The sequence below is a fragment of the Synechococcus sp. MIT S9452 genome (genome assembly GCF_047304245.1).
In the GTDB taxonomy this organism is placed as follows: Bacteria; Cyanobacteriota; Cyanobacteriia; order PCC-6307; family Cyanobiaceae; genus RCC307.
Genome location: NZ_CP138956.1, coordinates 269516 through 324843, shown reverse-complemented (window position 1 = coordinate 324843; position 55328 = coordinate 269516). Strand labels below are relative to the sequence as shown.

The 55328-nt window shown below is 61.8% G+C and carries 58 protein-coding genes and 2 tRNA genes (2 of these 60 running past the window's edge); 32 read left to right on the top strand and 28 right to left on the bottom strand.

All coding sequences use genetic code 11. The annotated features are described in order from the left end of the window. From SIB46_RS01650 to SIB46_RS01610, 9 genes are all read right to left on the bottom strand, one after another. Positions 1-1094, bottom strand: the beginning of a protein-coding gene (locus tag SIB46_RS01650; RefSeq protein ID WP_413296815.1) for a DNA polymerase III subunit alpha. It extends 2434 nt beyond the left edge of the window; 1094 of the gene's 3528 nt are visible here — the first part of the coding sequence; it begins with the start codon at positions 1092-1094; its stop codon lies beyond the left edge, outside the window. Between the two features lie 77 nt (positions 1095-1171). Continuing rightward, on the bottom strand, positions 1172-2629 hold the full coding sequence (gatA, locus tag SIB46_RS01645) for an Asp-tRNA(Asn)/Glu-tRNA(Gln) amidotransferase subunit GatA (protein WP_413297683.1): 1458 nt from the start codon (positions 2627-2629) through the stop codon (positions 1172-1174). 49 nt (positions 2630-2678) lie between these two features. Further along, entirely contained in the window at positions 2679-2909 is a 231-nt protein-coding gene (locus SIB46_RS01640; protein WP_413296814.1) for a DUF1816 domain-containing protein, read from the bottom strand. Between the two features lie 50 nt (positions 2910-2959). Further along, a complete protein-coding gene (rlmB, locus tag SIB46_RS01635; protein ID WP_413296813.1) occupies positions 2960-4327 on the bottom strand; it encodes a 23S rRNA (guanosine(2251)-2'-O)-methyltransferase RlmB in 1368 nt (455 codons plus the stop codon). Between the two features lie 27 nt (positions 4328-4354). Then, positions 4355-4723 carry a Mini-ribonuclease 3 gene (locus SIB46_RS01630; RefSeq protein WP_413296812.1) on the bottom strand — a complete coding sequence of 123 codons (369 nt, stop codon included), beginning with the start codon at positions 4721-4723 and terminating at the stop codon, positions 4355-4357. After that, positions 4710-5078, bottom strand: coding sequence for an STAS domain-containing protein (locus SIB46_RS01625; RefSeq protein ID WP_413297682.1), 369 nt, complete (start codon positions 5076-5078; stop codon positions 4710-4712). The genes SIB46_RS01630 and SIB46_RS01625 overlap by 14 nt, the downstream gene beginning before the upstream one ends. Positions 5079-5109: 31 nt before the next feature. Further along, the gene (gene carA, locus SIB46_RS01620) at positions 5110-6258 is read right to left on the bottom strand and encodes a glutamine-hydrolyzing carbamoyl-phosphate synthase small subunit (protein ID WP_413296811.1); all 1149 of its coding nucleotides are present in this window, start codon (positions 6256-6258) and stop codon (positions 5110-5112) included. A gap of 22 nt (positions 6259-6280) precedes the next feature. Next, complete coding sequence (gene trpD, locus SIB46_RS01615) at positions 6281-7315, bottom strand: anthranilate phosphoribosyltransferase (RefSeq protein ID WP_413296810.1); 1035 nt, start codon at positions 7313-7315, stop codon at positions 6281-6283. Positions 7316-7433: 118 nt separating this feature from the next. Then, on the bottom strand, positions 7434-7772 hold the full coding sequence (locus SIB46_RS01610; RefSeq protein WP_413296809.1) for a DUF3288 family protein: 339 nt from the start codon (positions 7770-7772) through the stop codon (positions 7434-7436). A 53-nt stretch (positions 7773-7825) separates the two neighbouring features. Here SIB46_RS01610 and SIB46_RS01605 point away from each other — a divergent pair, with 53 nt between their 5' ends. The 7 genes from SIB46_RS01605 to SIB46_RS01575 all read left to right on the top strand — a co-directional run bounded on the left by SIB46_RS01605 (position 7826) and on the right by SIB46_RS01575 (position 11739). Then, positions 7826-9580: an ABC transporter ATP-binding protein gene (locus SIB46_RS01605; protein WP_413296808.1), complete on the top strand. Its 1755-nt coding sequence runs from the start codon at positions 7826-7828 to the stop codon at positions 9578-9580. An 88-nt stretch (positions 9581-9668) separates the two neighbouring features. After that, positions 9669-9926, top strand: coding sequence for a hypothetical protein (locus SIB46_RS01600; protein WP_011935752.1), 258 nt, complete (start codon positions 9669-9671; stop codon positions 9924-9926). Then, the gene (gene msrA, locus SIB46_RS01595) at positions 9926-10624 is read left to right on the top strand and encodes a peptide-methionine (S)-S-oxide reductase MsrA (protein WP_413296807.1); all 699 of its coding nucleotides are present in this window, start codon (positions 9926-9928) and stop codon (positions 10622-10624) included. The genes SIB46_RS01600 and msrA overlap by 1 nt, the downstream gene beginning before the upstream one ends. After that, positions 10605-10931 (top strand): hypothetical protein, encoded by a 327-nt coding sequence (locus SIB46_RS01590; RefSeq protein ID WP_413296806.1) that lies wholly within the window; start codon positions 10605-10607, stop codon positions 10929-10931. The genes msrA and SIB46_RS01590 overlap by 20 nt, the downstream gene beginning before the upstream one ends. Further along, complete coding sequence (locus SIB46_RS01585) at positions 10928-11260, top strand: hypothetical protein (RefSeq protein WP_413296804.1); 333 nt, start codon at positions 10928-10930, stop codon at positions 11258-11260. The genes SIB46_RS01590 and SIB46_RS01585 overlap by 4 nt, the downstream gene beginning before the upstream one ends. Before the next feature lie 31 nt (positions 11261-11291). Next, positions 11292-11365: transfer RNA gene (locus tag SIB46_RS01580), tRNA-Pro, on the top strand. An 89-nt stretch (positions 11366-11454) separates the two neighbouring features. Continuing rightward, the gene (locus SIB46_RS01575; RefSeq protein ID WP_011935756.1) at positions 11455-11739 is read left to right on the top strand and encodes a 2Fe-2S iron-sulfur cluster-binding protein; all 285 of its coding nucleotides are present in this window, start codon (positions 11455-11457) and stop codon (positions 11737-11739) included. 3 nt (positions 11740-11742) lie between these two features. On the opposite strand, the gene SIB46_RS01570 is transcribed toward SIB46_RS01575, so the two are convergent. Next, complete coding sequence (locus SIB46_RS01570; RefSeq protein WP_413296802.1) at positions 11743-11970, bottom strand: hypothetical protein; 228 nt, start codon at positions 11968-11970, stop codon at positions 11743-11745. A gap of 81 nt (positions 11971-12051) precedes the next feature. Then, complete coding sequence (locus tag SIB46_RS01565) at positions 12052-12834, bottom strand: 3'-5' exonuclease (protein WP_413296801.1); 783 nt, start codon at positions 12832-12834, stop codon at positions 12052-12054. A 69-nt stretch (positions 12835-12903) separates the two neighbouring features. Between SIB46_RS01565 and SIB46_RS01560 the strand changes: the two genes are divergently transcribed. Further along, positions 12904-13359, top strand: coding sequence for a peroxiredoxin (locus SIB46_RS01560; RefSeq protein ID WP_413296800.1), 456 nt, complete (start codon positions 12904-12906; stop codon positions 13357-13359). Next, on the top strand, positions 13359-14096 hold the full coding sequence (locus tag SIB46_RS01555; RefSeq protein ID WP_413296798.1) for a DUF1350 family protein: 738 nt from the start codon (positions 13359-13361) through the stop codon (positions 14094-14096). The genes SIB46_RS01560 and SIB46_RS01555 overlap by 1 nt, the downstream gene beginning before the upstream one ends. Here the strand turns inward: SIB46_RS01555 and SIB46_RS01550 are convergent. Both SIB46_RS01550 and acs read right to left on the bottom strand, forming a co-directional pair. Beyond that, positions 14068-15147 (bottom strand): calcium/sodium antiporter, encoded by a 1080-nt coding sequence (locus SIB46_RS01550; RefSeq protein WP_413296797.1) that lies wholly within the window; start codon positions 15145-15147, stop codon positions 14068-14070. The genes SIB46_RS01555 and SIB46_RS01550 overlap by 29 nt on opposite strands. A gap of 4 nt (positions 15148-15151) precedes the next feature. Next, the gene (acs, locus tag SIB46_RS01545; RefSeq protein WP_413296796.1) at positions 15152-17125 is read right to left on the bottom strand and encodes an acetate--CoA ligase; all 1974 of its coding nucleotides are present in this window, start codon (positions 17123-17125) and stop codon (positions 15152-15154) included. A gap of 99 nt (positions 17126-17224) precedes the next feature. Between acs and SIB46_RS01540 the strand changes: the two genes are divergently transcribed. After that, positions 17225-17866, top strand: coding sequence for an HAD family hydrolase (locus tag SIB46_RS01540; protein WP_413296795.1), 642 nt, complete (start codon positions 17225-17227; stop codon positions 17864-17866). A 5-nt stretch (positions 17867-17871) separates the two neighbouring features. Here the strand turns inward: SIB46_RS01540 and SIB46_RS01535 are convergent, their stop codons facing one another. Continuing rightward, the gene (locus SIB46_RS01535) at positions 17872-19479 is read right to left on the bottom strand and encodes a glucose-6-phosphate isomerase (RefSeq protein ID WP_413296794.1); all 1608 of its coding nucleotides are present in this window, start codon (positions 19477-19479) and stop codon (positions 17872-17874) included. Between the two features lie 178 nt (positions 19480-19657). On the opposite strand from SIB46_RS01535, the gene SIB46_RS01530 reads away from it, so the two are divergent. Further along, the gene (locus SIB46_RS01530) at positions 19658-20443 is read left to right on the top strand and encodes a helicase DnaB (RefSeq protein ID WP_413296793.1); all 786 of its coding nucleotides are present in this window, start codon (positions 19658-19660) and stop codon (positions 20441-20443) included. A 4-nt stretch (positions 20444-20447) separates the two neighbouring features. Here SIB46_RS01530 and SIB46_RS01525 read toward each other — a convergent pair whose 3' ends face one another. The 3 genes from SIB46_RS01525 to SIB46_RS01515 are packed head-to-tail and all read right to left on the bottom strand — an operon-like array spanning position 20448 to position 23345. Further along, positions 20448-21281, bottom strand: a complete 834-nt coding sequence (locus SIB46_RS01525) for an N-acetylmuramoyl-L-alanine amidase (protein WP_413296792.1) — start codon at positions 21279-21281, stop codon at positions 20448-20450. Between the two features lie 14 nt (positions 21282-21295). Then, entirely contained in the window at positions 21296-23074 is a 1779-nt protein-coding gene (locus tag SIB46_RS01520; protein WP_413296791.1) for a M61 family metallopeptidase, read from the bottom strand. Continuing rightward, on the bottom strand, positions 23004-23345 hold the full coding sequence (locus SIB46_RS01515; RefSeq protein ID WP_413296790.1) for a DUF1257 domain-containing protein: 342 nt from the start codon (positions 23343-23345) through the stop codon (positions 23004-23006). The genes SIB46_RS01520 and SIB46_RS01515 overlap by 71 nt, the downstream gene beginning before the upstream one ends. On the opposite strand from SIB46_RS01515, the gene purN reads away from it, so the two are divergent. Beyond that, a complete protein-coding gene (purN, locus tag SIB46_RS01510; protein WP_413296789.1) occupies positions 23337-23969 on the top strand; it encodes a phosphoribosylglycinamide formyltransferase in 633 nt (210 codons plus the stop codon). The genes SIB46_RS01515 and purN overlap by 9 nt on opposite strands. On the opposite strand, the gene argC is transcribed toward purN, so the two are convergent. Next, positions 23960-25051: an N-acetyl-gamma-glutamyl-phosphate reductase gene (gene argC / locus SIB46_RS01505; RefSeq protein WP_413296788.1), complete on the bottom strand. Its 1092-nt coding sequence runs from the start codon at positions 25049-25051 to the stop codon at positions 23960-23962. The two genes, purN and argC, sit on opposite strands and share 10 nt — an antisense overlap. Before the next feature lie 76 nt (positions 25052-25127). Here argC and ribBA point away from each other — a divergent pair, with 76 nt between their 5' ends. Next, entirely contained in the window at positions 25128-26777 is a 1650-nt protein-coding gene (gene ribBA / locus SIB46_RS01500) for a bifunctional 3,4-dihydroxy-2-butanone-4-phosphate synthase/GTP cyclohydrolase II (RefSeq protein WP_413296787.1), read from the top strand. Here the strand turns inward: ribBA and SIB46_RS01495 are convergent, their stop codons facing one another. After that, complete coding sequence (locus SIB46_RS01495; RefSeq protein ID WP_413297681.1) at positions 26778-27218, bottom strand: peptidylprolyl isomerase; 441 nt, start codon at positions 27216-27218, stop codon at positions 26778-26780. A gap of 42 nt (positions 27219-27260) precedes the next feature. On the opposite strand from SIB46_RS01495, the gene SIB46_RS01490 reads away from it, so the two are divergent. Continuing rightward, positions 27261-28175, top strand: coding sequence for an S-methyl-5'-thioadenosine phosphorylase (locus SIB46_RS01490; protein ID WP_413296786.1), 915 nt, complete (start codon positions 27261-27263; stop codon positions 28173-28175). Here SIB46_RS01490 and murQ read toward each other — a convergent pair. Genes murQ through dnaK form a run of 4 tightly spaced genes read right to left on the bottom strand, consistent with a single transcriptional unit; the run spans position 28154 to position 32342 of the window. Further along, positions 28154-29086 (bottom strand): N-acetylmuramic acid 6-phosphate etherase, encoded by a 933-nt coding sequence (gene murQ, locus SIB46_RS01485; RefSeq protein WP_413296785.1) that lies wholly within the window; start codon positions 29084-29086, stop codon positions 28154-28156. The two genes, SIB46_RS01490 and murQ, sit on opposite strands and share 22 nt — an antisense overlap. Continuing rightward, a complete protein-coding gene (locus SIB46_RS01480) occupies positions 29083-29502 on the bottom strand; it encodes a DUF3110 domain-containing protein (RefSeq protein ID WP_413296784.1) in 420 nt (139 codons plus the stop codon). Before SIB46_RS01480 ends, murQ begins: the two co-directional genes overlap by 4 nt. 21 nt (positions 29503-29523) lie before the next feature. Beyond that, positions 29524-30348, bottom strand: coding sequence for a DnaJ domain-containing protein (locus SIB46_RS01475; protein ID WP_413296783.1), 825 nt, complete (start codon positions 30346-30348; stop codon positions 29524-29526). A gap of 8 nt (positions 30349-30356) precedes the next feature. Then, entirely contained in the window at positions 30357-32342 is a 1986-nt protein-coding gene (gene dnaK / locus SIB46_RS01470; RefSeq protein ID WP_413296782.1) for a molecular chaperone DnaK, read from the bottom strand. A gap of 196 nt (positions 32343-32538) precedes the next feature. Here dnaK and SIB46_RS01465 point away from each other — a divergent pair, with 196 nt between their 5' ends. From SIB46_RS01465 to pstB, 6 genes are all read left to right on the top strand, one after another. After that, positions 32539-33525 (top strand): substrate-binding domain-containing protein, encoded by a 987-nt coding sequence (locus tag SIB46_RS01465; RefSeq protein ID WP_413296781.1) that lies wholly within the window; start codon positions 32539-32541, stop codon positions 33523-33525. Positions 33526-33678: 153 nt separating this feature from the next. Next, positions 33679-34038: a substrate-binding domain-containing protein gene (locus SIB46_RS01460; RefSeq protein WP_413296780.1), complete on the top strand. Its 360-nt coding sequence runs from the start codon at positions 33679-33681 to the stop codon at positions 34036-34038. Then, entirely contained in the window at positions 33977-34675 is a 699-nt protein-coding gene (locus tag SIB46_RS01455) for an extracellular solute-binding protein (protein WP_413296779.1), read from the top strand. The genes SIB46_RS01460 and SIB46_RS01455 overlap by 62 nt, the downstream gene beginning before the upstream one ends. Before the next feature lie 120 nt (positions 34676-34795). After that, positions 34796-35752 (top strand): phosphate ABC transporter permease subunit PstC, encoded by a 957-nt coding sequence (pstC, locus tag SIB46_RS01450; RefSeq protein ID WP_413297680.1) that lies wholly within the window; start codon positions 34796-34798, stop codon positions 35750-35752. 4 nt (positions 35753-35756) lie between these two features. After that, positions 35757-36650 carry a phosphate ABC transporter permease PstA gene (gene pstA, locus SIB46_RS01445; RefSeq protein WP_413296778.1) on the top strand — a complete coding sequence of 298 codons (894 nt, stop codon included), beginning with the start codon at positions 35757-35759 and terminating at the stop codon, positions 36648-36650. A 54-nt stretch (positions 36651-36704) separates the two neighbouring features. Continuing rightward, positions 36705-37520: a phosphate ABC transporter ATP-binding protein PstB gene (gene pstB, locus SIB46_RS01440; protein WP_413296777.1), complete on the top strand. Its 816-nt coding sequence runs from the start codon at positions 36705-36707 to the stop codon at positions 37518-37520. Between the two features lie 12 nt (positions 37521-37532). Here the strand turns inward: pstB and SIB46_RS01435 are convergent. After that, positions 37533-37619: transfer RNA gene (locus SIB46_RS01435), tRNA-Ser, on the bottom strand. Between the two features lie 56 nt (positions 37620-37675). Between SIB46_RS01435 and SIB46_RS01430 the strand changes: the two genes are divergently transcribed. From SIB46_RS01430 to htpG, 5 genes are all read left to right on the top strand, one after another. After that, entirely contained in the window at positions 37676-38044 is a 369-nt protein-coding gene (locus SIB46_RS01430; protein WP_413296776.1) for a 2Fe-2S iron-sulfur cluster-binding protein, read from the top strand. Beyond that, positions 38041-38880, top strand: coding sequence for an inositol monophosphatase family protein (locus SIB46_RS01425; protein WP_413296775.1), 840 nt, complete (start codon positions 38041-38043; stop codon positions 38878-38880). The genes SIB46_RS01430 and SIB46_RS01425 overlap by 4 nt, the downstream gene beginning before the upstream one ends. 26 nt (positions 38881-38906) lie before the next feature. Beyond that, positions 38907-40088 carry an ATP phosphoribosyltransferase regulatory subunit gene (locus SIB46_RS01420; protein WP_413296773.1) on the top strand — a complete coding sequence of 394 codons (1182 nt, stop codon included), beginning with the start codon at positions 38907-38909 and terminating at the stop codon, positions 40086-40088. A gap of 32 nt (positions 40089-40120) precedes the next feature. Beyond that, positions 40121-40345 (top strand): indolepyruvate ferredoxin oxidoreductase subunit alpha, encoded by a 225-nt coding sequence (locus SIB46_RS01415; protein WP_011935787.1) that lies wholly within the window; start codon positions 40121-40123, stop codon positions 40343-40345. 87 nt (positions 40346-40432) lie between these two features. Continuing rightward, positions 40433-42337 (top strand): molecular chaperone HtpG, encoded by a 1905-nt coding sequence (gene htpG, locus SIB46_RS01410; protein WP_413296772.1) that lies wholly within the window; start codon positions 40433-40435, stop codon positions 42335-42337. Positions 42338-42347: 10 nt separating this feature from the next. Here htpG and SIB46_RS01405 read toward each other — a convergent pair whose 3' ends face one another. Continuing rightward, the gene (locus SIB46_RS01405; RefSeq protein ID WP_413296771.1) at positions 42348-43289 is read right to left on the bottom strand and encodes an NAD-dependent epimerase/dehydratase family protein; all 942 of its coding nucleotides are present in this window, start codon (positions 43287-43289) and stop codon (positions 42348-42350) included. Between the two features lie 190 nt (positions 43290-43479). On the opposite strand from SIB46_RS01405, the gene ggpS reads away from it, so the two are divergent. Genes ggpS through SIB46_RS01380 form a run of 5 tightly spaced genes read left to right on the top strand, consistent with a single transcriptional unit; the run spans position 43480 to position 48926 of the window. Next, complete coding sequence (ggpS, locus tag SIB46_RS01400) at positions 43480-44946, top strand: glucosylglycerol-phosphate synthase (RefSeq protein ID WP_413296770.1); 1467 nt, start codon at positions 43480-43482, stop codon at positions 44944-44946. A gap of 5 nt (positions 44947-44951) precedes the next feature. After that, the gene (locus tag SIB46_RS01395) at positions 44952-46205 is read left to right on the top strand and encodes an ABC transporter substrate-binding protein (protein WP_413296769.1); all 1254 of its coding nucleotides are present in this window, start codon (positions 44952-44954) and stop codon (positions 46203-46205) included. A 23-nt stretch (positions 46206-46228) separates the two neighbouring features. Continuing rightward, a complete protein-coding gene (locus SIB46_RS01390; RefSeq protein WP_413296768.1) occupies positions 46229-47083 on the top strand; it encodes a carbohydrate ABC transporter permease in 855 nt (284 codons plus the stop codon). Further along, entirely contained in the window at positions 47080-47874 is a 795-nt protein-coding gene (locus SIB46_RS01385) for a carbohydrate ABC transporter permease (RefSeq protein ID WP_413296767.1), read from the top strand. The genes SIB46_RS01390 and SIB46_RS01385 overlap by 4 nt, the downstream gene beginning before the upstream one ends. Continuing rightward, the gene (locus SIB46_RS01380) at positions 47871-48926 is read left to right on the top strand and encodes an ABC transporter ATP-binding protein (protein ID WP_413296766.1); all 1056 of its coding nucleotides are present in this window, start codon (positions 47871-47873) and stop codon (positions 48924-48926) included. Before SIB46_RS01385 ends, SIB46_RS01380 begins: the two co-directional genes overlap by 4 nt. Here SIB46_RS01380 and SIB46_RS01375 read toward each other — a convergent pair whose 3' ends face one another. Further along, a complete protein-coding gene (locus tag SIB46_RS01375) occupies positions 48927-50438 on the bottom strand; it encodes a hypothetical protein (RefSeq protein WP_413296765.1) in 1512 nt (503 codons plus the stop codon). It lies immediately after the preceding gene. Between the two features lie 93 nt (positions 50439-50531). Here SIB46_RS01375 and stpA point away from each other — a divergent pair, with 93 nt between their 5' ends. Together stpA and SIB46_RS01365 are read left to right on the top strand one after the other, a co-directional pair. Continuing rightward, a complete protein-coding gene (gene stpA / locus SIB46_RS01370) occupies positions 50532-51731 on the top strand; it encodes a glucosylglycerol 3-phosphatase (RefSeq protein WP_413296764.1) in 1200 nt (399 codons plus the stop codon). Positions 51732-51800: 69 nt separating this feature from the next. Beyond that, positions 51801-53531, top strand: coding sequence for an alpha-amylase family protein (locus tag SIB46_RS01365; protein ID WP_413296763.1), 1731 nt, complete (start codon positions 51801-51803; stop codon positions 53529-53531). Here SIB46_RS01365 and SIB46_RS01360 read toward each other — a convergent pair. Further along, positions 53444-55006 (bottom strand): FAD-dependent oxidoreductase, encoded by a 1563-nt coding sequence (locus SIB46_RS01360; RefSeq protein WP_413297679.1) that lies wholly within the window; start codon positions 55004-55006, stop codon positions 53444-53446. The genes SIB46_RS01365 and SIB46_RS01360 overlap by 88 nt on opposite strands. Next, on the bottom strand, positions 54987-55328 hold the final stretch of the coding sequence (locus SIB46_RS01355) for an FGGY family carbohydrate kinase (protein WP_413296762.1). It continues 1173 nt past the right edge of the window; 342 of the gene's 1515 nt are visible here — the last part of the coding sequence; its start codon lies beyond the right edge, outside the window — the gene reads right to left on this strand; it ends in the stop codon at positions 54987-54989. Before SIB46_RS01355 ends, SIB46_RS01360 begins: the two co-directional genes overlap by 20 nt.

The following is a 55328-nucleotide window of genomic DNA, read 5'->3' as shown; positions in this document are numbered from 1 at the left end:
GGGATGCCGTTATCGCGGGCAAAGCGGATGTAATCCCAAACCACCAGGAAGTAGGTGGGGAATCCCATCTGTTCCATGATTTTGAGTTCATGGCGCATGCGCTCGCCATACACCTCATCGATGCTCGAATCGGCATCGAGCTGCAGGCGCTGGCGCAACCCCTGCTCGGTGACTTCATGGAGGTACGACACCGGCGTATGGCCTTCCGGAATGGGAAAGCGCGGCATCTGATAGCGGCCGAGGATGTCGTAGTCCTCCACCTTCTCGGCAACCGACACCGTGTTATCGAGCGCCTGCTGCACCACCTCCGCCGGGAGGTGGTCAACGAAGAGACGCTCCATCTCCTCGCGACTTTTGATGTATTCCGTTCCGGTGTACCGCAGACGCTTCTCATCGCTGATCAACTTGCCCGTGAGCACGCACAGCAAGGCGTCGTGGGCTTCAACGTCGTCGCGACTCAGGTAGTGGGCGTCGTTTGTTGCAATCAGTTGGATGCCGAGCTCCCGCGAGAGGGTCAGCAGGCCGGTATTAACAATGCGATCTTCCGGTGAACCGTGGTCTTGAATCTCGAGGTAGAAGTCATCACCGAGCAGATCGCGGTACCAGCTAGCCACCTGACGCGCCACATCCATGCGGCCGCGCAAAATCGCTTGGGGGATTTCACCGCCCAAGCAGGCCGTCGCCACAATCAGGCCTTCGCTGTATTGCTGCAGCAGGTGCTTATCGATGCAAGCGCGCGCAAAGATGCCGCGACCACGCATTCCGCGCAGATGGCTGATGCTGGTGAGCTTGACGAGGTTGCGGTAGCCAACGTTGTTCTTGGCCAACACCACCAGGTGATAGCGACGCTCTTTCTTCGGCTGGGGGTCATCGATGCTGCCGTTGACGACATACATCTCATTGCCAATGATCGGCTTGATGCCCGCTTTTGAACACAGCTTCAGCAGCTCGATGGCGCCATACATCACCCCGTGATCGGTGAGGGCCACCGCTGGCATGCCGAGGTCAACGGCCCGCTGCACCATCGCGGGCAGCTGGGTCGCTCCATCCAAGAGGCTGTAATCGCTGTGGTTATGCAGAGGAACGAAGCTCAAGCCTGCAACCACCGATCGAACACAGCCAGCCTACCGAGACACACCAGATCTGGGGTGCCAACTGCGACAGATTGCAGCTAGGCCACCAGAGGTGCCTGGGGGCGCTTGGCCATCACATCAGCCGCCTGCTCGTAGTGGTGCGCCACCTGCAACAGGCGCTCCTCCTGCAGCACCGGGGCCATCAGCTGCAAACCAATGGGCAAGCCCTGGCCGTCAAACCCGCAGGGAACACTGATGGCCGGCAGGCCAGCCAAGTTGGCGGGAATGGTCAGCAGGTCAGCCAGATACATCGCCAGCGGGTCATTGCTGTGCTCGCCGGGGGCAAAGGCGGTGGTGGGGGCGGTGGGGGTCAGCAGCAGATCCACCTGCTCAAAGGCGCGGTCAAACTCTTGGCGAATCAGGGTGCGCACCTGCTGGGCTTTTTTGTAATAGGCATCGACATAGCCCGCAGACAGGGCATAGGTGCCGATCAAGATCCGGCGCTGCACCTCATCACCAAACCCCTCGGCCCGGCTCTTGGCCGTCATCGCGCTCAGCGATTCGGCATCGGCACTGCGATAGCCGTATTTGACGCCGTCGTAGCGGGCCAGGTTGGCGGACGCCTCCGATGGGGCAATCACGTAGTAGGTGGCAATGCCGGCCTGGAAGCGCGGGCAGCTGACCTCCATCAATTCACAGCCCAAGCTGGCCAGCTGCTCAGCAGCAGCTTTGACCGAAGCTTCCACCTCAGGCTGAAGCCCCTCGACAAACGCCTCTTTGAGGATGCCAATTTTCAGCCCTCGAATCGGGCGATTCAGCGCAGCGCTGTAGTCAGGCACCGGCACATCCAGGCTGGTGGAATCGCGGGGGTCATGGCCCGCAATCACCTGAAGCACAGCAGCGGAATCAGCCACGGTGCGACTAAAGGGGCCGATCTGATCGAGGGAACTGGCAAAGGCCACCAAGCCCCAGCGGCTGACCCGGCCATAGGTGGGCTTGAGGCCAACAACGCCGCAAAAACTGGCGGGCTGGCGAATCGAGCCGCCAGTGTCGGAGCCAAGGGCAACGTCACATTGACCCGCCGCCACGGAGGCTGCACTGCCGCCTGAACTACCGCCTGGCACACGCCCTGGATCCCAGGGGTTGGAGGTCATGCCAAAGGCGGAGGTCTCGGTGGAGCTGCCCATGGCGAACTCATCGAGATTGGTTTTGCCCACCATCACGGCACCCGCTTTCCACAGCCGCTCGGTGACGGTGGACTCATAGGGAGGCACGAAGTTCTCCAGCATGCGGCTGGAGCAGGTGGTGGTGACGCCCTTGGTGCAGAGGTTGTCCTTAATTCCGATGGTCACCCCAGCCAGCGGGCCAGGATCTTGCTTGGCAGCAAGGGCTTGATCCACCGCCTCGGCTTGGGCCCGGGCCTGGTCGCCCGTGACGTTGACGAACGCCTTCAGTTCCGGTTCTGTCGCTGCAATGCGTTCGAGCGCCTGCTCGCTGTGCTCCTTGGCTGTTGCGGAGCCGTTGCGGAGGGCATCGGACCAAGCGCCGATGGGCATAGCGAAGAGCAGCTGATGGCTTTGGACGCTATCAAGGCGCCGGTGCTGATCAGCCTTGAGGGTGCTCAATGGTGAACGGTTCGCTGCGGCGCGTACGCAGCAACTGATGCTCCAGCACGGCAGGAGATTCACTGCGCAGGTCCGAGAGGAAGGTCTCGAGCTCGCGCTCCAGGGTGCTACGGCGCACGAACGGACCGAACCAGTAGGTCACATCAGGATTGCGACTCTCGACTCGGGCCCACCAGGCCAGACCCAACAGGTTTGCCGAGGCACGCAACATGGAACGGGAAGGATTTCCCTTCATTGTGAAGGAAAACCCCTAGGGCCGCCTTAAAGACGAATATCCGCATCCAGCGCCGCCGGCACCTCAGCCGCAGGAGCCGCCTCAGCAGGAGCCTCAGCCCCAGCAGCTGCCGGTTGCTGTCCCTGCAGTTGCAATCGCTGGAGTCGCGGAGCGGGGTCGTTGCCCTTGAGGGCGCCCATCCAGTTGCGGCGAGCCACCTCGTATAGGAGCAGGGCTGTTGCCACCGAGGCATTGAGGCTTGGCGTGACCCCGCGCAGGGGGATCCGAATCAGCTGATCGCAGTGACGCCGGGTCAGCATGGAAAGCCCTTGGCCCTCAGAGCCGGTGACCACCACCAGTGGACCATCGAGATCAGCCTCGGCCAGGGTTGCACTGCCTTCTTCAGCCAAACCAACAACCCGATAACCAGCGTCCTTGAGGCGCTCCAGGGAGCGGTTGAGATTGACCACGCGGGCCACCGGCAAGTGCTCCAGGGCCCCAGCCGCCACCTTGGCGACCGATCCGGTCAAACCAGCACTGCGGCGTTGGGGCAACACCAGCCCATGGGCGCCGAGGGCCTCAGCGCTGCGCACAATCGCGCCGAGGTTGTGGGGATCGGTCAGACCATCAACAGCCATCAGCAGCGGTGCCTCCCCCAGGCCGGCACAGCTCTCGATCAAGGTCTCCAGGTCGTGGGTTTGCGCAGCGGCGGTCTGCAACACGATCCCTTGGTGAACGGCCCCGCCGCTGAGCTGGGCCAACCGGGCCCAGGTGACCTCTTCCACCAGCACCCCAGAGGATTTGGCTTCGCGCAACAACTGCAAAAAGCGGCTGCGGAAGCGCAGCTCTGGCGTGCACCAAATGCGGTGAATCGGACGCTCGCTTTCAAGAATCGCCTGGGAAGCATGCAGGCCCCAAACCAAATCGTTGTATTCCGGGGGCGTCAGGCTTTCGGCTTCCGGTTCGCGCTGGAGGTCGCTTTGGGGGCGGCCATAACGGGGAGCTGGACGGCCACCGCGGTCGGTGCGATCCGAGCGACCACCACGATCAAAGCGGTTATTACGAGCAGCGCGATCAAACCGTCCGCTGGGCCGGCCGTCGGAATCAGGCCGGTAACGGCGATCCCGCGGAGCGCCATCGCGCTCGAAACGATCCCCGCCACCAGGGCCGCCGCGACGTTCAAAACGATCTCCTCCACCGCCAGGACCACCACGGCGCTCAAAGCGGTCACCGCCTCCAGGTCCGCCACGGCGCCCATAGCGGTCGCCACCTCCAGGGCCACCTCGGCGCTCATTGCGGTCGCCTCCGCCCGGACCACCACGGCGCTCATAGCGATCGCCTCCGCCGCGACGTGCCGGGGGCCTGCCAGACCCATCGGGGCGGCCAAAAGAACGGCGAGGACGGGGAGTTGCCATGAAGCTGGTGTCAAAAACCCGGCCCGATCACCCCAAATCCAACTCGTGGAACAGCTGCTGAAGCCGTTCGGGGTGGTTGAGGTAGAGCCAGCCCACCATTGTCTCAAATCCTGAGGCGCGGCCATAGACGCTGGGGTCACCACGGCGGGGACCACGGCCGCAAGCATTGCGCCCGCGCCGAACCCAATCGAGCTCCTCGGCATTGAGCAGGGGCTCAAGCTTGGCGAGGGCTTCGCTTTGGGCTTCGGCCCGCACCAAGGCAACAGCTCGTTTGTGGAGCTCTTGCACCGTGCCCTCTTGGGCCACCAATCCACGGCGCTGATGCAGCTCCCAGACCGCATCACCCAGCCAAGCCAGCTGGGCTGGGCCTGGTTGGCAGCCTTTAGGCAGCAGCAATGTTGCCGAGGGCAGTGGGCAGATCGGGCTGGAGATTCAAGAAGGCTTCCAAGCGCACCAATTTGACGGTCTGCACCACGCGGCTGTTGCCAACGATCAAGAAGCGGCGCTTGCCCTCATTCCACTGCTTGGCCAGCTGCACCAAAGCGCCAAGGCCAGAGGAATCGATGAAATCAATCTTGCTCAGATCGATCACCAAAGGTTTCAACCCTGAGGGGGCGTTATCGCCGATGAAATCCCGGAACTGACGCTCGGAATAGGCATCCAACTGTCCCGTGAAATGGAACAGGAGGCAGTGATCCTGGGGCTCAAAACCAGCCCGGAGCGAAACAGTGAGTCGCTGTAGATCAGTGATGGTCCTAGACCCCTTGGACGAGCGGAGACGCCTATGAAAGGCGCTCAATCTTATCCGCGTTGCGCCGGCTTGCCATCAGGTTGATAAAGCGCGCGAAGTGGTGGTCAGCGTCGTGGGGGCCGGGGGAGGCTTCCGGGTGATATTGAACGCCGAACACCGGTTGATCGCGTAGTTCCAGTCCTGCCACCGTGCGGTCGTTGAGGTTGTGATGGGTGACGGCAACCCGCTGGGGATCAAGCGAGTTGGCATCCAAGGCAAAGCCGTGGTTCTGGCTGGTGATTTCCACCAAACCAGAGCCGCCGCAGGGGTGATTTAAACCGCGATGGCCATAGCCCAACTTGAAGGTGCTGCCGCCTAGAGCCAGGCCAAGGATTTGGTGGCCGAGACAAATGCCAAACATCGGCAACGCCGGATCGCGCAACAGCTGTTTGGCCAAGGCAATGCCGCTGCCAACTGCCGAGGGATCTCCGGGGCCATTAGAGAGGAACACACCATCGGGCTTGAGCGCCAACACAGCGTCGGCATCACTGCCGGCAGGGAGCACCTCAACGTCACAACCATGGGCGCTGAGCCGTTCAAGGATGGCGCGCTTGATGCCGAAATCGATCGCGACAACGCGGTAGCGATCGGCTGGCTGATCTTGAAGGCGCTGATCAAACGCAGCGGCGGTAGGTGAACTCCAGCGATAGGCACGCGTTGTGGACACCTGCTCAGCCAAGTTCTGTCCCGCCATCGAAGGCGCCGCCAACACCTGTTTCAACAAGTCCGCGGGGCTCGTGCCATCGGTGCTCACCGCTCCATTGATGGCCCCACCTTCGCGGAGCTGGCGCACAACGGCGCGGGTATCAATGCCCTTGAGGCCCACCACCCCGTGTTGCTCTAACCACTGCTCCAAAGTTGCGCTGCTGCGCCAGTTGCTGGGCTGTGGTGCCAAACAGCGGCAGAGCACGGCTTTCACCGCGGGGGCATCGGCTTCAAGGTCTTCTTGGTTAACGCCGGTGTTGCCGAGCTCGGGGTAGGTAAAGGTGATCAGCTGGCCGGTGTAACTGGGGTCGGTGATGACCTCCTGGTACCCGCTCATGCCCGTGTTGAACACCACTTCACCGATCGCTGTTCCCTTGGCCCCAAACCCCTGGCCCCTCAACACCGTGCCGTCGGCCAGCACCAGCAATCCATCCATATCTATTGACTGGTTGGTTCGATCATCCCCCAACAGGGGTCAGGGCTGCTGCTAACTGCTCAAATCGCTGCCAGGGCTTTCCACTGGCCAGGCAATCGTGGGCTTGTTGCACCCCTTCACGCCAACTGTTGACCTGACCAGCCGACCACAGCACCAGGGCCGTGTTGAGAGCAACAACATCCTTTTGCGCTTGGCTGCCTTGCCCCTGCAAGACCGCTTTCAAAATGGCCTGGTTGCAGGCCAGATCACCACCGGATAGGGCCTCGATCGGTTGCAAGGAAAGGCCGAGCGCTCGGGGATCGAGCTGATCACGGCGCAATTGCCCCTCTTCAAGCACCATCAATTGATTGGTGCCCGACAGGCTGGCCTCATCAAGACCGCCATGGCCATGCACCACAACAGCGCGCTTGAGGCCAAGCAGCTGCAGCGCGCCGGCCATGGGCTCGAGGAGGTCCTCAGTCGCCACACCCAAGACCTGGGCATCGGGCTGAAGAGGATTCACCAGGGGGCCCAGCAGATTGAAAACCGTGCGGACACCCAAACATTTGCGCAAGGGGGCCAATGATTTCAGGGCTGGATGCCAGCCCGGTGCAAACAAAAAGGTGATGCCGGCCTGATCGAGAGCTCCCACCACCTGCTGCAGGGGCGCCTGAAGCTGCAACCCCAAACCCTCGAGCACATCAGCAGAGCCCACCTTGCCGCTGGCACTGCGATTGCCATGTTTGGCCACAACCACCCCACAGGCAGCAGCCGTGAAGGCCACCGCCGTGGAGATGTTGAAACTGTCGGCGCCATCGCCACCGGTGCCGCAGGTATCCACCAGGGGCAGTTCCGGGCGGGGGCAAGGCAATGGCGAGGCGGACCGAAGCACCCTGGCCATCGCCGCCAGCTCCACAGGCCGGTAGTTGCGGCAGCGCAGGGCAGCCAGAAAAGCCCCGGTTTGAACCGGTTCCAGCTCTTCCGCCAACCACGCCTGCATCAAGGCAGCGGCTTGATCATCTTCAAGCTCACCACCGCGCAGCAGTAACTCCAGCAGCTGGGGCCAAGACGAGGTCATCACTCAAACAGGCAAAAAAAAGACCCGGATGCAACAGCATCCTGGGCCAGGTGATGGGGACGGCACATATTTAACGCATCAAAGCCTCAAAAATCTGTCGCCCGGACGCTAATCACCCTTAAGCGGGCGATTCGGAATCCGACGCATCAAAGCCACTGCCCACAGCCGGGGTCTCCAGAGATCCCCCTTGGCCGGGCCGGTAGCCAGCAGCCCACAACTGCTGGACCCGTGCATTGAGCTGATCACGACTGAGTTTCCACAGCTTGATGACCTTCTCAAGATCAGCCTTCAACGCCAAAGCTCCGGGAAAACCGTCGTAGCGAATCAGCAAGCGGGCGGCATCCACCAACTGGTCATCAGTGGGTGTTGTGGCCGCCAGCAAACCGTCCACCAGATCACGGTCGGAGGCCTCCAAAGGATGGGCCTGCTGCGCTGAGGCTTCTGGCGAGGCGCCCATGGCTTACGGCGATGAAAACGAGCCCGTAGTTTGGGCCCATCACCGCAACCTTGATGGCCGGCCAACTCAAGCTGGGATTAATTGCCCGCTATCTCCGGCCGCAGCGCGGGATTTTGCTGCGCGGCGCCTTTGCTTTGGTGCTGGTCAACATCGTTGGCGTCAGCTTGCCGCTGCTGGTGCAGCGCACGGTGAATGAACTGCAACCGGGCTTTTCTCTGCCCCAGCTCCTGCAGCAGGCGTTGATTATTGCTGGCCTCGCCACCTTGATGGGTGCAGTGAGGCTGTGGTCGCGCTTGTTGGTGTTTGGCGCTGGGCGGCAAGTGGAAGTGACCCTGCGCCAACGCATCTTTGATCACTTGCTGAAGCAAGAACCGGGCTGGGTGCAACGCACCGGCAGTGGTGAGGTGATCAGCCGCTCCACCAGTGATGTGGAAAACGTTCGGCGCTTGCTGGGCTTTGCCCTACTCAGCCTAACCAACACGGTGCTGGTCTACAGCTTCACGCTGCCAGCGATGCTGACGATTGACCCCTGGCTCAGCCTGGCGGCCATCTCCCTCTACCCGGTGATGCTGCTGGTGGTGCGCGTCAGCGGCGGCCGGATGATGGGTCAGCAGCGGCAGCAGCAGCGCGAGCTCGCCAGCTTGAGCGATCTGATCCAGGAGGACCTCTCTGGCATCAGCGCCATCAAGATTTACCGCCAAGAACCCACCGAGGAAGCGGCCTTTAGCCGCCTTAGCAATCGCTATCGCGATGCCGCCCTGGCCTTAGCCCGCACACGCAGCACCCTGTTCCCCCTGCTGGAGGGCATCAGCTCGCTGTCGCTGTTGGTGCTGTTGGGCTTGGGCACCAGCCAACTGGCCAACGGCAACCTCACCCTTGGCGGCCTGGTGGCGCTGATCCTTTATGTGGAGCGCCTGGTCTTTCCCACGGCCCTACTGGGCTTCACTTTGAGCACATTTCAAACCGGGCAAGTCAGCCTCGAGCGGGTCGAAGAACTGCTCAGACGCGAGCCCGCCATCCAATCCCCCTTGCAGCCCGAAGAGCTGCGCCGCATCAGCCGCCCGGGAGCGATCGAAGCCCACAACCTCCACGTGCGCTACGAGGAGAGCAGCAGCGATGCCCTCAATGGCGTGAGCTTCCATGTCAAACCCGGGGAATTGGTGGCCGTGGTTGGCCCGGTGGGCTGCGGCAAAACCACCTTGGCCCGGGCCCTGGGCCGCATGGTGGAGGTGCCAGCGGGTCAACTCAGCATTGACGGGCAAGACATCACGGCCCTGGGCCTCGATGATCTGCGCAGCAAAATCTCGTTGGTGCCCCAAGAGGGCTATCTGTTCACCGCAACCCTGGCCGAAAACCTGCGTTTTGGCAGGCCCGATGCCACGGATTCCGAGATGCAGCAAGCGGCCCGCCAAGCGCAACTCGAGGGGGATGTTCAGGCCTTCCCCAGTGGCTACGAAACACTGGTAGGAGAGCGGGGGATCACGCTCAGCGGCGGACAACGGCAACGCACAGCCTTGGCTAGGGCATTACTGGTGAAGGCTCCGATCCTGGTGCTGGATGACGCCTTGGCCAGCGTCGACAACCGCACGGCTGCAGCAATTCTTCAGTCACTGACGCTGAATCAACAGCGCAGCGTGCTGTTTATCAGCCACCAACTTTCAGCGGCAGCAGCCTGCGACCGGGTATTGGTGCTCGACGGCGGACGGGTGGTTCAGCAGGGACATCACCGCGAGCTGGTGCAACAGAGCGGCACCTACCGCCGCCTGTGGGAGCGAGAACAAGCGGCAACGCAGCTGGAGGCGGCCTAAAGCCGCTGAAATCTGAAGAACTCAGCCAGCCAGGCGCCCCAGCCGGAGGCCATGGCTTCACTAAGGGGGAAGAACGGCTTTTGCTGAGATGGGCCCTTACCGCGTGCACTGCACCCTCACCTTTGGCGACATCTACGCCCAGGTGTTGGCCTGGATGGGAGTGATCTTTGCCAGCCTGGCCACCGCCTTGGGCTTAATGGGCGCGAGCCGGCCGTTGTTTGCCCTGCTCGGTGTGGGCTTGATTTTGGTGTTATCGCTGCCGTTCTTGCTGTTTGCCTTCACGACCACGCTGCTGAATCACATTGCCCTAGAACCACAAGCAACTCAAAACGCAGCTGAACTCTGATGCTGGATTGGCTTCGCGGGGGCACGCCTCCTCAACCCGGTGTGCATGTGGTGTTGGGCACCGCCATCGATGCTCCACTCGAGCCAGGGCAGCAGGAGGCCTTGTTTGGTTGCGGTTGCTTCTGGGGCGCCGAAAAAGGCTTTTGGCGCTTGCCAGGCGTGGTGACCACAGCGGTGGGTTATGCGGGCGGCGAAACGGCCAATCCCAGTTATGAGCAGGTGTGCAGCGGCCGCACAGGCCATGCCGAAGTGGTGCGCGTGGTGTGGGATACCAGCACGATCGGGTTTAGTGATCTGCTCAAGCTGTTTTGGGAATGCCACGACCCCACCCAGGGTGACCGGCAAGGCAATGACTGCGGCAGTCAGTACCGCTCAACGATCTACGCCAACGACAGCGCCTTGATTGAGCTGGCCAGTGCCAGTGCCAAGGCCTACCAGGAGCTGCTCAGCGCGGCTGGATTTGCCGCGATCACCACGGAAATCCGGCAGGGGGTGCCGTTCTTCGCCGCTGAGAACTACCACCAGCAGTATTTGGCCAAGCCTGGCAGCCGCCCCTATTGCTCAGCGATGCCCACCAAGGTGGCGCTAGGCCGTTTCGAGGGCTGTACCTACCAGCTTCCATCACAGGTGTGGACCAACTACGACTGGTCCGTGAGCCACTGTGTGCTGCGTGGTGAGAATGCCCCAATCGCGATTTAAGGCCGCACTCCTATTGGGTTTGTTGGCGCCCACCGCTGCGGCAGCGGGACCATCTCCTTGGTGGGAGCACTACGACCGCAGCGATCGCTATCGCTGCGGGGAAGAGGAGAAGGTGTTGATCGAACGCAACGACAGCCAAGCCTCCCTCTACATGCGGGGGTATCGGATGAACCTTTTCCGCGATCAGCAAAGCCCCCTGCTGAAGCGCTATTCCAACAGCCAGTTCAGCCTCACCATCCGCGGTGATGAAGTCGAGATTGAAGATTTAATGTCGCGCCGACGCTGTCAACGTTTTGAGCAGGCGTGAGTGAAGAGCACCAAGACCGCCCTCTAAAAACCCTGCACCCCCTGCCGCGGGGGCTAGTTGAGCTCTACGGCCTCTTGGCCGTGTTGATGGTGCTGGTGCCCGAGTGGATCGCTGGGGGGGCTTTGGCCGGCTTGCAAAATCCGGAAACCGGTGAGCCGCTGCCCGCCACCTCGGCAGCCTGGCGCCGTGTGCCCGAATTGCTGCTGGCCTCCATGAGCCTGGCTCAGTTGCGTCAGCTGGCCCAAGGCTTGCGCTTACGGGGCTACACAGGGATGGGACGGGAGCGCCTTAACGGCAAGCTGCTGAAGCGGCTGAAACGCCGTCGCTGACAAGGCAGCGGCGTGATAGCTTCTGACTGAACGGGGCGTAGCGCAGCTTGGTAGCGCACCACTTTGGGGTAGTGGGGGTCGTGGGTTCAAATCCCGCCGCTCCGATTCATCGTTAACCCTGAACCGGCTTTGGCCGGTTTTTTTGTGCCCACTACAGATCGCATTGCTACCAACAAAGGAGGCATTGCTTTTTCATGGGCTCCTACACGATCTCCGTCGAGGGTGGAGGCAGCTTCAGCTGCACCGATGACACCTACATCCTTGATGCTGCTGAAGAAGCAGGAGTCGATCTTCCCTATTCCTGCCGGGCGGGGGCTTGCTCCACCTGCGCCGGAAAATTGGTGAGCGGCTCGGTGGATCAAGCCGACCAAAGTTTTCTCGACGACGATCAAATGGGCCAGGGCTATGCCCTGCTGTGCGTGAGCTATCCCACCAGCGATTGCACGATCAAAACCAACGTTGAGCAGGAGCTGAGCTAAGGCTCAATGCAGCCGCGTGGCGGCCCCATAGCCCTTGAGCCAGCGGTTCACGCGGGGCTTGAGGTTGTCGGGCACTTCATGCAGCAACTGATCCAATTCCAGGGCACCGAGGCGGCGCAAATCTTTGACATCCACATGCCAAAGATCCTCCGCCTCGCGGATCAGGCGAGCCAGGGTGCGGGCCCGTTGCCACGTGGCCAGCCGCAAACTGATGGAGGCAGAGCTCTGCATAGTTCCAGCGTGGTGCTGGAAAACGCATCTGTGCAAAGCCCACCAAAGGTTTTCGGAGTGCTGAAGAGAAACCCTCGAGCCTCAGCTGGCCACAGGCACCACGTTGAAGGGCAACTTCAACGCCTCCAACTGGCGTTCGCTCAACCGCCGGCTCCAGGCACCGTGCACAGGATCGTTCCAGCGGAATCCAGCCTCACGGGCGAGATGCCGTTCGTCGTAGCTCACTTGAGCGCGGTAGAGATGGCGAGGCTCACGGCCCTCAGCGATGAGTTGTTCCAGCTGATCGCAACGCTCAAACACCTGGGCCAGGTAGATGCAATCGGTGAGGGCGCGGTGGGCAGCCCACACCGGAACCCCATAGGCCAGTGCTAGATCGCGCACCGACGGCCGCGGACGCAGCAAACGATCGGCGGGCCAATGGATGTCCTCCATCGTGCAGAGCCAGGGCAATGGCAAATCAGGCAAGGCCCCATGGCCAAACCATTGCCGATCAAAGGCAGCGTTATGGGCCACTGCCAGCTGCGCGTTGCTGGCGAATTGCTGCAAGAGCTGCAGGCTGGGCTGCCACGGCTGGGGAGCTTGCGTCGCCCCGGCACTGATGCCATTGAGGGGCTCAGCAGCGTTGGCCTCCACCGGAAGCAAAAACGACAGCTGCGCCAAAACGGCCCGCTGCGGCACCGAAAACAAGATGGCCCCCACCTCCAAAACCTGATCGACCTCGGGATCCAAGCCTGTGGTTTCGGTGTCGAGGATTAAGAGCTGATCAGCGCTGGCCTTCGGTGGTGCCACCAGGGGAAGCAAGGAGGTCTGCTGCCAGGGGGATTCCAGCGATTCAGACATTGCTTGCGGCCGGCTGCAGCCCATGGTCCCAGCCAGCCATCCGATGCGCCAGCGGGATGTTTATGGTCGTTCAGTGGCTTAAGGATTGATTCGATGCCCATCGCTGTTGGCGATCAAGCTCCTCAGTTCAAAGCCAAAGACCAAAACGGCGTGGAGCGCAGCCTCGCCGAGCTGGGCGGCAAACCGTTGGTGCTGTTTTTCTATCCAAAGGACGACACGCCCGGCTGCACCATCGAGGCCTGCGGTTTCCGTGATCAATACGCCGCCCTGCAAGAGCTCGGTGCTGAGGTGTGGGGCGTCAGTGGTGATGGCGCCGGCAGTCACCGCCGCTTTGTGAGCAAGTTCCAGCTGCCTTACCCATTGCTGGTGGATGAGGGCAATGCGCTGCGCAACGCCTTTGGCGTTGCCAAAACCCTGTTTGTTATCCCAGGGCGCGTCACCTACGTGATCGATGGCAGCGGTGTGGTGCGGTTGGTGTTTGACGAGATGCTCGATGCCAACGCCCATGTGCGCCAAGCCATGGCAACACTGCAACAACTCAAAAGCTGATGCCGACCTGGCGCCAGCGCGGTGAGCTGTGGACCGTGGGTCCAGCCCAACCGAAGGGGGTGGTGCAGTTTCTTGGCGGCAGCGGCTTAGGAGCGAGCCCGCAACTGAGCTACAAGCGGCTGCTGGAAGCGCTCAGTCGCCGGGGCTGGCTGGTGCAGTGCTGGTCCTACTTGCCGAGTTTTGACCACCAGCTCTTGGCTGTGCAGGCCTGGCGAAGCTTTCGCAGCCAGCGCCATAGCGAGCTGCCGGTGTTGCGCTTGGGCCACAGCATGGGCTGCAAATTGCACTTGCTCGCCCCTGATCAAGGACGTGGCTGCCGGGGGGAAGCCCTGCTGAGCTTCAACAACTTCTCAGCTGATCGATCGATTCCATTGCTGGGGGAGCTGGCCCCGCGCCTGGGGGTGCGCAGTGAATTCAGCCCAGGGCCGGAGGAAACCCTGCGGCTGATCAGTAGCCAAGAGCATCGCCGCCAGCGTTTATTGATTCGCTTCCGCCAAGATCAGCTCGATCAAAGCCGCCCGTTGCTGCGGCAGTTGCAGACCATAGGAGAGCAAGTGGAACTGATGGAACTCAGCGGCGACCATCTCACCCCAGCCAGCGCAGGCTTACGCCAGCAGTGGTTGGGGGGTCTGGGCGATGAGCAACGGCAACGCCAGCTTGATCAATTGGCCGAAAGCATCGAACGCTGGTGGCAGCAAGGCCCTGGCCTCACGCCTTCCGGCTGCGTTGCCAGCTGAGCGTTGTCCAGGCGATGAACACCAGCACAGCCGGCAGAACCACCACCAACACCACCAGGCGAAAGGGATCCTCATCCCCCAACGGCATGGTGTTGCTGAGCACCTGCTCCACCAGATAGAGGGCATAGAGCACCACCAACACCGCCCCTTCCCAGCGGTTGATCACCCCACCGCTCCAGAAGATCGGTAGGCAAGCCAAGGTGGCCGCCACCATCAAGGGGAAATCACGGCTGATCAACACCGGATCAACGGCCAAGCCACCACCACCTGTGGCCAAAGCACAAGCACCAAGAATCAGCAGCAGATTCATCAAGTTGCTGCCCACAACATTGCCGATAGCCAGATCCGTTCGGCCCCGATACACCGACACCAAAGAGGTGACTAGCTCTGGCATGCCGGTGCCGGCCGAGACGATGGTCAAGCCAATGACGGTTTGACTCACCCCCAAGGCCAAAGCAGCGCCCGTAGCCCCGTTAACGAGCACCTTGGAGCCCACCACCAGCAATACCAAACCAAGCAAGCCCTTGCCGACGGCCACCGGCAGGGGCGCTGCCGCATCGTCCTCCAGCGGCTCATCACCAGCGCCTTCTTCGCGCGCTGTACGCACTTCCCAAATCAGATTGATCAGCAACACGGAGAGCAGGGCCAAACCAGCCACCCAGGTGAGGGTGCCGGAGGAGGCCATGCCCCAGGCCGCCATCGAAATCGCCAGCAGTAGCGGCACATCCCGGCGAATCAAGCGGCTTTGAACCCGCAGTGGCATCACCAGGGCACTGGCACCGAGCACCACCAGCAGATTGAAGATGTTGGAGCCAACCACATTGCTAACGGCAATGCTTTCGGCGCTGCCGCCGGTTTGCAGGGTCGACAGCAGGCTGACGAACAATTCCGGCGCGCTGGTGCCAAAGGAGACCACCGTGAGCCCGATCACGATTTGGGGAATCCCAAACAGCAGCGACAACGCGACCGAACCAGCCACAAACAGCTCGCCACCGGCGAACAGCAGGGCAATCCCCAACAACACCTGCAGAAAACTCAGGGCAAACGCCATGGGCTCAACCCTCAGCCCGAAGCCGCTCGAGAACGCTGCGGTCCTCGAGGGTGCTGGTGTCACCGCTGACTTCCTCACCGGCGGCTAGGGCCCTGAGGATCCGGCGCATGATCTTGCCGCTGCGGGTCTTGGGCAGGGCATCGCTGAAGCGAATCTCATCGGGGCGAGCGATCGGACCGATCTCAGCCCCCACGTGCTTGCGCAACTCGGCATTCAACTCGGGACTGCCTTCGCGCCCCCCCTCGAGGCTGACGAACGCAACGATGCCCTCTCCTTTGAGCTCATCAGGGCGGCCCACCACAGCAGCTTCGGCAACTGCGGGGTGACTCACCAATGCCGATTCAATTTCCATCGTGCCCAGACGGTGGCCAGAGACGTTGATCACATCATCAACGCGGCCCATCACCCAGAAGTAGCCATCGCCATCACGGCGGGCTCCATCACCGGCGAAGTAGATGGCGCTGCCATCGGCAGCACGCAGGTGTTCCCAATAGCTGCGGCGGAAGCGATCGGGATCTCCATGCACCGTGCGCATCATTCCCGGCCAGGGCCGGCGAACCACCAGAAAGCCACCCTCATCGGCCCCCACCGATTGACCGGAGGCATCCACCACATCAGCAGCAATGCCTGGCAGCGGCAGGGTTGCCGATCCAGGCTTGGTGGGCGTCGCCCCGGGCAGGGGGCTGATCATCACGCCACCGGTTTCGGTTTGCCACCAGGTGTCGATGATCGGGCAGCGATTGCCGCCGATGACATCGCGATACCAGATCCAAGCCTCGGGATTGATCGGCTCTCCCACCGTGCCAAGGATGCGCAGGGAGCTCATGTCGTAGCCATCGGGCACCGAGCGGCCACTCTTCATGAAGGCCCTGATCGCCGTGGGTGCTGTGTAGAAGAGGGTGATCTTGTGTTTCTCGATCAGCTCCCAGAAAGCGCCTGGCTTGGAGGGTCTTGGAGCACCCTCGTACATCACGGTGGTGGCGCCATTGGAGAGCGGGCCATAGACGATGTAGCTATGGCCGGTGATCCAACCCACATCGGCGGTGCACCAGTGCACGTCGTCTTCCTTGAGATCAAAGATCCAGCGGAAGGTGAGGTGGGCCCAGAGGGTGTAGCCAGCCGTGGTGTGAACCACCCCTTTGGGTTTACCGGTTGAACCGGAGGTGTAGAGCACAAACAAGCGGTCTTCGCTGGCCATCGGCTCAGCAGGGCACTCAGCTGCTTGCTGCGGCACCTGCTCATGCCACCAATGGTCTCGACCGGCTTCCATGGTCACCGCGCCTTGGGTGCGCTGCACCACCAACACCGCCTGCACCGACGGCACCGCGCCACCGGCCAAGGCTTCATCCACCGCCGGTTTCAAGGCCACCGGCTTGTCTTTGCGAAAACCACCATCGGCGGTAATCACCGCTTTGGCTTCCCCATCAATCAGGCGATCGCGCAGGGCATCAGCTGAAAAGCCACCAAACACCACCGAGTGGGGAGCACCAATGCGGGCGCAGGCCAACATCGCAATGGCCGCCTCCGGCACCATCGGCATATAGAGGGCGACCAAATCGCCCTTGCCGATTCCCAGCGCTTTGAGGGCATTGGCGGCGCGGCAGACCTCGCCATGGAGCTCGCGGTAGCTGAAGCGGCGCACATCGCCAGGCTCGCCCTCCCAGATCAGGGCTGTCTTGTCAGCCCGGGGGCCATCGAGATGGCGATCCAGGCAGTTGTAGGAGAGGTTGGTGGTGCCGCCTTCGAACCAACGGGCGAAGGGGGGATTGCTCCAATCGAGCACCTGCTCAAAGGGCTGGAACCAATGCAGGTGTTCCTTGGCCTGCTGCCCCCAGAAAGCATCGGGATCAGCGTCGGCTTGGGCCACCAAGGCGCGATAGGCCTCCAAGGAGCCAACGGCCGCCTCAGCGGAGAGCGACTGCGGCGGAGCGAACACACGCTCCTCTTGCAGGACAGATTCGATCTGAGGGTCCGCCATCAAAGGGGCCTTGCATACCAAAGGAATTAAACCCACTCCACTGCCCAGACGGGACTGGGCTGACACGGTTGTTCAATGGAGGCATTGAGAGGCAAAGCCATGCCGGCGGGCTGCCTGTTCGACCTCGATGGGTTGCTACTCGATACCGAGCCGCTGCATGGACAGGCCTGGGCGGAAGCTGTGAGTCAATTTGGCGGCTCAGCCAGCGCCGAGCTACTGCTGGGTTTGAGGGGTCGCAACAAGTTCGACAACGCCTCAGGCCTGATTGAGGCCTTGCAGTTAACGGTCTCAGTGGAGCAGCTGCTGGCGGTGCAACAACCCTTGGCACGCGACAAGGTGCGTCAAGCCAGGGCCATGCCTGGCGCTGAACCGCTGGTTCAGCAATTGCAGGCCGCGGGAGTGCCGCTAGCCATCGCCACCAGCAGCGGCCGCGAATCGGTGGAGATCAAGCTGGCCCCACACCCCTGGCTGCAACGCATTGCCGTGCGGGTGCATGGGGATGACCCCCAGATCCAACAGGGCAAACCCGCACCGGATCTATTCATCGAGGCGGCTCGTCGCCTGCATGTGGAGCCCGCGCAGTGCTGGGCCTTTGAGGATTCACAAGCGGGAGCCAAAGCCGCGCTCGCCGCTGGCTGCCGGGTGTTTGTGGTGCCCGCTGAGGGGCTCAGCCGAAGCGACTACCCCTCAGCGGTGGACTGGCTCAGCAGCTTGAGCGAGACACCTCTCGATCAGCTGTAGGTCGATCAAGCCTGGCGGAACTGCAGGCTCGAGGGGTCGGCCCAATCACCGCTGGCTTGAATGCCGCGCGGATTGCCGCTGAGGTGGCGCAGGATGAAGAACACCGCTTCTTGATGGGCGGCATCTCCCAGCTCTTGGGCGATTTGTTGCACGCTGCGGGCGGTGCCATCGCTGAGCAGCTGCTCCACCTGCTTTTGCAGATCGAGAATCGCCGCGGCCGCCTTCTTCCCGGCCTCTACACCGGGCTGGTGATAGGCATTGATGTCCACCAGTTCGCCATAGAAGCCAACGGCGCGCTCAAACAACGCGATCAAGGCACCCAAGCTGGTGGCATTGAACTGGCGCAAGGTCAGCGTCATGCTCTGGCGCCCACCTTCTGAAAGGGCGGCGCGGGTGCCCTGCAGGAAACCATCGAGGAAATCTCCGGGCAGGGAATCTTCCAGAACCGGAATATCGGTTGGGTCTTCGAGAACCTCGATGAAGGTGACGAAGAAGTTGTCGACACCATCGCGGAGTTGCTGCACGTAGGCGTGTTGATCGGTCGAGCCTTTGTTGCCGTAGACCGCAATGCCCTGATGAACGACGCGGCCTTGCCGGTCGAGGCGCTTACCGAGCGACTCCATCACCAGCTGCTGCAAATAGCGGCTGAACACCTCGAGGCGATCCCGGTAGGGGAGCACCACCATGTCGCGCTTGCCTTTGCCATCACCAGCCACATACCAAGACGCCGCCATCAAAGCGGCGGGGTTATCGCGCAGGCTGGGACGGCGGGTAGCGGCATCCATCACAGCAGCGCCGCGCAAGAAAGCATCGCTATCGATACCAGCCAAAACAGCGGGCAACAGGCCAACGGCACTGGTGATGGAGGTGCGGCCGCCAACCCAATCGAACATGTCGAAGCGGTTGAGCCAGCCTTCAGCAGCGGCTTCCTGGTCGAGCTTGCTGTCCTTCATCGTCACCGCGACGGCGTGCTGGCTCCAGCGGCAGCCGAGGCGCTCAAGGCGATCCCGGCTTTGGATCATGCCGAGATGGGGCTCAGGGGTACCGCCTGATTTGCTGACCACGATCACCAAGGTGGTCTTGAGGCGCTCGCCGAGGTCGTCATAGAGCCGGCTCATGCCGGCTGGATCCACGTTGTCGAGGAAATGGAATGGCAGACCCTGGCGGTTGTCCTGCAGGGCACGGATCATCAACAGTGGGCCCAGGCCGGAACCACCGATGCCAACCCACAGCACATCAGTGAAGGGTTCACCGTTGCTGGCCTTGAGGCGTCCATTGAGGACATCAGCGCCAAAACTCTGCAGACGGCGCAATTCAGCACTGATGTGCTCACCGACTGAACGATCAGGAGCCAGATCAGGGTTCCGCAGCCAGTAGTGACCCACCTGACGCCCCTCATCGGGGTTCGCGATGGCCCCTTTCTCCAGGGCATCCATGGCGGCGAAAGCCTGGGCAAACGGCTGCTCGAAAGCTTCGAGCTGCTCAGCACTCACCGCCATGCGGCTGACATCGAGCCAGAGACCAAGGGGCTCGTGGTGCCAGAGCAAGTCACAGAACCGCTGCCACTGAGCCGCTGGATCAGAAGCGTTGAGGTTGGGGAGAGGGGTCGCCATGCGCGTCGTGCTCATCTGATAACCCGTGGAAGGCTCTTCTGAACAAGGTATGCAGAAAAAACCAGGTCCGGGTTATGGGAAGACAGTGATCAACAAAAGCCAAGAACATTCTTGGATTGTGCAGTGATCTGAACTGGCCTTCATAAATTCAGTTTGTCAGAGAAATCTGCAAGCTCCAGTGCCGCTGAGCCGCTTCCCCACTGCCATTACCGCCAGTCTGTTAGGTCTGGCAGCCCTGCTTCCGGCCACCCAACCCTGGGAGGGCTGGAGCTTGCCGGCTGAGCCTGAGCTCCAACAACTCATGGCGGAAGGCGGGCAACCAAACCCTGCCGATTTCAGCCCTGAAGAACTGCAAGAACTGCAGCGCCGCTTTGGGGTGCATGGACCGCAGCCGGCCTTGGCTCAGCTCCTAACAGCTGGCCTGGATCAATGGCAGCCGCTGCGGCGCAACACTCTCGCGCAGATCGAAAGCCTCGTTCCCACCATCCGCCGTGAGGCCAGGGCCCGCACTCTGAACCCCATGCTGCTGGGGGCCATCCTTTACGACGAAATTCAACATGCCAAGCCGGGCGAAAACTCCCCTTGGCTTGTGCATTCCGGCTTGCTGCAAACCCACGGGCCCGCTCAGCTCGGCGTCGAAGAGCTGATCCACCAAGGTTTGTTACCCGCTGAACCCAGCCCCGAGCAACGCCAACAGGCCCGTGAACAACTGCTCGATCCCCAGCGCAATGTGGCCCTCCTCGCTGGAAAGATGGCTCGGCTCTCCACCGCCCTGGGCATCCCCAGCGGACACCTGCTGGAGGCAAGCAACGGCTACCGCGATGCCCACTGGATCGCCACCTTGGCCTACCTGCACAACGGCAAACTCGATTACCCGGCGCGGATCTTGGGCTACATGCAAGATCCAGCCCTGCACGCCCTGATCTACGGCCGCACCCTTCGCCCCACCAACCCGGTGATCTAGCAGCTCAGCAGACCAGGCCTAGAGCCGTAAGTCTGGTTTGCAGCTGCTGCCAATCAAAGCTGCGTGGGTCGCTGCGGGCATTACCCAGATCCACATGGCGGTGGGTGGTGATGGCATGGGGCTCGATCTTGTAGCGCACCATCCAGTCCGCCAGCACACGGCTCAAGGCGTCGTATTGCGCTGGGGTGTAGCCGCTGTGTTGCTGAGCTGATGTCGCCCCATCGGGAGGGGTTTCCAGGCTCACGTGCAAGGCGAAATTGTTGAGCGAGCCACTGAAGTGTTTGGAGGTGAACACCCAGCGGCCATCAAAGGCGGAGTGCCCAGCGCCGTAGGCACGCTTGCTGGGATCGACAACCTGAACAATCTCCCCTTTCTGCCCAACCAGGGTGTGATAGCTGGCTTGGTCCGCATCATTGGGATGCGGGGTGGTGAAGGTATTAATCGCGGATCCCAGGCTGAAAACCGTTTCATGCAGCACGATCACCGCAGGGGTGGGATCAATCCGCTGGCCTTGGGCATCGACATGAACACGCTCGCCGTAGTTGGTGGGTGCCGCATTGATCCGGCTGAGTTGCAGCGGAATCGCCACAAGCCGTTGTTGCAGGCCGCGATCCACTACAGGACAGCTCTTCAACAGGGGGGAATCCCAGGGCTTATCAACCGGTGGGGCAGGAGTTTTGGCGTTTTCTTCCGTGGGGCCATCCACCGCCTGCTGCAACCAATCCAACATCTCCGGCTTGATCAACAAGCCAGGGCGTTCAGCGATGGGTTGGCGCTTGAGGGGTTGCAGCACAGCGATGGTCACCAGGCCCGCTGTGGCGCAAAGCCCTGCCGCCACCAGGAGCCCGCGTCTTAGCGGGCGGGACCTTGGAACCAGCTGCGACGGAGATGACATGCTGCCTCAGGGGCATTGGGGTCAAGCCGTAGGGACCAACGGCATGGCTGGGGAGCCGAAGGCCTCAAGGCCGTGGAGCGAACCGCACCATCGCGGCAAAAGAGCAGCTCGTGCTGCCCACCAGCGATCAGCAAGGGGCCCAACTGCTCGGGGGAACGCAACCGTTCTGCGTCGAGGGCTAGCAGCTCGTCTCCCGGAGAGAGACCGGCCAGCTCTGCAGGGCTATCCCGATCCACCTTGCTGATCGTCAGCTGGCCTTCCTTGAAGGTCGCCTGCAATCCGCTGTAGGGGGACTCGGCAGGATCCGGAGAAAGATCCAAGCCCACAGTTTTTAAATAGCCAGAGAGTGGAAGCTCGTCCACGCCAGAGAGCCAGCTGTGCAGCAACGCTGGCAACTGCGGGTCGAGCTCACCGGCCAACTGCTCCACATCAGCCTGGCTATAGCCCCGGCCAGCTTGGCCAAAACGCTGCCACAACCGCTGCAGCAGCACATGCAAACCCTGGCCTCGGGCCAGCAAATGCAGGTCGAGCAGTAAGGAGACCAGGGCACCTTTGAGGTAGTAGCTGATCTGCTGGTTATCGCTATGGGCATCGCGGCGATAGAGCTTCACCCAAGCTTCTGTGGCACTCTCCAGCAGGCTCTGCACCTGCCTGCCGGGCGTGGAGAGAAAGCGGCTGAAATCTTTGGCCAAATCCTCGAGGTACTCCTCTTCGCTGCAGAGCCCCGCCTGCAGAACGATGAGTTGGTCGTAGTAGCTCGTCACCCCTTCGGCAAACCACAACTCAGGAATCAACACCGCCTGGCCATAGCGGTAGGGACGCAAGCCCACGGGCCTGAGCCGCCGCACATTCCACTGATGCAGGTATTCGTGGGCTGCCAACTGCAGCAGTTTCCGCTGCCCAGACTCCGAACCCAGCTCACGGCGGCTGAACATCAAGGCGCAACCATCGTCATGTTCCAGACCGCCATAGCCATTGGCGCTGAAGCGGGTGATGAACAGGTAGTCATCACTGACGGGCCGCTCAGCACCCAGCAGGGCGCAGGTGGCAGCGCAAATCTTGGGCAACTGCTGCTGCCAGCTCTGCTGCGGAGCCGGCCGCTGCAAGCCTTGCCACACCCAACGGTGGGGAACACCACCCACCTCGAAATGAAGTGTGTGCAGATCACCGAGGGCCAAAGGGCTATCCACCAGCACGTCGTAGCTGGCTGCACGCCAACCCTCGCCGGTGGACTCCAAGCTCGTGGCCACGCTCCAGCCTGGCGGGCATTGCAGGCTCAGCTGCTGCGGCAGCCAACGCTGGGATTCAACCGCCATGGCCCAAGCCGCCCCTGTGAGGAAGCCTGTTTCCACATCCAGCCAATTGGTTCGCACACTGGCCTCAACAGCCAGAAGGCTGTAACGCAGCTCCACCTCAGCCCCAGGGGGCAAGTCCTCCAGCCACCAGAGGTGGCGTGATTGCCGCGCGAGTACGACCGGGTGGCCATTGACCCAGCCCCGCAATCCCTCCAGGTGACGCACGTAGTCGCGCTCCAGGTAGGACCCCGGTGTCCAGCTCGGCAAGGCCACAGATTCGCGCTGCTGTTGCGCGCGGAAGTTCAGCTGAACGGAGACGCGATGGCTCTGGGGCTGCCTCAGATCCAGCTGAAATGTGGGACCCAGCACCTCAGACGAGCGATGAATCGGCAATAGCGCAAGGGCATTGCTGCAAACGATCGAGGGCTTGCCGCGCGGCATAGGCGCGCGTTAGGCGCGATAGCAAGGTCTGCAGGCTGTGGTCGCGACTGACCCGCTCCAGATCAGCCACCAGCTCCAAGCTACCCATCGAACTTTGACGCCAACCCAGCTGTTGGCCGCCCTCGACGCGCACCCATAGACAAACGGTTTGGCTGCCCACGGGGGTGGTCAACTCACCACCTCGGTGGACCTGAAGTCCAAAGCTCTCGAGGCTTTCAGCCAAACGCTCCACATCGTGCAAGACGGTGGGCAGGATGGAGAGATGGGACATGCCGCACAGCTCCTCTCGCCTGACCCTAGCGATGCCCCACTGCGTTTGGCCGTTTTGGCCTCCGGTTCCGGCAGCAATTTCCAGGCCTTGGTGGAGGCGCTGCGTAATGAGCCGCGCTTGCAGGTGGTGCTGCTGATCGTGAATCGCCCCGGTTGTGGGGCGCAGCAGCGGGCTGAACAACTGAACGTTCCCTGTCAACTCATTGATCACACCCGCTTTGACAGCCGCGAAGCAGTGGATGCTGCCGTGGTGCAGGCCCTGCAAAACGCGGCGGTGGAGCTGGTGGTAATGGCTGGCTGGATGCGGATTGTGACGCCGGCTTTGATCGGCCCCTTTCAAGGCCGACTGCTCAACATTCACCCCAGCCTGCTGCCCTCCTTTCGAGGCATGCACGCCATCCGTCAGGCCCTAGCTGCTGGCGTCAGTCACACCGGATGCACCGTGCATGAAGTGGTGGTAGACGTGGACGCTGGGCCGGTTCTGGGGCAACAGGCCGTGGCCATCGAAGCCGGTGATGATGAGGCGAGCCTCTCAGCGCGCATCCACGCCGCTGAGCATCAGCTGCTGCCAACCGTTGTGATCGACAAAGGGCTCAGCCTGCTGAGCCAGCGCACTCAGGGATAAAAGGGCAGCAGCGGCAACCCGGTTTGCTGGGGCAGGCCAGCCATCACATTGAGGCACTGCACGGCCTGGCCGGCCTGGCCTTTCAGCAGGTTGTCGATCGCACTCATCACGATCACCTGGCGGGTGCGTTGATCCACCGCCACCGACAGCACGGCTCGGTTGGTCTGGCGCACCCACTTGGTGGCGGGATAGGTGCCCACGGGCAAAATCTCAACGCAGGGATGATCGCGGTAGGTGACCTGATAGACGGTGGTGAGATCTTCCGCGGTGAGACCGGGATCACGCAGCCGGCCGTACACGGTGGCGAGCAAGCCGCGCACCATGGGCATCAGGTGGGGCGTGAATTGCAATTGGATCGGACGACCGGCGGCGCGGCTTGCGAGAAGTTCGATCTCAGCGGTGTGGCGATGGCCGACAACGCCGTAGGGGCTGACCGATTCAGCGGCTTCCGCCAGAAGCAGGTGTTCTTTGGCCGCCCGGCCACCACCTGAGGTGCCGGTTTTGGCATCAATAACGATCCCCTCACCTTCGATTAATCCCTGCTGCAACAGAGGCATCAAGGCCAGCAGGCTGGCTGTGGGGAAACAGCCTGGGGCACCCACCAATTTGGCCTCAGCCAGGGCGTCACCGGCCCACTCCACCAAGCCATAAACAGCTTGCTGGCAAAGCGCATCGTCTTGACGTTGTTGAGCGGCGGCCTCCTGGCGGTAGGTCGCCGACCACTGGCTCAGGCTGGGGAAGCGGTAATCCGCAGAAAGATCCACCACGCGCACACCGCGCTGCAGCAACTCGGGAGCCAATTGACTGGCCAAGCCGTTGGGAAGGCTGAGCACCGCTGCATCAGCTGCATCAGCAATGGCATCAGGATCTGGACCCTGCACCACCAGGTCTTCGCCGAGCGGCAAAAAGGGGGTCAGCTCCGACCAGCGTTTTCCAGCACTGCGCTCACCGCCTAAAAAGCTGACGTCAAAGTGAGGGTGGTCCTGCAGCAAACGCAGGGTCTGCAAGCCGCCATAGCCAGAGGCTCCAATGACCGCGATTCGCTTGAAAGACGTGGGCGCCACAGGCCTCACCGGCTGCATTGGGGAAGGCTGACTTTAGTGATCGACCCGTTAGCAACCGCCCGGGCTCTATAAACAAAGAACTGAAACGCCCGTAATGAGCTCCCCAGCGGTGACCAGCACCGTCCGTTTCGACCCGATTGAAAAGGCCCTCGAGGCCATTCGGGATGGGGCCTGCGTGGTGGTGGTCGACGACGAAAACCGAGAAAACGAAGGCGATTTGATCTGCGCGGCGCAATTTGCAACGCCCAAGCAGATCAATTTCATGGCCACCGAAGCCCGCGGGCTGATCTGCCTGGCCATGGAAGGAGAGCGGCTCGACGCCCTCGATCTGCCGCTGATGGTGGGCCAAAACACCGACACCAACCAAACCGCTTTCACCGTCAGCATTGATGCAGGTCCTGAGGCTGGCGTCAGCACAGGAATCTCAGCTGAAGATCGGGCGCGCACCATCCAGGTGGCCTTGCATCCGCAAAGCAAGCCCCAAGACCTGCGCCGCCCGGGCCACATCTTTCCGCTGCGGGCCCGTGATGGTGGGGTACTGAAACGGGCAGGCCACACCGAAGCCGCCGTGGATCTCTCGCGCATGGCGGGGCTGCATCCCTCTGGCGTGATCTGTGAAATCCAAAATCCAGATGGCTCGATGGCGCGGCTACCGCAGCTGGCGGAGTACGCCGCTGAGCACGGCCTCTACCTGATCTCGATTGCCGATCTAATCCGCTACCGGCTGGAGAACGAGCGCTTTGTGGTGCGCGAAGCGGAAGCCAAAATCCCGAGCGAATTCGGCGATTTCCGCGCCATTGGCTACCGCAACATCCTCGATGGCGGTGAACATGTGGCGCTGGTCAAGGGCCAGCCCGGTCGTCAAAGCGCTCCGGTGATGGTGCGGGTTCACTCGGAGTGCCTCACCGGTGATGCCTTTGGCTCGCTGCGCTGTGATTGCCGGCCGCAACTGGAATCGGCGCTGCGCATGATCCAAGCCGAGGGGGAAGGTGTTGTTGTTTACCTGCGGCAAGAGGGTCGCGGCATCGGGCTGATCAACAAGCTCAAGGCCTACAGCTTGCAGGAAACCGGTCTCGACACCGTTGAGGCCAACGAACATCTCGGCTTTGGCGCCGACCTGCGCGACTACGGCGTTGGGGCTCAAATCATTTCAGATCTGGGCATTCAGCGGCTGCGGCTGATCACCAACAACCCAAGAAAAATCGCTGGCCTTGGCGGCTACGGATTGGAAGTGGTGGACAGGGTTCCCCTGGTGATGGACCCGGGCCAACACAACGCTGATTACCTGCGCACCAAGGCCCGCAAACTCGGCCACCTGCTGCATGGCCCTGGAGCACTGCTGGCCTGGAGCGGCGCCGGCGACGATCGCCGCCTACGCGCTCACCAACTCGAAGAGCAACTGACCAGCAAGCTGCATGCCTTCGGTCTGACCATGGAAGTGGAAGAGCAGCACCGGGTGCTCGCCCTACTCGGCAAACCAGATCTCACGGTGCGTGTGGGGGCCGCGGAGCGGGGCAGCTTGCAACGCAATTGCTGGGCTCTGCTGCAAGAGCTGGCCCAAGAGCCAAGCACCAGCCAGCTGCAATTGCTGATTGGCCCGGATCTCGATCGCAGCGAGCACCCACCGGCTCAGCTCGAGCCCACCGCGCTGAATCTTGAACAGCTGCGCCAGGGGGTAGGGGTGGACGCCGTAGCGGCCATCAACCCTGAGAAGTCCCCCTGGATCCTGCTGCGCTGGAGTTGATCAGTCGCTGATGGTGACGGTCTTGATCTTGCTGCCGTTTTTCAGCGCCAGCACCACACCCATATCGCCGGTCAAACCAAAGACGGTGTGGACACCATCGAGGTGAGGCTGGGCCTCATGACAGATGAAGAACTGAGAGCCGCCGGTGTTACGGCCAGCGTGGGCCATCGACAGGGTGCCCGCCTGGTGCTTCTTGCTGTTGATCTCACAATCAATCATGTAACCCGGGCCACCGGTGCCCGCCATCCCCTTGGCTCCCTCACGGCTGTTGGGGCAACCGCCCTGAGCCATGAAGCCATCAATCACCCGGTGGAAGGCCAAGCCGTCGTAAAAGCCATCTTTGGCCAGCTTCACAAAATTGGCGACGGTGTTGGGAGCATCAGCAGCAAATAGCTCCAGGGTGATTTGGCCGGCGTCGGTATCCATCACGGCCTTGGTCATGAGCTCGGGGGCAAAGTGGTCCATGAACCTTCGCACAAGACGATGGCGACTGCGCAACCACCTGTTTCCGACCTGAGCGACGCCACGATCGGCATCCTCGGCGGCAGCGGTCTCTATGCCATGGAGGAGCTGCGCGATGTGGAGGAGCTGGAGGTGCAAACGCCCTTTGGCCAGCCATCGGATCGATTAATCCGCGGCAGTCTTGATGGCACCACGGTGATTTTTTTGGCCCGCCATGGGCGGCACCACAGCTATCTCCCTTCGGAGGTTCCCTACCGGGCCAACATCTGGGCGATGCGCAGCCTGGGTGTGCGCTGGATCCTCTCCTGCTCCGCGGTGGGCTCTCTGCAAGAGCAACACAGACCCTTGGACCTGGTGATCCCCGATCAGTTCATCGATCGAACCCAGGGGCGTGCAGCCAGCTTTTTTGGTGAGGGAGCCGTGGCCCATGTGGCCTTTGCTGATCCCTTTTGCCACACCCTGTCCGGCCTGTTGGCCGATGCCGCGCAATCGGTGCTGCCGGAAGGGCGCAGGCTGCACCGCGGCGGCACTTACCTCTGCATGCAGGGGCCTGCGTTCTCCACCAAGGCGGAATCTGAGCTTTACCGCAGCTGGGGCTGCGATGTGATCGGCATGACCAATCACACCGAAGCCCGCCTGGCCCGTGAAGCTGAAATCGCCTACAGCACCCTGGCGATGGTGACCGACTACGACTGCTGGCACCCCGATCACGATGCCGTGACCGTTGAGATGGTGATCAACAACCTGCGCGCCAACGCCACCACAGCCCAACAAGTGGTGCGCCATGCCGCCCAGGCGATTCAGCAGCAAAAGCCCTCCAGCCCGGCCCACAGCGCACTGCAAAACGGTCTGCTCACCGCACCTGAGGCCGTACCGGCCGCCACCCGCCAAAAACTGGATCTGTTCACGCGCCCCTACTGGGGGGCGGCCAGCTGAGCTCCAGCTCGTGCGAGGGCCTGACGCAAGGAGCCATCACAGCCCTGCAATTGCGCTAGGGCTGCAGGAGCCTCGCAGCCCGTGGCCGCCATCAACAGGGCCTGCTTCACCGAACCGCCACTGGCCTGCAGCAACTCGGCCGCGCTGACCGAATCAACACCGGCCAAATCACGCAGAATTCGGCGGGCGCGATCTTCCAACTTGCTGTTGGAGACCGACACGTCGACCATGCGGTTGCCGAAGACTTTGCCGAGCCGCACCATCACGCCGGTGCTGAGGATGTTGAGCGCCATCTTGGTGGCTGTTCCCGCCTTGAGGCGCGTGGAGCCGGTAAGCAACTCAGGACCACTCAGCAAACGGATATCAATGCTGCAGGGCATTGGCACTTGATCAGCCGGCACGCAGGCCATGGCAATTGCTTCAGCGCCCAGCTCCAACGCCAGGTTCAAACCGCCATGGACATAGGGCGTGGTGCCCCCCGCGGCGATGCCGACGAGAGCATCAGCGCCTGTAAACCCCCGCTCCAGCAAATCCTGGCGGCCGCCCTCATTGGAATCCTCCAGGCCTTCTGAACTGCGCAACAACGCTGGGGCCCCGCCCGCCAGCACGCCCTGCACCAGCTCCGGTGGGCTGCAAAAGGTGGGCGGGCACTCGGCCGCATCCAACACACCCAAGCGGCCAGAGGTGCCAGCACCGAGATAAAAGAGTCGACCGCCGGCCAACAGGCGTGAGGCGATGGCATCAATGGCTGCGCTGAGCTCAGCGGCTGCTCCAGCAACCGCTTGTTGGGGGCGCAGGTCCTCCTCGCAAAACAGCTGCACCAGCTCGGAGGTGCTGAGCAGGTCAAGGTCTGCGCTGGCCGGATTGGCTTGCTCGGTGAGCAGATGACCGCGATCAACTCCGCTGCTCACAGCAATCCCTCCAGGGAACGACGAAACGCTTCGAGTTCTGGATTCACCGCTGGCTGGGCACTTTCAGCGGGAGCCTGCTGGGGCTGATCCTGCTGCTCACGCCATTCATTGGTGTCGAGATTTTGTTCAGGCGGCGCCAGCATCAGCCGCTCTTCAGCGGTGCCTGGCATAAAACCGGAGGGCACCGATTGGGCTTCGTAGCCGGCTTGGCCGCAAAACAGTTCAATCTCTTCGCGGCTGATCGCCTCAGGGGTGGCTTCGGGAAAATCCTGCGCCGCCAGCAAGCCGGCATAGCGCAGGGCGTCGTCTTCCTCCTCAAACATCAACACCACCGTGCGGCCATTGAGTTCAAGGGTGTGGATGCCTTCCACCTCGCTGCCGGAATCAAACAGCAGCACAAAGACCCGGTCACTCAAATCAGAACAGGGCGAGAAGCTTCATTCTCTCAGCAGCTCCTGCAGGCGCTTGTAGAGAGCCTCCTCGTCTTCTGCCAGCGGGTCAGGCACCACCAGCCGCACCTCAACGATCTGATCGCCGCGGCGGCCATCACGCTCTAAGCCTTTGCCGCGCAAACGCAACAGCCGTCCGCTGGAGGTGCCCGGCGGGATGCGCAAGCGCACAGGGCCTTCGAGTGTGGGAACGACGGCGCTGCTACCCAGGGCACCATCAGGGGCCGGCAAGTCCAGCCGGTAGAGCACCCGCAGGCCATCAACGCGCAACCCCTCGTCAGTGCGCACCTGCAGCTGCAGGAAATGATCACGCCCTCCCGGGGCCACCCCCTCAAGGCGTAGGCGCCAACCATCACCTGCTTCTGGCGGGGTCTGCACTTCCACCGTGGTGCCATCGCTGAGCTCCACCTCCACAAACGTGCCATCGAGGGCTTGCTCTGGAGTGAGGCAAACGGCGGTCTCTAAATCGTCGTGGGCTTGAACCGGCGGCGGCGGCGGCGGCGGTGTTGTGGCCGGCCGGCGTTCACGGCGGCGCGAAAACAACTGATCGACGTAGTCGTGGAAGTCGGGGAACCCACTCGCGAAAGGATCGCGATGGCCGGCATGGCTGGCGCCCCCGGCTTCCCAAGCCTGACGGCGACGGGGATCACTGAGGACTTCATAGGCCTCATTGATCTTTTTGAACCGCTCTTCCGCCGCGGGATCGTTGCCGTTGAGATCGGGATGCCAACGGCGGGCCTGCCGGCGAAAAGCCTGCTTAAGGCTCTCGGCGTCAGCGCCTGGCTCAAGCCCAAGAACAGCCCAGTGGTCCATCGTTGGGCTCAATAGCGCCCCCAGGGATCATCGGAGCGGTCATAGCGGTCGTAACGACCGCGGCCGCCTCCTGACCGGTCCCAGTCATCCCAGTCGTCTTCGGCGAAGAGCTCATCTTTAAGGGAGCCGAGCGTGCTCTTGATCCCTTCCAACGGGCCAGCACCGCCATCGAGTTCGCGCCGTTCCGCCGTTAAGCGGCGGTTGAGGCCATAAAGCGCTTCTTCGAGCTGGCTGGTGAGCAGATCCAATTCCCGCTCATCGGCCTGCTCAAGCCCATCGCGAAGGTCCCGCAGAGCCATCTCCACAGCACGCTGCTGGCGTTCAGCCCCATAGGGTCCAAGTTCAAGGGCCGCATCACGGAGTCGACGTTCGGCCTGGGCAATCAACGTTTCGGCGCGATTGCGCCGGTCAACGGCGCTGCGCTTACGGCGATCCTCCATGGATTGACTCGCCGCTTCAGCGATCAGCTGATCAATTTCTTGCTGGGTGAGATTGGCACTGCCCTGCACCGTGACGCTTTGGCGGCGCCCCGTCGTGCGATCAGTAGCCGACACCTCCAGGATCCCGTTGGCATCCACATCAAAGGACACCTGCACTTGGGGAACCCCGCGAGGAGCAGGGGGAATCCCCGCCAAACGAAAACGGCCCAATGATTTGTTATCGCCGCCCATGGGCCGTTCACCCTGAAGCACATGCACCTCAACGGAGGATTGATTGGCTTCCGATGTGCTGAACACTTCGGAACGTCTCACTGGGATTGGCGTGTTGCGAGGAATGATGGTTTTCATCAAACCGCCAATGGTCTCTAGCCCAACCGAAAGAGGAGTGACGTCATTGAGCATCAAGTCGCGCAGCTCACCAGTGAGAATTCCGGCCTGCACAGCAGCGCCAACGGCAACGACTTCATCGGGGTTGACGTTCTGACTGGGTTCGCGCGGCACCAAGGTGCGCACCAACTGCTGCACCATCGGCATGCGGCTGGAACCACCCACCAGCACCACCTCATCGACATCTTCAGGAGCCAAGCGGGCATCCCGCAAAGCAGCCTGCACTGGCCTGAGCAAACGATCAAGCAGATCGGGGCACAGCGATTCGAAGGTGCGCCGATCAAGGCTGGTTTCGAGATGCAGGGGACCTGATTCCGCCGTAGCGATGAAGGGCAAGGAAATGGTGGTTTTCAGGGTCCCGGAGAGCTCTTGCTTGGCCTTTTCAGCGGCCTCTAACAGCCGCTGCAGGGCCTGACGGTCGCGCCGCAGGTCAACCCCATTGGCCTGCTGAAAGCCCTCGGCCAACCAATCAACGATGCGTTGATCAAAGTCGTTGCCGCCGAGCTGGGTGTCGCCGCTGGTGGCCTTGACGTCAAAGACGCCATTGGCAATGCGCAGCAGCGAGACATCAAAGGTGCCCCCACCCAAATCGAAGACCAAAACGGTCTGCGAACGGCTGCGATCAAAGCCATAGGCCAAGGCTGCAGCGGTGGGCTCATTGAGGATGCGCTCAATTGTGAGACCCGCCAGCCGGCCAGCATCTCGGGTTGCTTGGCGCTGGGAATCATCGAAATAGGCCGGAACCGTGACCACGGCGGCTTCCACCTCTTCACCGAGATAGGTGGCAGCGTCATCCACCAACTTGCGCAGCAAGCAAGCCACCAATTCCTCGGGGGCGTATTCGCGCTCAGTGGCCGGGCACACCACCCGCACCTGACCCAAGTCGTTGGACCTGATGGTGTAGGCCACCGCCTGGGAGGCCTCATCGAGCTCTTGCCACTGCCGCCCAATCAGGCGCTTGAGATTGGAAAAGCTGTCGCGAGGATTGAGCACCAGCTGGCGCCGTGCCGCCTGACCCACCAACAATTCTTTTTCGCGGCTGAACCCAACCACCGAAGGGGTGGTGCGCAGACCTTCTGCATTGGCCACCACCACAGGCCGGCCCCCTTCCAGGACAGCCAGCACGGAATTGGTGGTGCCCAGATCAATGCCGACGATCCGGCCCATGCGCCCGAGCAAATGTGCTCACGCTACCGGGCATTCGGCCGTGATCCAAGCACCCAAGCCAGTTGGCAACCGCAACAAGAAAAGTGAGATCAAAACCTGTTGATGAACAGTCCTTAGTGTCTCTAATAAGCCTTTAACTGCGACTTAACAGCCCGTCCATATCACCGTTGTTGACCCAATTCTTTTTTGGTCGCCCATGTTCATGTCCAAGAAGACCGTTGCCCTCGGCGCCATCGCAGCTCTGGCTGCTGGTGCTGCTGCTCCGGCCATCGCCCAACAGCAAATCAACGGCTCCGGGGCTTCCTTCCCCGCACCGATGTTTTCGACTTGGTTCGACAGCCTGCGCAGCCAAGACGGTCCCGATGTCACCTATGAGCCGGTGAATTCGGCTCAAGGCATCCGCCAGCTTGTTGAGCTGGAAGTTGACTTCGGCGCAACCGATCGTCCGATCGCTCCCCGCACCGCCAACTTGGTGCGTCGCGGTCTGGTGCAAATCCCTGTCGTCGCTGGCTCCATTGCCATCGGCTACAACAAAGACGGTTGCGATCTCAAGCTGAGCCAGCAACAGCTCAGCGATGTGCTGCTTGGCACCATCCGCAACTGGAAGACCCTGGGTTGCCAGGAAGGCCCCATCAAGGTCAGCACCCGTTCGGATCGCTCCGGCACCACCTTGGCTCTGACCAAGAGCCTCTCTGACTGGAGCCCTGAGTTCCGTCAGACCGTTGGCACCGGGATGCGCGTCGACTTCCCGGTTGGCACCCCCTCCAGCGGCAGCGAAGGCGTGCGTCGCTTCATCGAAACCACCCCTGGTTCGATCGGCTATGTGAACGTGCCCTCCATCAAGGGCAAGGTTCAAGCTGCTGCTCTGCAGAACCGCGAAGGCAACTACATGCTGCCGAATTCCGCCACCGGCATCGCCGCTCTGGAAGGCATTCGCGCTGCTGAGTACAAGCCTCTGGCGATCAGCAACCCTCCTGGCCGGGATTCCTATCCCCTGGTGGCCATGAGCTGGGTGCTGGCTTACGAGAACGGCAACGGTGTCAACACCGAAGCTCTGAAGCAGACCTTCAACTACATGTTGAGCAACCCTGCCCAGAGCCAAGCCGACAACCTCGGCTATGTGCCCCTGCCTGAGTCCATCCGCAAGGCAGCTCTCGATCAGGTTCAACTGATCAAGCAGTGAAGCGCTAAGCGCTAATGCTTCTAGCGGCCCCTTCGGGGGCCGTTTTTTATGGCTAAGTAAAGGCTTAATTTCCCTGTAACCATTGATACAAAAGAGATAACTGAGCCTTAAGGGATCTGCCGTATCAAGGCAAAGACGTCTCGCAGGCAACCCATGCCCGTCACCAAAAAGGTCGTTGCTCTGAGCTCCCTTGTTGCTCTGAGTGCTGCCGCCATCGCCCCCGCCCTCGCTCAGCAATCTTTGAACGGTGCAGGTGCCACCTTCCCTGCGCCGCTCTATCAAAAGTGGTTCCAGGAACTGGCCCGTGCCGGTGGTCCTCGGGTGAATTACCAAGCCGTTGGATCTGGCGCTGGCGTGCGCCAAATGATCGCTGGTACCTCCGACTTCGGCGCCTCTGATAAGCCGCTCAGCGCGGCAAAGCGCGGCAAAGCGCGGCAAGATCAAGCGCGGCGTGATCCAAATCCCCATGACTGGGGGCACGATCGCTGTTGGCTACAACAAGCCAGGCTGTGACCTCAAGCTCACCCAAAAGCAGGTGGCTGAGATCTTCCTGGGCAAGATCAACAACTACAGCCAGCTGGGCTGCCAGGCCGGCCCCATCACCGTGGCCTACCGCTCCGATGGCTCCGGCACCACCTTCGCCTTCACCAACGCCGTTGCCGCTTGGAATGGTGAGTTCAAAAACAAGATCGGTGTTGGCAAATCCGTGAATTGGCCCGTGGGCTCAGGCGGTAAGGGCAACAGCGGTGTGGCCGGCATCATCAAAAACACCGTCGGCGCACTGGGCTACGTGAACCAGGCCTACGTCAAAGGCAAGATCAAGGCCGCAGCCATCCAGAACAAGGACGGCAACTACGTCAAGCCCACCTCCAAGAACGGTTCGGCTGGCCTGGCTGGCATCAAGCTCGATGCCTTCAACACCGGCACCGACACCAATCCCTCTGGCGCCAATGCCTATCCCATCAGCACCCTGACCTGGATCTTGGCCTACGCCAGCGGCAATGGTGAGAACACTGCGGCGCTGAAGAAGACCTTCGCTTACATGCTGAGCAACAAGGCCCAAAGCCAGGCCCCGAGCCTGGGTTATGTGCCGCTGCCTTCCAGCATTCGCAAGGTGTCGCTGGCCGCCGTTCAAAAAATCGGCAAGTGAGCCCAACGGGTTCCATCTGATCCATCACACATGGGGGCATCCAGCCCCCTTTTTTGATGGGAACACCGAAAAAGCAACACCAGCCAGACTCTTAAGGTGCAAAAGACCACGCTGATTGGCATGGCCGCCTCTGGCAGCGACAGCCTCTACACGCTGCGCCATCGTCCAGCCAGCGAGAAGTTGCTGGACACCAGCTTCCGAAATCTCGTTGGCTTTTTGGCCCTGATGGTGGCGATCATCTTGATCGGCATCTTCATCGTTGTTGGCAGCAAGGCCTCCGAGGCCATTGGCGCCTTTGGGCTGAACTTCATCGTGAGCCCAGTCTGGGATCCGGTTCGCGACACCTATGGGGCCTTCACAGCGATCTACGGCACCCTGCTGACATCGGTGCTGGCCTTGGTGCTGGCGGTGCCGCTGGGCGTTGGCACCGCGATCTTCCTCACCGAAGACTTCATCAGCCCAAGGATCCGGCTGGTGATCTCCAACATGGTGGAGCTGCTGGCGGCAATTCCCTCAGTGGTGCTGGGCCTATGGGCCATTTTTGTGCTGGAGCCCTTCGCCCGGCCGATTCTTCAGCTCATCCACCAGCTGTTTGGCTGGATTCCTTTCTTCAGCACCAACCCATCAGGCCCAGGGGTGATGTATGCGGTGCTGATCCTCACGATCATGCTGCTGCCGATCATCACGGCCATCAGCCGTGATTCGCTCAACCAGGTGCCCCAAGACCTGCGGCAGGCGGCCTACGGGGTTGGCGCCACCCGCTGGACAGCGATCTTCATGGTGATGATCCCCGCTGCCATCTCCGGCATCGTTGGCGGAATCATGTTGGCGCTCGGCCGGGCCATGGGAGAAACCATGGCCGTGACTTTGATCATCGGCAACCAAACCAGCTTCAACATCTCCTGGTTTGCCCCCGGCAACACCATCGCCTCGTTGATTGCCAATCAATTTGGCGAAGCCGGTGAGTTGCAAATGTCGGCGCTGATGTATGCCGCCCTGGTGCTGATGGTCATCACATTTTTCGTCAATGTGATGGCGCAGTGGATCGTCAGGCGCCTGGCCCTGAAATACGAGTAACGCCATGACCCACGCAAGCTTCACGGCCAAGGGCGACTTGCTCTACAAGCCCCAGCTGCTGCGCAATCGCGGCAACCGGCTGCTGACCGGCATCGCCGGGGCCTTTGCCTTGATCGCTGTGATCCCTTTGATCGCTGTGATCCTGTTTGTGCTGGTTAAGGGGTTCTCGTTCTTAAGGCCGGCGATGTTCTTTGAACTGCCTCCGGTGCCTGGCCAAGACATGGGCGGCGGTATCGGCAATGCCTTTGTCGGCACCTTGATCGTGACTGGGCTCTCATGCCTATTTGCAATCCCCGTGGGAGTTGGCGGGGGGATCTACCTCTCGGAATACGGCAGCGGTAACCCCTTCTCTGAATTCATCCGTTTTGGCACCAACGTTCTCGCTGGGGTGCCCTCGATCATTGCCGGGGTCTTCATCTACGGCCTGATCGTTTCAAGCCGCATCCTTTTCGGCAGCACGTTTTCTGCGGTGGCCGGTGGATTGGCCTTGGCCGTGTTGATGCTCCCCACCATCATCAAAACCACCGATGAAGGCCTGAAGTTGGTGCCCCAAGAGTTGCGCTGGGGCGCGCTTGGTGTGGGTGCCTCCAAGTTTGTGACCACCGTCCGTGTGGTGGTGCCATCAGCCATTGCACCAATCGCCACTGGGGTGGTGCTCGGCATTGCCCGCTCCGCCGGTGAAACAGCGCCGCTGATCTTCACCGCTTTCTTCTCGCCCTACTGGCCAGATGGGCTGTTTGAACCAATGGCCACGATGTCGGTGATGATCTACAACTACGCGACCATGCCCTACGAAGCCCAGGTGCAACTGGCTTGGGCGGCCTCGTTTGTGTTGGTGGTGATGATCCTGGCCATGAATCTCTTGGCCCGCTGGATCTCAAGCTTTGCCCAGCGTTAAAAACGTGCTGCCAAACTCATTCATGAGCTCAGCTGCTGCTGAAACCAACCCCTGATGACCTTCACCAGCCACATCGCGGACGTGCCGGGCGATCAGGTGGCGATCAGCTGCGAAGACGTCACGATCAGCTACGGCTCGTTTGAGGCCGTCAAAGGGGTGTTCCTCAGCGTTCCCCGCGGCCAGGTCACCGCGTTCATCGGCCCCTCCGGCTGCGGCAAGAGCACCGTCTTGCGGGCCCTCAACCGCATGAACGACCTGATCCCCAGCTGCCGCCTAACGGGCCGGGTGGTGTACGAGGGGCAGGATCTCTACGCCGCCAACGTTGATCCGGTGGAGGTGCGCCGCCGCATTGGCATGGTGTTTCAACGCCCCAATCCGTTCCCCAAAAGCATCTACGAAAACATCGCTTTTGGGGCACGCATCAATGGCTACACCGGCGACATGGATGAGCTGGTGGAAAGCTCTTTGCGCCGCGCAGCGGTTTGGGATGAATGCAAAGACAAGCTCAATGACAGTGGCTATTCGCTCTCTGGCGGTCAACAGCAACGGCTTTGCATCGCCCGCACCATTGCCACCCAACCGGATGTGATCTTGATGGATGAGCCCTGCTCAGCCCTCGATCCCATCTCCACGCTGAAGGTGGAAGAAACGATGCATGAACTCAAAAAAGAGTTCACCATCGTGATCGTCACCCACAACATGCAACAGGCGGTCCGTGTCTCGGACATGACGGCCTTCTACAACGCTGTGGCGGTGGAAGGTGGCTCCGGGAAGGTGGGCTATCTGGTGGAGTTCGATCAGACCAAAAACATCTTCAACAACCCCAAACAACAAGCCACGCAGGAATACGTGAGCGGCCGCTTCGGCTAACGAAAGCTGGAACGGAGAGGGAGGGATTCGAACCCTCGATAGAGTTGCCCCTATACAGCATTTCCAGTGCTGCGCCTTCGACCACTCGGCCACCTCTCCACTGCACAGCTGGGCTGTGCAGCTGGCAACCTAGCAGTCCAACTTGGCCAGCACCGATGAGCCCACGGCACCGGGTCACCGTCCACGACCGGCAGAACAACCGCACTCTCACAGCGGAGGTCGAAGAGGGCCAATACGTGCTCGCTGGCTTTGAAGCCGATGGCCAAAGCCTGCCCTTCAGCTGCCGGAATGGCTGCTGCACCGCCTGTGCCGTGAGGGTGCTGAGCGGCGAGCTGGATCAACGCGAAGCCCTGGGCCTCTCCCACGATTTACGCCGGCAGGGCTACGGACTGCTCTGCGTGGCTCGCGCCTACGGACCGGTGACGGTGGAGACCCAGGACGAAGACGAGGTGTACATGCTGCAGTTCGGCAATGCCTTCGGGAAAGGCACCGTGCGCGCAGCGATTCCGCTGGAGGAAGAATGAGCGCAAGCGATCAAGAGCTGCTGGCGATTGCCTGCGCGGCGGCCGATGCCGGCGCTGCCGAGTTGAGCCGCTACTGGGGCAATCTGAGCCAGGTGCGCAGCAAGGGGCGCGCTGGTGATTTGGTCACTGAGGCCGATCTGGCCGCCGAAGCGGCTGTGCTGCAACTGCTGCAAGAGCGAACTCCTGAGGTGGCGGTGTTAGCCGAAGAAAGCGGCCATCAACCCGGGCGTGACAGCGAGCTGCAGTGGTGCGTGGATCCACTCGATGGCACCACCAATTACGCCCATGGCTTTCCCTTCTTTGCCTGCTCCATCGGCCTGCTGCGCCATGGCAAGCCACTGCTGGGGGCCATTGCCGCTCCTGGCCTGAATCAGCGCTACAGCGGTGGGCTCGGCCTCGGCGCCTGGTGCAATGGGGAGCCGCTGCAGGTGTCGAGCTGCCAATCCTTGGAGGATTCCCTCCTGGTAACGGGATTTGCCTACGACCGGCGCGAGCGAATCGACAACAACTACAGCGAGTTCTGTTATTTCTCCCACCGCACCCATGGCGTGCGGCGTGGTGGTGCGGCAGCACTCGATTTGGCCCTTGTGGCCGCCGGCAGGCTGGATGGTTATTGGGAACGGGGCCTGCAGCCCTGGGATCTGGCGGCAGGCATTGCCTTAGTGGAGGCCGCGGGTGGCGTGGTGTGTGACTACAACGGCAGTGCGCTTGAGCTCTCCAGTGGTCGGGTGTTGGCTACCAATGCAGCCCTGCAAGGCCCGCTGATTAAGGGCCTATCCGAGTGCCAACCACTGCCGCCCGCGACCTACAACGCTGAGATCCCGGCTGGTCCATAGGATTCGGCGGCAACCGTGCCGATCGGATGGCCCTTCAGCCCGCCAGTGGAGCCCGCGACCTCCTGCCCCGCGACGTTGGGGTTAACCGCTGGATTGCCGAGCAACTGGCTGCCGTCTACAAGCGCTGGGGCTACGAAGAGGTCACCCCGCCAAGCCTGGAGCGGATCGACACCCTTGAGGCCGGTGGAGCCATCCAATCGCACCAGGTGGTGCAAGTGGTGGCCGATGAGGCCCTCGGCCTGCGCCCCGAGATGACCGCCAGCATCGCCCGGGCCGCTTGTACGCGCCTGGCAGCGATGCAGCGCCCACTGCGCCTGCACTACCGCGGCTCCACCTTCCAAGCCCAACGGGCGGAAGACCAAGGTCTGCGCATTGTCGAAGACCTGCAGAGTGGCGTGGAACTGATGGGCGCCAAGGGGCTTGCCGGTGATGCCGAACTGCTGCGTCTGCTGCTCGATGCCGGCTCCCATCTGCCGCTTAGCGCAGAGCATCAGCCCACCCTGCTGATCGGCCATCAACGGCTGCTGTCGGTGCTACTCCAAGCTGTGGAGCCAGCACTGCGCAGCACGGTGCGCCGCCACGTCTGCGGACTCAACCGCGTGGCCCTCTCCAACCTGGAGCTACCTGAGCAGCAACGCTTGCAACTGCTGCAATTGCTGCAGCTGCGCGGGGAACCCGCAGCGGTGCTCAACGGACTTGAAGCGCTGCTGGGGGCAACGGATCTGCTGGCTGAGCTGAAAGAGCTGATTAGCATCATTGAGGAGCAGGCCAGCCGCGCCGGCATTCGCCTGCAGCTGGATCCCACCTTCCATCCCGACTTCGAGCTCTATGACGGGGTGATGGTGAAGTTGGTCTGCCAGGGGCTTGATGCTCCGGTGGCCATCGCCAGTGGCGGCCGCTACGACGGTTTAGTCCAGCGCTTCAGCCCTGATGGGGCCGTGGCCAGCGGCGTGGGATTCAGCTTTGCCGTTGAGGCGGTGCGTCAACTCTTGGAGCAAGCCGATCAACTGCCCCCGCGCCAAGACGGCCAACTGGTGTTAGTGGCCTTCAGCCAACCCAGCCAATTGCATCCGGCTTTGAACCTGCTGGAGCAGCTGCATCAAAGCGGCCAACCCGCTGAGCTCTGGCCAGAACCCTGCGCCAACGAAACCGAGGCCAAGCAAATCGCGGCGCAACGCGGCGTGGCAACGGTTCGCTGGGTGGGTTGAATCCTTAGGATCAGCGGGTCTGCAAGCCCCTCTTGGCACACACCATCGTCACCAACGTCTGCGAAGGGATCGCCGACTGCGTCGATGCCTGCCCTGTGGCTTGCATCCATCCCGGCCAAGGCGCCAACACCAAGGGCACCGGCTTTTATTGGATCGATTTCCAAACCTGCATCGATTGTGGGATCTGCCTACAGGTCTGCCCTGTGGAAGGGGCCATCGTTCCGGAAGAACGCCCCGACCTGCAAACCAGCAACTGAACGACTGGTTCGGGCTTCACACCACTGCAGCCATTGAGCGAGTCGCCCTCCTCTTCCTAGGGTCGTGGCCCCCAATTCAGACGGCGCATGTCGGTGCTTGAGCAAGGCCAGATCCAGATCCATACCGAAAACATCTTCCCGATCATCAAAAAGGCCGTTTACAGCGGCCACGAGGTGTTTTTGCGTGAGCTGGTCAGCAACGGAACCGATGCGATCAGCAAGCGCCGGATGGCGGCCATGGCTGGTGACTGCAGCGAAGGCCCCGAGGGACTGATCAGCATCAAGATCGATCGCGAAGCCAAAACCCTCACCATCAGCGACAACGGCATCGGCATGAACGCCGATGAGGTGAAGCGCTACATCAACCAGGTGGCCTTCTCCAGCGCCGAGGAATTCCTGGAGAAGTACAAGAGCGAAGACGACGCCATCATTGGCCACTTTGGCCTGGGCTTTTATTCCAGCTTCATGGTGGCCAGCCAGGTTGAGCTGGTGAGCTTGAGCGCCCGCCCCAACTCCGAGGCGGTGCGTTGGAGCTGCGATGGTTCACCAAATTTCAGCCTCGAGGCCGCTGAGCGCAGCGAACCTGGCACCGATGTGATCCTGCACCTGCAAGAGGAGGAGCTCGAGTACATCGAGCCCGCCCGGATTCGCACCTTGATCAACACCTACTGCGACTTCATGCCGGTGGAGGTGCAGCTGGAAGGGGAAACGGTCAACAAGCGCGAAGCCCCCTGGCGCAAAAGCCCCCGGGAGCTCAGCGATGAGGACTACATCGAGCTGTACCGATACCTCTACCCATTCCAAGGCGATCCCCTGCTCTGGGTTCACCTCAACACCGACTACCCCTACAACCTGCAGGGCATCCTTTATTTCCCCAAGTCAACCGGCCGCGCTGATTGGGAAAAGGGCGAAATCAAGCTGTACTGCAACCAGGTCTTTGTCAGCGACTCCATCAAGGAGGTGGTGCCCAAATATCTGCTGCCCTTGCGCGGGGTGATCGATTCACCCGATATCCCACTCAACGTGAGCCGCTCGGCGCTGCAGACCGATCGCCGGGTGCGCTCCATTGGCGGTTTTGTGGCCAAGAAGGTGGGCGACCGGCTGAAACAGCTGCATCGCGATGAGCCCGCGCGCTATGCCGAAATTTGGGAGTCGTTGGCTCCCTTCATCAAGATCGGCGCCATGGAGGACGAGAAGTTTGCTGATCAAGTCGCCGAGCTGGTGTTGTTCGGCACCACCGCAGTGGCAGGCGAAGGCGACAGCCCCGATCCAGTGGCCGCTGAAGGCGGTAAGCGGTTCACCACCTTGGCCGGATACCGCTCACGCCTGGGCGCTGACAACGACAAGCGCATCCTTTATTGCACCGATGAGGCCGGGCAGGCCGGTGCCTTGGCGCTCTGGCAGGGGCAAGGCGCTGAAGTGCTGCTGGCTGACACCTTCATCGACACCCAGTTCATCCCTTGGCTGGAATATCGCCACGAGGAATTGAAGTTCCAGCGGGTGGATGCCGAGCTGGATGATTCGCTGCAAGACAAAGATAGCGTTGTTACCGATGCCGAAGGCAAAGACAGCAGCGAAAGCCTGCGAGATCTGTTTAAGGCCTCACTGAATAACGACAAAGTCACCATTCAGGTGCAGGCCCTCAAGGGCGATAACGCACCGGCTGCGCTGATCCTGCTACCGGAACAAATGCGCCGCATGAACGACATGGGCGCCTTGATGGAGCAACGCCTACCAGGGCTTCCTGATCACCATGTGTTGCTGATCAACCGCCGCCACCGGTTGGTCGAAGGCATGCAAAAGCTGGCCGCTGGATCTGTGATCGCTGGCGGGGGAAGCAGCTCACCGAGCAAACAACTCGCCGAACAACTCAGCCGCCATGTCTATGAAATGGCCAAGCTTTCGGTTGGAGGATTGGAGCCCAATGAATTGGCTGGATTCCAACAGCGAAGCTGCGATCTGATGGGTGAGCTGATGAACCGGGGGCTCTGAGCCCCGGGGCTCAGACCGAAGCAGCGCGGCGCTTGAGATACCACTGCAGCATCGAAGGGTGCTGCAGCTGGAAACCCAGGTCTTTCAACGACTGATTTGAGATGGCGGCATGCAAGATGCGCTCGTCTTGGCTCGATCCCATCCAAATCACCGGAGCACAACCGATGGCTTCGCACAGCTGATCGGTGATGGCGCGCTTGGAGAGCTTGATGTCATCCACAACGTTCAAGGTGGTGTTGAGCTTCTGCTCCGCCGCCAGGTTCACCGCCTGCACCACGTCATCCACATGAACCCAGCAGGGGACATGGTCTCCATTGCGCTCAACGCACTGGCCTGCAGCGGCCACAAGCCATTCGGGGATCTCACGATCGGGGCCATAAATGCCACCAAGGCGCAGGGTGCAGACGTTGATCTCGTCACTACGCAGGGACTGGAGCTGTTGCTCGGCGCCAGCAAGCAAAGCATTCACCGGGTGATTGAGATCCAAGCCCATGTGCTCTGAGGTCAATGCACCATCGCGATTGCCATAGAGCCCGCAGCTGCTGAGGTGGATGATTTGCAGCGGCCGATTGGAGGGGCGGTTGGCGATCCCCTCGCAAAGCATCTCAATGCCGCGGCGGTAAACCGATTCGTAGGCCTCAACGCAGACATGTTGTTGACCAGTGGGAGCCAAGGAGACCACCAAGACATCAACATCGCCCAGGAACGACAGGTCGTTGCTGCTGGCTTCTGAGTCGAACAGCACCGCTTGATCAACATGGGCCCGCAACTGATGCAGCCGCGAATCGCGGCGTGTGGTGGCCGTCACGGTGTGGCCTTCATCACTCCAACCGTTCACCAGCCGGCGCCCCACATAGCCGCAGCCAACAACAGCGCGGTGTTCACCACTCGGGAGCGTCGGCCGTTGTTCAGCCTGGAGGCGTTGATAGAGGCCGGCCAGGTCGAGGGCCATGACTTTCTTTCTTTTTGTAAACGATATTCGGCCGCAAGCGTCAGTGCGGTTACCGCTTTGACCAAATCCTGGGTTTGACAGCAACCAGGCCGCGGGTCGATGGTGTACGAGTCGAGGTCTGGATCATTCCTCAGCGCTTTGCGTTGGGGGCGCGAAGTTCCTCTATATCCGCCGTTTACAACCTGACTGCGTGCCGAGCTCGTTTGTTCTCGTTTACCACCGCTCACCCTTCGATGAGGTCATCGACGCGGACGGGAACCGCAGCTGGCAAGACCAAAAAAGCCCCAACGGCATCATCCCAACCCTGCGCAACCTGTTCCGAGATCACCCCTCGGGCACCTGGATCGCTTGGCGCCAAGACGAAGACAACAACGGCGAAGATGAAACAACGGTTATCGAAGAGCCACTGACGATCAGGCTCCGCCGGATTCCGCTGCAACAGCAGCAGATCTCAAGCTTCTATCACGTGACCTCGAAGGAGTCGGCCTGGCCGATCCTGCACACCTTCCCCAGCCACTTCAACGTCAACAACGCCGACTGGGCCACATTTCAGGAGGTGAATCGGCGCTTTGCCGAGGCCGCTTGCAATGAAGCCGCACCGGGTGCCTGCATCTGGGTGCACGACTACAACCTTTGGCTGGCACCGGGTTACATCCGCCAGCAACGACCGGATGTGAAGGTCGGATTCTTCCACCACACACCGTTCCCCAGCGCCGATGTGTTCGGCATCCTTCCTTGGCGAGAAGAAATCATCAGCAGCCTGCTGGCCTGTGATGTGGTGGGTTTTCACATCCCTCGCTACGCCGAAAACTTCAGCCGTGCCGCCTCCAGCTTGTTGGCCGTCGAGCGGGGGCCCCGAGAAAAGGTGTCATCCCATTTCCTGCGTCATGGCAGCGCACTGGCCCAACCTGACTGCACCCCGTGGATTCGCTATCAAGGCCGCACCGTGCAGCTGGTCTCCACACCTGTTGGCACAAGCCCAGAGGTGATCCAAGCCCTACGGGACTCAGCCCACGTTCAGGACCTGATCAAAGACATCGAGCGCGACACCAAGAAAGGTCGCAAGCTGATCATCTCCGCCAGCCGGGTGGACTACACCAAAGGCAACGAAGAGCTACTGCTGGCTTACGAGCGTCTGCTCGAACGGCGCCCTGAGATGCATGGCGATGTGGTGCTGATGCTTGCCTGCGTCGCGGCCAACACCGGCATGAAGGTCTACGAAGACACCCAACGCAGCATTGAAGAGACCGTGGGCCGGATCAACGGTCGCTTCGGCCGCATCGATTGGGTTCCGATTCGACTGACCACCCAGCGGATTCCCTACGAGGAAATCGTGGCCTGGTTTGCCGCCTCTGACATCTGCTGGATCACACCACTACGGGACGGGCTGAATCTCGTGGCCAAGGAATACGTGGCGGCCCGCAAGGGCCAGGGCGGCAGTTTGGTGTTGTCGGAGTTCACCGGCGCCTCGGTGGTTGTCGATGGGGCGATCCTCACCAACCCCTACTCCCACCGGCGCATGGACGAAGCCATCGACGCCGCGCTGATGATGCCTGTGGACGAGCAGCGCGCGCGCATGGAACGCATGGAACGTGCCGTTGACACCTTGAGCGTCGCCAACTGGGCCAGCGAGCAGCTCAACGCGCTCGAGCACTAGGGCCGATGATGCTGCGCCGCCGGTTGCTGGGAGTGCTGCTAGCCGGCATCACCCTGCTGCTGATGGCAACGGGTGTACCAGCAGCCACGATCCCGGTCTCAGTCTTGATGCCGGCATCCTTTGCCGATGCCAGTGCACCCCTGGTGCGGGAGTTCAACGCCAGCCATCCCCACATCCGCCTGGAGGTCACCCGAGGACCGCTCGACACTGAATCGGTGTCGGATCTGGCGATCAGCAGTTTGCTGCTGGGCAGCAGCCCCTACGACCTGCTGCTCATGGATGTCACCTGGACGCCGAAATACGTGGCTGCCGGCTGGCTGGAACCACTTGAGGGCTGGCTTGGTGATGACGCCATGGCTCCCCTGGCTCCTGGCGCTGATTTGGGCAATGCCTTCGGTGGCCACCTCTGGCGCTTCCCCATGGTGGCCTCGATGGGGTTGCTGTATTGGCGCACGGATCTCATGCCGGCTCCGCCGCGCACGCCAACGGAATTGGCGCAGATCAGCCGCGAGCTGCAATCCAGTGGTGCGATTCGCTGGGGCTATGTCTGGCAAGGCCGGCAGTACGAGGGCCTGAGCACGGTCTTTCTCGAAATGCTGCGGGGCTTTGGTGGCCGCTGGATCGTCGATGGCAGCCCAACACTCGACAGCAAGGAAGCCGTGGCAGCCGCAGGCTGGCTGGAGGGATTGATCCGCCAGGGGATTTCACCGCCATCGGTGGTCACCATGGCCGAACCGCAGTCGTTGCAAATGTTCGCCGCTGGCCAGGCCGCCTTCATGCGCAACTGGCCCTACGCCTGGAACGAACTGAACCGTGCTGGCAGCGCCTTGGCCGGCAAGGTGGGCATCACCACGATGGTGGCAGAGCCAGGCCAGCCCCACGTGGCAACCCAGGGCAGCTGGGGGCTCGCCCTCACCAAGGGCAGCCAGCACAAGCGCGCCGCGATCGAAGCCCTGCAATTCCTCACCAGTGAGGAGAGCCAAACCCGGCTCTACGAAGACTTTGGCTACACCCCAACCCGCCAAGCGGTGTTCCGCAATCCCAAGCTGGTGGCCGCTCACCCTGAGCTCCCGGAGCTGGAGGTCGCCCTAGCCGATGCCGTGCTTCGCCCCTTGACGCCGGTCTATGCCCAGATCAGCGACCTGCTCTACCGCGAGCTCAGCCGGGTGTTCACCGGCCGGGTGAGCCCGCAGCTGGGGATGGAGCAATTGCAGGAGCAAACGCTGCAGCTGCGCCGAACCGTGGGAGGTGAGATTTGAGACGCCAACGGCTGTGGCTGCTGATGGCACCGGCGTTGCTGCTGCTCTTGGCGGTCTTCGCCCTGCCGATGCTGCAGTACGCCTGGCTCAGCACGCAGGCCCAAACGGTGCTGACCGAACTGGAGCCCCAACCAGTGGGGTTGGCCCAGTGGCAGCGCCTGCTGCAGGACGGTCGCTTCTGGCAAGACGCCTTTCAAACCTTGCGGTTCGGCCTCTGCTCGGTGGGGCTGGAGTTGGTGCTCGGTTTGGCCGTTGCCCTGCTCTTGAATCAGCCGCTGCGGGGCCGAACGCTGCTGCGCACCGTGAGCCTGCTGCCCTGGGCCCTGCCCACCACAGTGATGGCGTTGGGTTGGCGCTGGATCTTCAACGATCCCTTTGGCCCGATCAATCTGCTGCTGGCCCAGCTGGGTCTTCCCACCGTGTCGTTTTTGGGTGACCCCTCCATCACCTGGCTCAGCATGGTGTGGGCAGACACCTGGAAGACCACACCGTTTGTGGCCCTGCTGCTGTTGGCTGGCCTGCAAACCATCCCAGAGGATCTCTATGAGGCGGCGGCCTTAGAGGGTGCCAACCGCTGGCAGAGCTTGCGGCGAATCACCTTGCCCTTGCTCTCCCCCTACATCTTGATCGCGGTCTTGTTTCGTTTAGCGCAGGCCCTAGGCGTGTTTGATCTGGTGCAGGTGCTCACGGCAGGCGGCCCAGCCGGCAGCACCGAAAGCTTGGCGCTCTACGCCTACATCAATGCCATGCGCTTTCTCGATTTCGGCTACAGCGCCACGCTGATGCTGGCGGCGTTTGTGTTGATGCTGCTGCTCAGTGGTGGAGCCGTGCTGCTATGGCTGGTCAGCCGGCCGCGGTGGGCAGGAGGGCAACGATGAACAGGTTGCTGCTGATTCTCTGGAGCCTGGGCCCGATGCTCTGGCAGCTCTACACATCCTTTCGGCCCAATGCCACGCTCACCGGCAATCCCATGCAGGGAGGCTGGACGCTCGAGCACTACCAGGCCCTGCTTGGGGGCAATCCTCCCTTTTGGCGCTACTTGCTCAACAGCGGCGTGGTGGGTTTGAGCTCCACCTTGCTCACCTTGGTGGTGGCGGTGCCCTGCGCCTATGGGCTCAGCCGGCTGGGCCGCAAAACCGCTCGCAACGTCAACGTGCTGGTCGCCATTGCAGCGGCCTTCCCCTACGTGCTGTTGTTCTTGGCGCTGCTGCAGGTGGCGCGCGATCTGCACCTGGGCAACAACCTGCTAGCCCTGAGCCTCCCCTACACCGGATTGAGCCTGCCGTTGGCAATCCTGCTGCTGCAGGCTTCATTTCGGGACATCCCGCCCGAGCTTGAGGAAGCCGCTCGCCTGGAAGGTCTGGGGCTCTGGCAGCGTCTGCGCTGGGTGCTGCTGCCGCTGATGGCACCTGCCATCGCCAGCGCCTCCCTGCTGATCTTCCTGTTTTGCTGGAACGAATACCCCATCGCGCTGACCTGGCTCAGCCGCGCTGATCTGCTCACCTTGGCCCCGGCGATGGCAAGGATCGCAGGGTCCTCGGTATTCACCGTTCCCTATGGGGGATTTGCGGCGGCCACCGTTCTCGGCAGCATTCCGCTCATCGTGTTGGTGCTTGTGTTTCAGCGGCAGATCGTTAGCGGCCTCACCCAAGGAGCCATTAAGGGATGACCGCATCAACCAACAACAACGGGGGCAAGGGAGCCCTCAAACTGCAACAGCTCGGGCGGCGTGTGGGTCGCCAGCAGCTACTGGAGTCACTCAGCTTGACGGTTCAACCAGGGGAGATCCTTGCCCTGCTGGGACCAAGTGGCTGCGGCAAAAGCACCACCTTGCGCCTGCTCGCGGGACTCGATCCAGCCAGCAGCGGGCAGATCCTGCTGGGCGACGACGACATCACCACAACCCCACCAGCCGATCGTGGGGTGGCCTTGGTGTTCCAGAGCTACGCGCTCTATCCCCACCTGAGCGTGGAGCGCAACCTCAGCCTCGGCCCCGAACTGCGGGGCACAAGGCCCGAGCTCATCAAAGAAGAGATCAACCGGGTTCTCGATCTGCTGCAGCTCCAAGACCTGCGCCACCGCAAGCCCGCAGGGCTGTCGGGGGGCCAGCGGCAACGGGTTGCACTCGGCCGCGCCCTCTTGCGCCGGCCGCGCTTGATGCTGCTCGATGAACCGATGAGCAACCTCGACGCCAAGCTGCGCGAGGAACTCCGCGCCGAGCTGCAGCACATCCTGCGCAGCATTGGCGCCCCGGTGATCTACGTGACCCACGATCAACATGAAGCCATGGGATTGGCTGATCGGATCGCTGTGCTGGAGCGGGGGCAGCTGCAGCAGGTGGGAACGGCCGAAGAGCTCTACCGCCGCCCAGCCAACAGCTTTGTGGCGGGCTTCCTCGGCAATCCATCGATCAACCTGCTGTCGCTGCGTCCCGGCCAGCTGATTGGTCTGCGCCCTGAACAACTGCGCTTGGCACCAGCTGGAGCTGCGCCAGCGTCAACCAAAGCCAGCCTCAGCGCCCAGCTCACAACCCGCGAGTGGCTAGGCGACCGCTTGTTGCTCCATCTCAGCAGTGCCAACGGCCCACTCAAAGTGATGCGTCCCAGCAGCGACACGCTGGCCGCTGGGCTGCAACCTGGAGCCCACCTGGAGGTGCAATGGAGCCGAGGCGAAGCACTCAGCTTCGATGATCGATCGGGGGAACGGATCGAGCCCTCGTGATCACCACACAGTCTCGATCACATTCATCGCTTTGAGATAGGCCGGCATGTCGTCGTCGTCACTGGCATCGTCGACAAAACTTCCGTCATCCTTCGAGCGCCTGGCCAGAGCAGCCACCACAGCGCTCACCACCAAATCCATGGCGGCAGGGTTATCCAGGTTTTGCAACGCCTCGGCGTAGCGCCGGCTGTGGGTGGGACGCACCGATTCCTGGCAGTAATTGCTCAGCTCACGGCTTTGTGTCATCACCTCAAAGGCTGATTCTTTGGAGGCCTGGCGGCCAAACACAGCCATGTACAGCAGATTGATGAGCGAGGCATCGTGCACGGCAATGCCGTATTGACGAACGATCTGCGGCCAATAGCGCAGTGAGCGCAGGCCTTCGAGACCGCCTTTGGCAATGCCCGCGTCTTCACACCATTGCTCCAACTCTTCGATGCCATTGGGGCAGCGGCCGAGCTGCCGCATCTGAAGAGCCAGCTGCACCCCAGCCTGAAAATTTCGCGTTGGGTTACCGATGGTGGGCGGCATCATGCTGCCGCGGACATCAGCCACCATCGCTGTGAGCTGGGAGAACGTGTGGTCGCGCACCTTCTCCATATCTCCGTCGCGCACCAAGGCGGCTTCAATGCGCTGAACGCCGTAGCCCAACTCCGTCAGGGCGATGGCCTGCCGGTGGTACAGACGCTGACGATCACGCCGCGAGATGGAGACCGTGGCGGCCTGATCAAGACACTGCTCCAGCAACAGCGTCAGCAGGGTGGGCAGGACACCGGGGTTTTCTGAGTGAAAGGTGTAGCCAAAGCCCGCAAAGATCGAGGCCATGTTCTTGGCAGCCTTGATGTACTGCCCCTCGATGTTGTGCACACCCGGTGACACCTGAATGTTCGGCGAGAGGCGATCGAGCATCCGTGCCCCCAGCAGTGCCGAGAGCGCATCGGGATGACAGAAATTGGCTGTGAAGCTATCGAGCGGGTTGCGCAGGGCGCCATGACGATGAAAGCCCGAAAAGAAGGCCAAGTTCGGGGTCTTATCGCAGAGCACATAGGCCTCATTGGCGATCGGATCGTGGGTGAAGGACCCCGCTAAACAGGCCAGCACCACATGCTCCCGCTGCAGGGCTTCGCGCACGGCGATGGCTTCCTGCAGATCGTCTTCCACGTGGTTGCTGTTCGAACTCAGGACAACCAGCTCACAACGCCGAATCAGATCCTCCAGGGTGTTGGGAACCCGCTCGGAGCCATCCAAGTGGGAGCCCATGGCCTCAACGGTGGCCAAATGGTCCGGATCCATGCCGGCAATGTCGTCTTTGGAGAAGGCCCCCAAAAGAGCGCGGCCAGGTCGCGGCGCCAGCAGCAGCTGAGGATCCGCTGTCTGCATGGCGCAGTTGTACGCCAGCGAAATCGGATACAGCCCAACGCTGTAAAAGCCAACCTTGCCGTTCTCGAGCTCCAGCAGGCGATCGCGGATGCGACTGGGATCAAGGCTGGATTCAAAAAAGCCGTTCTTCAAAACGCACCTACAACCGTTCAAACCACCTGCTGAGGTCTTGACCGAGCAGGTGCATCGCACCATCCTCGTTGATCTCCCTGCCAGCGTCCGTCCATGGCCAACTTGAGCCTCGAGGCCCTGCTGGAAGAACTGCGGCACCAACAGGACTGGCTGATGGTGCAAGACCTTGATGGGGTCTGCATGCCGCTGGTGCTCGATCCACTGACCAGGGTCATGCCAGCGGCCTACATCCGCTCAGCGGCACGGCTTCAGGGTCGCTTTTGCGTGCTCACCAACGGCGAGCACGCCGGCCTTCGTGGCGTGAACCCCCTGGTGGAGAGAGCCCTTGCCGGCATTGCCGACCCAGCCAACGAGGGGCTCTACCTGCCGGGATTAGCAGCCGGTGGTGTGCAGCGGCAAGACCGCTTTGGCCAGATCACCTATCCCGGCATCAGCGACGCTGAGCTGGCCACCTTGGATGCCCTCCCAGCAAAAATTTTGGAGGGCCTACGCGAGCAGCTCACACCCCTGCTGCCGGAACTGAGCGAGGCGGAGCGCAAGGCGCTGTATGAACGCACGATCCTGGCGAACCCCCTGAGCCCCACCATCAACCTCAATGCCCTATTCAGCCGCTTCAGCGGGGATGTGGAGCGGCAGCTGCTGCTGCAGCAGCGCAGCTTGGCCTTAATGCAAACCCTGCTGGCGCAAGCGGAAGCCGATGGCCAAGAGGCCTGCTTTTTCTTGCACCTGGCCCCCAACCTGGGCAGCAGCGATGGGGTGGAACTGCCCAAGCCAGCCACGCCAGGCAATGTCGGCACCACCGATGTTCAGTTCATGTTGCGCGGTGCTGTGAAGGAGGCCGGGCTCTTGGCCCTGATCAACCAACACATCGCCAAACGCACGGGCACCGCCCCACTTGGGGAGGATTTCAACGCCCGCAGTGCCCCAGCTGATCACGCCCAGTTGCTGGAGCTCTGTCAGCGCAACATCCCCATTGAGCAGATGCCTCTGCTGGTGGGGGTGGGCGACACCATCACCTCAGAACCCGATGGCCAGGGCGGCTGGCGCCGCGGCGGCAGCGATCGGGGCTTTTTGACCTTGCTGCAGGAGCTGGGTCACCCCTTCGGCCGCAGCAACCGTGTCGTGCTGGTGGACAGCAGCGCTGGCGAAGTGGATCGCCCCAGCTTGCAAGACCCAGAACTCAAGGGCTTAAGCGATCCCGAGGATCCCCTCAAGCCCGATGTGCTCGTTCCAGGCGGGCCTGATGCCTATGTGGCCTGGTTCAAGCAACTCGCCACCGAACTAGGGGCCTAACGAACTACTGACAAGCAAGGCAAGGCGGGTCTATTCCAGATACAGACCCTCGCCGAGGGTGCCCGCTCCATGCCTACCAACTCCGCAGCTGAACTCGCCTCCCATTGGTGGGAGGGGTCAGTGATCTACGAACTGATCCCCCGCTGCTTCGCCGATGGCAATGGCGACGGCATTGGAGACCTCGACGGGCTCAAACAGCGGCTGGACTACCTCCACTGGCTTGGCGTGGATGCGGTCTGGATGACCCCCATCTGTGATTCACCGCTGCGCGACGGCGGCTACGACATCACCGACTACAAATCGGTCCATCCCGACCTCGGTGATCTCCAGGCTCTCGACACCCTGATTCGTCATGCCCATGAGCTGGGCTTAAAGGTGCTCTTCGATCTGGTGCTGAACCACACCAGTGACATGCATCTGTGGTTCCAGCGTGCGCGTTGGGCTGAGCGCGGCTCCCCCGAGCGCAACTTCTACGTCTGGCGCGACGACGACAAGAGTTACAGCGAAGCGCCTGTTCTATTCCGCCATTTCGAAGACTCGAATTGGCAGTGGGACCCGGTCGCTGGCCAGTACTACCTGCATCGGTTCCTGCGGCACCAACCCGATCTCAACTACGACAATCCTCAGGTTCAAGAGGCGATGCTCGATGTCCTCGATTTTTGGATTGATCGAGGCATTGATGGTTTTCGGCTCGATGCCATCCCCTTCCTCTTTGAAAGGGAAGGCACGCGCTGCGAAGGGCTGCCTGAAACCCATGCGTTCCTGCGCCGGCTGCGCAGCAGGGCCAAAGAACGCTGCGAGCAATTGGGCCGTGAGGAGGTGCTGCTGCTAGCTGAGGCCATCCAACCTGTGCATGAAGCGATGCCATACGTCGCTGACGACGAACTGCACTCAGCCTTCAATTTCGCCCTCACGGCCCACCTCTTCGCCGCGGTGGCACACGGAGAGGTGAGTGCTCTGCAGACCTTCCTGTCGGAGTTTCGTCAATTGAATGCCGGTTGCCGCTGGGCGCTACCGCTCCGCAATCACGACGAGCTCTGGCTCGGCGATGGCCACCTGGTGCCCGAGGAGATCGTCGACCGCGTCCGCGAGGGCTTCCCCAATGCCGAAGGCCATTGGCTGAACTGGGGCATCAACCGCCGGCTCTCACCATTGCTCAACGGCGATCCGCGCCCAAACAAAGCGCTGCACGCTCTGCTCTACAGCCTGCCGGGCATGCCCTGCATCTACTACGGCGATGAACTGGGCATGGGGGACTACCCCGGCCTCAGGGATCGGGACGCCAATCGCACGCCGATGGCCTGGACATCAGAGCGCAACGGTGGCTTCTCCAAGGCACCCGACCCTCTGCTGGTGCTGCCCCCCATCACCCGGCCTGGGTACAACTGCCAGATGATGAATGTGGCCGTGCAGAAGAGCCTGCAGGGCTCGCTCTTGAACTGGCACCGCCACACCCTGCTCAGCCGCCGCTTGCTCCCTGCCCTGCGGCATGGCGACTTCCAATTACTGGAGAACTCCCACCCAGGAGTGATCAGCTACATCCGCCAATCCGAGGAGATGACCATCCTGGTGGCGGTCAATCTCAGCGGCAATCCCGCCTCCACGCGGCTGGATCTGAGCGCTTGGCAAGGGCAACAGGTGCGCGAGGTGCTCGGTGGCTGCCCCTTTCCTGTTGCCAGTGAGCATTGGTTCGCCTACCTCTCGGCCTACGACTACTGCTGGTGGTTGATCGGCGATGTGGAGCCCGAATCCAGCAGCAACTCCGACGCCATCGCCGACAGCCTGGCGGTTTCTTGCTGATCCAGTAACGCCAAGCGGCTGCGGCGGCTCAGCAGATCAGTGGCGGTAGTTGCCCACTCCTGAGCGATGTTGAAGCGCCACTCAGCGCGGCAAATGGGCAACACCTCGCTCAGCGGTTCCAGCTCAGTGGGATGCCTGGCGTGGTGAATCACCTCCTCAGCCCGCAGGCCATAGCTCGCGATCAGATGGTCGGCCTGAGCGCCTTGTTGCGGGTGATCGGGCAACTGTTGCTGCAGCCGTGGCCGCAGCGCCAACAACTGCGGAACGGTTTGATCTGAATCGGCAGCACTGCCAAGCAGCGGTAGAGGCTTGGCTACCGGCTCAGGTCCACCCAGACGGGCCAGCACCACTTGCAGTGCATCGAGGGCCAACACCCGGCAGGTGGTCCATTTGCCACCCAAAAGACTGATCAGTCCACTGGGCAGCTGTTCCACCTCGTGCTCTCGCACCAAACGACTACTGGAGGCGGAGCTCCCGGCGGCGCGAATCAAGGGCCGGCCACCCGCCCAAGCACTGCCCACCTCAGCGGTGGTGCCATCGGGGAACCAGCGAGCCAGGTACTCGAGCAGGTAGGTGCGCTCTTGATCAGACACCTTCGTGGCTTCAGCCGCTGGGCAGGGGATGTCGGTGGTTCCCAGCAGCGTGCGGCCAAAAAATGGCAACAAAAACAGCACGCGGCCGTCACTGGTGCGCGGAATCAAGAGGCCATCGCCGCCGGCGCAGAGATTGCCCCTCAACACCAAGTGGGTGCCGCGGCTCACCAGCAACCGCGCTTCAGCGTCAGGCTCAGCCAGCAACCGCAGCTGATCGGCAGCGATTCCAGTGGCATTCACGATCACGCGAGCCGGCCAGCGTTGCTGCTCGCCCCCTGGGCCTTCGCTGATGGCGGCACTGAGGCGACCATCGGTGCGTTCAAAGCCCACAACACGGCAATCCCGCACCACCTCGAGGCCCGCTTGTGCCGCCGTAAGCAACATCAGCAGGTTCAAGCGCGCATCGTTGAACTGCCCATCGCTGTAACGGACACCGCCGTTGAAGCGGCGATCCAACCCAGGGAAGGCGCGCTGCACCCCCTCGGCATTGAGGCTGCTGGTGGCTCCAAGCCCAGCTGAACCAGCCAGCAGGTCGTAAAACCCAAGCCCAAGGCGGTAGTAGCTGCGCTCGATCAGCCCCTCGGTCGGCAGCACCAAATTGAGTGTGTGGGCCAGAAAGGGCGCCTGGCGGATCCAGTGCCCCCGTTCAACAAGGGCTTCACGCACCAACTTGAACTGGGCGGGATCTGCTTTTTTGACGGCAAGCTCCAGGTAGCGCACACCGCCGTGAAGCAACTTCGTGCTGCGAGAACTGGTGCCAACCGCTGGATCTTCAGCCTCCAGCAGGGTGACCTTGAGCCCGCGGCGCACCGCCTCATAGGCCAGGGCTGCGCCACTGGAGCCACCGCCAACGATCAGCAGATCAGCGCAGGGCATCGCCATGCCACTCCAAGCAACGATCAACGGCACTGTCCCAGCGCTGCAGCCAGCGTTCACGCTCGGCCGCATCCATCAACGGATCAAAGCGGCGGCTACCGGCAGCACGGGCTTGGCGCACGGAATTGAGATCGCTCAAACATCCAGCGGAAAGACCAGCCAGCAGGGCAACACCCAAGGCCGTGCTCTCCAACTGATCGGGCCGGCGCACGGGCACGCCGCTGCTATTGGCTTGAGCCTGCAGCAGGAGATCGGAGGCGGCGGCGCCACCATCGACTGCAAGCTCTTGGAGCGGCTGTCCCAAGGCTTGCTCAGCCAGTTGCATCAG

Bases quoted from the DNA above. Each gene is read 5' to 3' on its own strand.
- SIB46_RS01535 (WP_413296794.1), bottom strand. From the start codon at position 19,479: ATGGCGACCCCTCTCCCCAACCTCAACGCTTCTGATCCAGCGGCTCAG.
- pstB (WP_413296777.1), top strand. From the start codon at position 36,705: ATGACCTTCACCAGCCACATCGCGGACGTGCCGGGCGATCAGGTGGCG.
- acs (WP_413296796.1), bottom strand. From the start codon at position 17,125: ATGGCGGACCCTCAGATCGAATCTGTCCTGCAAGAGGAGCGTGTGTTC.
- SIB46_RS01610 (WP_413296809.1), bottom strand. From the start codon at position 7,772: ATGGGCGCCTCGCCAGAAGCCTCAGCGCAGCAGGCCCATCCTTTGGAG.
- SIB46_RS01405 (WP_413296771.1), bottom strand. From the start codon at position 43,289: ATGGCCCTCGACCTGGCCGGCCTCTATCAACGCCTCCAGGCTGAACAA.
- SIB46_RS01380 (WP_413296766.1), top strand. From the start codon at position 47,871: ATGACCGCATCAACCAACAACAACGGGGGCAAGGGAGCCCTCAAACTG.
- SIB46_RS01515 (WP_413296790.1), bottom strand. From the start codon at position 23,345: ATGTCCCATCTCTCCATCCTGCCCACCGTCTTGCACGATGTGGAGCGT.
- SIB46_RS01430 (WP_413296776.1), top strand. From the start codon at position 37,676: ATGAGCCCACGGCACCGGGTCACCGTCCACGACCGGCAGAACAACCGC.
- dnaK (WP_413296782.1), bottom strand. From the start codon at position 32,342: ATGGGCCGGATCGTCGGCATTGATCTGGGCACCACCAATTCCGTGCTG.
- SIB46_RS01605 (WP_413296808.1), top strand. From the start codon at position 7,826: ATGGCCGGCCAACTCAAGCTGGGATTAATTGCCCGCTATCTCCGGCCG.
- SIB46_RS01495 (WP_413297681.1), bottom strand. From the start codon at position 27,218: ATGACCAAGGCCGTGATGGATACCGACGCCGGCCAAATCACCCTGGAG.
- pstA (WP_413296778.1), top strand. From the start codon at position 35,757: ATGACCCACGCAAGCTTCACGGCCAAGGGCGACTTGCTCTACAAGCCC.
- purN (WP_413296789.1), top strand. From the start codon at position 23,337: ATGGGACATGCCGCACAGCTCCTCTCGCCTGACCCTAGCGATGCCCCA.
- SIB46_RS01465 (WP_413296781.1), top strand. From the start codon at position 32,539: ATGTTCATGTCCAAGAAGACCGTTGCCCTCGGCGCCATCGCAGCTCTG.
- ribBA (WP_413296787.1), top strand. From the start codon at position 25,128: ATGAGCTCCCCAGCGGTGACCAGCACCGTCCGTTTCGACCCGATTGAA.
- argC (WP_413296788.1), bottom strand. From the start codon at position 25,051: ATGCAGCCGGTGAGGCCTGTGGCGCCCACGTCTTTCAAGCGAATCGCG.
- SIB46_RS01420 (WP_413296773.1), top strand. From the start codon at position 38,907: ATGGCCCTTCAGCCCGCCAGTGGAGCCCGCGACCTCCTGCCCCGCGAC.
- SIB46_RS01460 (WP_413296780.1), top strand. From the start codon at position 33,679: ATGCCCGTCACCAAAAAGGTCGTTGCTCTGAGCTCCCTTGTTGCTCTG.
- pstC (WP_413297680.1), top strand. From the start codon at position 34,796: ATGGCCGCCTCTGGCAGCGACAGCCTCTACACGCTGCGCCATCGTCCA.
- SIB46_RS01570 (WP_413296802.1), bottom strand. From the start codon at position 11,970: ATGCAGAGCTCTGCCTCCATCAGTTTGCGGCTGGCCACGTGGCAACGG.
- SIB46_RS01360 (WP_413297679.1), bottom strand. From the start codon at position 55,006: ATGGCGATGCCCTGCGCTGATCTGCTGATCGTTGGCGGTGGCTCCAGT.
- SIB46_RS01590 (WP_413296806.1), top strand. From the start codon at position 10,605: ATGCCCCAATCGCGATTTAAGGCCGCACTCCTATTGGGTTTGTTGGCG.
- SIB46_RS01520 (WP_413296791.1), bottom strand. From the start codon at position 23,074: ATGCCGCGCGGCAAGCCCTCGATCGTTTGCAGCAATGCCCTTGCGCTA.
- SIB46_RS01560 (WP_413296800.1), top strand. From the start codon at position 12,904: ATGCCCATCGCTGTTGGCGATCAAGCTCCTCAGTTCAAAGCCAAAGAC.
- SIB46_RS01490 (WP_413296786.1), top strand. From the start codon at position 27,261: ATGGCGACTGCGCAACCACCTGTTTCCGACCTGAGCGACGCCACGATC.
- SIB46_RS01555 (WP_413296798.1), top strand. From the start codon at position 13,359: ATGCCGACCTGGCGCCAGCGCGGTGAGCTGTGGACCGTGGGTCCAGCC.
- SIB46_RS01565 (WP_413296801.1), bottom strand. From the start codon at position 12,834: ATGGGCTGCAGCCGGCCGCAAGCAATGTCTGAATCGCTGGAATCCCCC.
- SIB46_RS01540 (WP_413296795.1), top strand. From the start codon at position 17,225: ATGCCGGCGGGCTGCCTGTTCGACCTCGATGGGTTGCTACTCGATACC.
- msrA (WP_413296807.1), top strand. From the start codon at position 9,926: ATGCTGGATTGGCTTCGCGGGGGCACGCCTCCTCAACCCGGTGTGCAT.
- SIB46_RS01475 (WP_413296783.1), bottom strand. From the start codon at position 30,348: ATGGACCACTGGGCTGTTCTTGGGCTTGAGCCAGGCGCTGACGCCGAG.
- SIB46_RS01550 (WP_413296797.1), bottom strand. From the start codon at position 15,147: ATGGCGTTTGCCCTGAGTTTTCTGCAGGTGTTGTTGGGGATTGCCCTG.
- SIB46_RS01640 (WP_413296814.1), bottom strand. From the start codon at position 2,909: ATGTTGCGTGCCTCGGCAAACCTGTTGGGTCTGGCCTGGTGGGCCCGA.
- gatA (WP_413297683.1), bottom strand. From the start codon at position 2,629: ATGCCCATCGGCGCTTGGTCCGATGCCCTCCGCAACGGCTCCGCAACA.
- carA (WP_413296811.1), bottom strand. From the start codon at position 6,258: ATGGATGGATTGCTGGTGCTGGCCGACGGCACGGTGTTGAGGGGCCAG.
- stpA (WP_413296764.1), top strand. From the start codon at position 50,532: ATGGCCAACTTGAGCCTCGAGGCCCTGCTGGAAGAACTGCGGCACCAA.
- SIB46_RS01425 (WP_413296775.1), top strand. From the start codon at position 38,041: ATGAGCGCAAGCGATCAAGAGCTGCTGGCGATTGCCTGCGCGGCGGCC.
- trpD (WP_413296810.1), bottom strand. From the start codon at position 7,315: ATGACCTCGTCTTGGCCCCAGCTGCTGGAGTTACTGCTGCGCGGTGGT.
- rlmB (WP_413296813.1), bottom strand. From the start codon at position 4,327: ATGGCAACTCCCCGTCCTCGCCGTTCTTTTGGCCGCCCCGATGGGTCT.
- SIB46_RS01385 (WP_413296767.1), top strand. From the start codon at position 47,080: ATGAACAGGTTGCTGCTGATTCTCTGGAGCCTGGGCCCGATGCTCTGG.
- SIB46_RS01395 (WP_413296769.1), top strand. From the start codon at position 44,952: ATGATGCTGCGCCGCCGGTTGCTGGGAGTGCTGCTAGCCGGCATCACC.
- SIB46_RS01600 (WP_011935752.1), top strand. From the start codon at position 9,669: ATGGGCCCTTACCGCGTGCACTGCACCCTCACCTTTGGCGACATCTAC.
- SIB46_RS01390 (WP_413296768.1), top strand. From the start codon at position 46,229: ATGGCACCGGCGTTGCTGCTGCTCTTGGCGGTCTTCGCCCTGCCGATG.
- SIB46_RS01575 (WP_011935756.1), top strand. From the start codon at position 11,455: ATGGGCTCCTACACGATCTCCGTCGAGGGTGGAGGCAGCTTCAGCTGC.
- SIB46_RS01365 (WP_413296763.1), top strand. From the start codon at position 51,801: ATGCCTACCAACTCCGCAGCTGAACTCGCCTCCCATTGGTGGGAGGGG.
- htpG (WP_413296772.1), top strand. From the start codon at position 40,433: ATGTCGGTGCTTGAGCAAGGCCAGATCCAGATCCATACCGAAAACATC.